This window comes from Janthinobacterium sp., assembly GCF_031995485.1.
Lineage (GTDB): Bacteria > Pseudomonadota > Gammaproteobacteria > Burkholderiales > Burkholderiaceae_D > Janthinobacterium.
The window spans coordinates 1-57,671 of the sequence record NZ_DAMAGB010000042.1 but is presented as its reverse complement, the minus strand read 5'-3'; the positions used below and the strand labels follow the sequence as shown (position 1 = coordinate 57,671).

Below are 57,671 nucleotides of genomic sequence, written 5' to 3'. Positions count from 1 at the left end.
GCCATGTCAGCGCCGACCTGAACGCCAAGCCGGAAGTCACGCCCGAGGAGTTGCGCGAGCGCATGAGCGGCAATATCTGCCGCTGTGGCGCCTACTCGAATATTGTCGACGCGATTACTGATGTCGCAGGGAGGCCAGCATGAAGGTCTTCAGCTATCAGCGCGCCACCACGCCGGCCGAAGCGGCCAGCGCTTCGCTGCGCACGCCGGGCGCCAAATTCATCGCCGGCGGCACCAATCTGCTCGACCTGATGAAACTCGAGATCGAGGCGCCGCCGCACCTGATCGACGTCAACGGCCTTGGCCTGGACCAGATCAGCGCCACCGCCGACGGCGGCCTGCGCATCGGCGCGCTGGTGCGCAACACGGCGCTGGCGGCCGATGAAAACGTGCGCCGCCACTACGGCGTGCTGTCGCGCGCGCTGCTGGCCGGCGCCTCGGCCCAGTTGCGCAACAAGGCGACCACGGCCGGCAACCTGCTGCAGCGCACGCGCTGCCCGTATTTCTACGACACCAACCAGCCCTGCAACAAGCGCCAGCCCGGCAGCGGCTGCCCGGCCATCGCCGGCTTCAGCCGCCAGCTGGCCATCGTCGGCGGCAGCGACGCCTGCATCGCCACCCATCCGTCGGACATGGCGGTGGCCATGCGCCTGCTCGACGCCGGCATCGAAACGGTGCGTCCGGACGGCGCCACGCGCACGATACCGATTGCCGATTTTTACCGCCTGCCCGGCAATACGCCGCATATCGAAACCGTGCTGCAGCCCGGTGAGCTGATCACTTCCGTGACCTTGCCGAAGCCGCTGGGCGGCACGCATGTTTACACCAAGGTGCGCGACCGCGCCTCGTATGCGTTTGCGCTGGTGTCGGTGGCCGCCATCGTGATGCCGGACGGTTCGGGCCGCGTGGCCCTGGGCGGCGTCGCGCCGCAACCGTGGCGCGTGCCGCAGGCGGACCAGGCCATGGCGCAGGGCGCGGCTGCCGTCGCGCAGCAGCTGCTCAAGGGCGCGAAACCGACCGAAGACAATGCCTTCAAGGCCACCCTGGTGCAGCGCACCCTGGCTGGCGTGCTGAACGGCGTACAGAATCAAGCGCGGGCGACCCCGCAGAAAGCCTGATCATGAAATTTACCACTCCCGCCACCACCAACCCCATCGACAAGCTGCGCTATATCGGCCGCGCCACCGACCGCATCGATGGTCCTTTGAAAACCACCGGTACCGCGCCGTACGCCTACGAGCAGCATGAAGCGGCGCCGAATGCCGCTTACGGCCATGTGCTGGGCGCCGGCATCGCCAAGGGCCGCATCGTGTCGATGGATATTTCCGCCGCGCAGCGCGCGCCGGGCGTGCTGGCCGTCGTCACGGCGGAAAACGCCGGCAAGCTGGGCAAGGGCAAGATGAATACCGCCAAGCTGCTGGGCGGCCCCGAGATCCAGCATTACCACCAGGCCATTGCGTTGGTGGTGGCCGAAACGTTCGAGCAGGCGCGCGCCGCTACCAGGCTGATCGAGGTGAAATACGCCGAACAGAAGGGCAAGTACGACCTGGCCGCCGCCAAAAGCACGGCCACCAAGCCGAAGGACGAAAAGCCCGACACCAAAGTGGGCGACTTTGCCGGCGCCTTTGCCGCCGCGCCCGTGCGCGTGGACGCCATGTACACTACCCCCGACCAGTCGCACGCGATGATGGAGCCGCACGCTTCGATCGCCGCGTGGAAGGGCGACCAGCTGACGGTCTGGACCTCGAACCAGATGATTGCCTGGGGCAAGGGCGACGTGGCGCTGAATCTCGGCATCCCGAAAGACAAGGTACGCATCGTTTCGCCGTATATCGGCGGCGGTTTCGGCGGCAAGCTGTTCGTGCGCGCCGAGGCCGTGCTGGCCGCGCTCGGCGCGCGCGCCGCGCAGCGTCCCGTGAAAGTGGCGCTGGCGCGTCCGCAAATGATGAACAACACCACGCACCGGCCGGCCACCATCCAGCGCCTGCGCATCGGCGCCACGCGCGCCGGCAAGATCACGGCCATCGGCCATGAATCGTGGTCGGGCGACCTGGAAGGCGGCAAGCCGGAAACGGCCGTGATGCAGACGCGTCTGCTGTACGCGGGCGCGAACCGCATGACGGCGATGCGCCTGGCCGTGCTGGATTTGCCTGAAGGCAATGCCATGCGCGCGCCAGGCGAAGCGCCGGGCCTGATGGCGCTGGAAATTGCGATGGACGAGATGGCGGAGAAACTCAAGATGGACCCAATCGCCTTCCGCATCCTGAACGACACCAAGGTCGACCCTGAAAAGCCGAGCCGGCCGTTCTCGCAGCGTCGCCTGATCGACTGCATGCGCACCGGCGCGGTGGAATTTGGCTGGAAGGATCGCAGCGCCATGCCGGGCACCAAGCGCGACGGCCGCTGGCTGGTCGGCATGGGCGTGGCCGCCGCCTTCCGCAACAATATGGTGATGAAGTCGGCCGCCCGCGTGCGCCTGGGCACGGACGGCATCGTCACGGTGGAAACCGACATGACCGATATCGGCACCGGCAGCTACACCATCATTGCGCAGACGGCCGCCGAAATGCTGGGCGTAGAACTCGACAAGATTGTGGTCAAACTGGGCGACTCCGATTATCCCGTCTCGGCCGGTTCGGGCGGGCAGTGGGGCGGCAACAGTTCGACCGCCGGCGTCTACGCCGCCTGCGTCAAGCTGCGCCAGGCGATTGCCGCCAAGCTGGAAATGGATCCGAACGACGTGCGCTTTTCCGACGGCCAGGTCAGCTCGGGCGACCGCAACGTGCCGCTCGCGCAGGCGGCCAAGGGCGGCGAGATCGTGGCCGAAGACCATATGGAATACGGCGACTTGGACAAGAAATTCCAGCAGTCGACCTTCGGCGCGCACTTTGTCGAAGTGGGCGTGGACAGCTACACGGGCGAAGTACGCGTGCGCCGCATGCTGGCCGTCTGCGCGGCCGGCCGCATCCTGAACCCCAAGTCGGCCCGCAGCCAGGTGATCGGCGCCATGACCATGGGCGTGGGCGCGGCGCTGATGGAAGAACTGGTGATCGACCAGCGTGCCGGCTTCTTTGTCAACCACGACCTGGCCGGCTACGAAGTGCCGGTGCATGCCGACATTCCGCACCAGGAAGTGATCTTCCTCGAAGAAACCGATCCGATGTCGTCGCCGATGAAGGCCAAGGGGGTAGGGGAACTGGGCATCTGCGGCGTGGCGGCGGCGCTGGCCAACGCCATCTACAACGCGACCGGTGCGCGGGTGCGCGAGTATCCGATTACGCTCGACAAACTGCTGACAAAGTTGCCGGCTGTGGCGTAATGTAATTCGCGGCAAGGTTGATGGACATGCTGCGGGCGGCACGAGCGACATGCTCGTGCCGCCCGCAGTTGCATCCTACTGCCAGCGATCAGCTCAGTTGCCAACGGCCCGATCCGAAATAATCCATTGGAAATCGGTCAGCGTCAATGGCGCCAGGCAGCTGCTTTGGGGATTGAGCGCGGCGCGCAGGTCCGGGCACTGCGGGTTCTGATAGCTGGCAACGCCCGGCGTCAGCGCCTTGTTGCTGCTGGGCCAGCCGGCATTCGCGTGGCAGGTATAGCAGCTGGTGCCGACCGGATGCGTGACCAGTTCAATATACGGATTGGTGGCGACGGGCAGCCGTGCCGGATTGTTTTTTTCCGGTATGCCATACGCTTCCGTCAGCAGATAATGTTTCCAGGGGCCCCTGGCTTGCAGGTTGGCGGGACGGTTGGCCGCATACGGCATGCTCTCTGGCAAATCCGACCACCATACGCTCTGCAGTGCCCAGCTGGGAATTTCCTTGGTATTGATGTGCATGGCCACTGTGACCAGGTAATCGCCGGCGCCGAACGGCTGGCCGCTCAGCCAGTAGCTGGCGGCGTTGATGATGGCTTTGTCGGCCTCGTCGAAACTGTCCCAGTCGGCCTGGCTGACCTTGTGGTGGTAGAAGTCCTGCAGGCCATGCACCCGGCCCACTTTGGTCATCGTCGGCCAGGGTGTCACGCCATCGTGCCGGTATATGCCGTGCAGGTAGCTCACTTTCGCGATATGGTTGACTTGCCGGCCGCTGGGATCGATGGCAACCACGGTATTCCACTTTTCGTAGCCCGCGTAATCGGTGTATCGGGTGTCGTAGTCGTTATGCCACACCGGCAAGGCGGTCAGTCCATTGGCCTTGACGGGCCAGTACATGTGCTTGGTCACGACATAGCTGGCCGGCGCATTCAGGTTATGCACGCGCTTGGCGGGATCGTTCTTGCTGTAGAGGGCGTCCAGCGTGCTTTTCCGGTAGACCGGCTGTTTCGGGTCGCGGATAAAATCCAGCGCTTCCCTGCTCAGCGATTCAGTGGCGATCATGATATCGCCGTTGAAGGCGAAATGGACGCCGTCGCGGATGCTGACGCTGGTCTTGCCTCCTTCCGTGCTGCGCACGATGGCGCCGGGATACGCCTCGATCACCTGTTGCGGAACCGGATAGGCCGGCGTATTTGCCAGGTTCACTGGCGGCAAGGTACTGGCGCCCAGGCGGCCCATGCGGCGCCCGGGCTGGGCCGGCGCTGCGGCGTCGCTGCTGGCGGTGCCCTTGAGCGATGGTTTGTCGGCAAATGCCTCGCTCGTATTGGGCCAGGTGTACCAGACTGGCCATTCCAGGCCGGCAGCCGGCTGCATGATGCCGGCCCACAAGCGCCAGCCGTGTTCGCGCGTGACGGCGCTGTCGCCTTTGTTCACCGCCGCCTGCAGCGCGCGCGTTTCTGCCGGTTCAAGATACCCGTAGCCATTCGGGAAAGGCTGATAGGCCGGTCCGCCGATGGCGGATGTACTGAGCAGAAGGGCGAGGCAGGCGGGGAGCAGCTTGATGACCGACATTGAAGACTCCAGGTTGAGGTGAATGCTGGAGGCCATGGTATCGATAAATACTTTGCCGAAACTATGCAATTGTCACAAGGTAAAGGAAGTCACGGTATCTGCCTTGCCACCATTCGCTTCATGGTTTGTGCAATCGCGGCCATCTTGCCATCGCTGTCATTGATGGCAGCACAGCTGCCTGGCAGTTCTCGTTCGCTGGCGTTCGCCGGGTAGCGCGCAAACAGCGTGGCGCAATCGCAGCGCAGACGCGCCTTCAGTCGTTTTGATGCGCGTTCGCGCAATTCGGCAACCCAGCAACTGTCGGCACAGCCGCAAGAGCGATAGGTAAGCAATTCCGATTTGTTGGCCCAGGCGATGCTGGCAGTGCCTGGGTCGCTGCTTGCCGGAGCGAACCCTGCCAGCATGGCCAGCAGTAATGCGAGAAGAAATTTCAGCGATATCATCTTGTACTCATGGAGTTGACATTTGCGGTGCGCGCCGCTCCTCGCGATGGATTTCGATTCCGGTGCATCCTGCTTGTCCGTGCCATCGCCAGCATGCAGGATATCGCGCAGCTGCTTTTTTCTGGTTGCGCGCTGGCGCCGACTGCTCCTGGCCTTGCCTGATCGGCGGCGGTCCAGCCGGCAAGGGAAAACCCGGACCGACCATGATGAAGAAGATGGGCAGCAGGGCAAAGAACAGCGGCCGGCGCCAGTTCAGTTTATTTTTGGCATGCACGGCAGATTGTACCGCGTCAGCCAATAACAATAGCCGGTGCTGTGCTTTGAATCAGCCGGGCGCAGGATGCATGACCACCACGCAATTGCGTCCCGCATCCTTGGCCTGGTACAGCGCGGCATCGGCCAGGCGCAGCAGCGTATCCGGATCGGCGGCGCCGGCTGCCGGCTCGATGGCGATGCCGATGCTGATGGTGACTTGCTGCGCATCGGCGCCGGCATGTGCGATATGCAGCCCGGCGATCGCGCATCGCAAGGCTTCGCCAAGCTGGCGCGCCTCGTCCGCGCCGGTGTTCGGCAGCACCAGCGAAAATTCTTCGCCGCCGTAGCGCGCCACCAGGTCGCTGGCGCGCCGCAGGCAGCCGGCCAGCGCCTGCGCGACACGGATCAGGCAGGCGTCGCCGGCCTGATGGCCGTAGCGGTCGTTGTAGCGCTTGAAGTAATCGACATCGAGCATCATCACGGCCAGGCTCTGGCCGGCGCGCCTGGAGCGCGTGCATTCGGCGCGCAATACCTCGTCGAAATGGCGCCGGTTCGCCAGGCCGGTCAGGCCATCGGTAATCGACAGGGCGGCCAGCTTGCGGTTGGCGTCCTCCAGCTGTCCGGTGCGCTCGGCAACGCGCTGTTCCAGGCTGTCGTGCAGGCGGGCGCTGGAGATCGAAATCATCGCCTGGGCGCCCAGCATGCGCAAAAAGGCCACGCGTTCTTCGGTAAACGAGGCTTCGGCCAGCCGGTTCTCGAAGTACAGGACGCCATCGATGCTGCCGGCGTGCCGGATCGGCAGGCACATCACGGCGCGCGGCCGCTGCGATTGCACGTACGGGTCGCCGGCAAAGCGCGCGGCGCCCGGCAGGCTGTCTTCGATCACCTTGTCTTCGATCACTTCCATGCCCGTGCGGATGACATAGCGCAGCAGCGACAGCGGAAACTGCGGGTCGCTGGCGGCATCGAGGTCGAGCCGGCGCGCTTGCAGCACGGTGATGGCCTCGCCCTCGATGTCGGCTTCCAGGTGCCAGGCGCCATCGGACAACAGCAGCAGGCGCGCCACCTGCGCACCGGCATTTTCGCAGACGATGGCAATCAGGCGGGCGAGCACCTTGCGCAGGCCCACTTCGTTCGACAGGATCTGCGCCGCTTTCAGCAGCGACACCATGTCGAGCGCGGTGCCGTTGTGCGTGCGCGAGTCGCGCGTGCGGGAGCCTGCATGCAATGTCGCTGCGCGCGCTTCCTCCCTCGACAGCAGCGTGGCATGACGCGCCTGCAGTTGCGCCACCTTGCCTTGCGCGCCCCACTGGCCGTAATGAGCGAGGGCGTCCCTGATGAAAACCGCCGCCACGCGCGCCTGGCCCTGGTCGCGCCAGCATTCGCCGCACAGCTCATTGCCCAGTGCCTGCAGGTTGACGTAGCCGGCCAGCGCGGCGGCGTCGATCGCCTCCTGGTACAGGCGCGTCGCCTGCGGCAGGTCGTGGCGAAAGCGTGCCAGCTCGGCCATCACCAGCTGATGCTTGATGCCGCCATGGTCCGAGCCCTGGCTGGCCCACTGCGCGAGTTGCTCCTGCAGCGCCGTGATCACGTTCAGGATGTCGTGCGCATCGGCGCGGGCAGGGGCGCGGCGCAGGGCGCGTATCCAGACCAGCGCGGCATAAAAGCTGGACTCGACCACCTTGGCCTGGCCGCGCATGATGCGGGTAATGAGGTCGAGCCGGGCGGCCAGCGCCTCGGCGCCGGCGGTGTCGAACAGCCAGGCGTTGCGCAGCCGTCCCTGCAGCAGGTAGGCGCGGTACAGCACCGAGTCGCCATACTGTTCCAGGAAACGCGCTTCGCTGAATGCCGCATCGTCATAGCTGTCGTGACCGGCGGACAGTCCCATCAGGCATTTGATCGGCTGGATGGCGCCGGCGGCGCAGCAATCGGCCATCGCCTGCTGGCCGTTGGCGCGCATCAGCGCCAGGTCGTGTTCGGTATCGTGCAGCAGTTGTGGCAGGTAGTCGCCGAGGATGATGCGCTCGGTCGCGCGCACGGCCGCCACCACGCCGACCTGCACGAAATCGGCGATTTCCAGCGCCCAGCCGAATGCCTCTTCGTACAGCGCGTCGGAGCTGCGCAGGGGCCGCGTCCAGTGGTTGACCAGCGCGGCGAACATCAGGGCCGTCTGCGTGCGGGTCTGCAGATCGGCGCGGCGTTTGGCAAGCTGCAGCGCCATGGCGCCGAAGTCGTGGCCGCGCGCGGCGTCGCCGCTGTGCTGCGCTAGCAGCATCGCATACGCGACATACGCCACGGCGCTGAAATCGCTGTTGCCGCGTTCCATGGACAGGCGGGTCATCGACACCACCATCAGGGCGCTCAAATCCTGCTGGCCGGCGTAGTAGGCGGCCATCCACATGCCGTGCATCATTTTCATCGCCGCCAGGTCGGCTTGCCCCGCCATGTCGCCGGCCGCCAGCAACGTGCCGGGCGTCCGTGCGCCAGACAGGCGCCCGATATCGGCAACGGTGGCCTCGAAGCGTGTTTTCAGTTGCGCTACCTCGTGAGGAATCTGCATGCCCAGCTGCGCCAGGGCATCGCGCTGCACGGCGATCGCTTCCGGCAGGCGGCCCTGCAGCTGATACTGGTGCGACTGGATGGCGATGCAGCGCACCTGGCACAGCGGCGCCAGCACGCGCGCGCGCACCAGCGGATAGATCGCCTCGGCCTCCTCGAAGTGGCCGCACAGGTAGGCCGCTTCGGCCGCGCCCAGCTGCAGGTCCAGCCACAGGCCGGCGTGGAGCTGCCATGCATCGTCCGGCAGCAGGCCGAGACCGATCTGCATGTGCTGCAGCGTGGCCTGGAACGCGGCGCAACGGCGTGCCTTGACGCCCGCCCGCAGATTCAGCGCCGCCAGCTGCAGGCGCTCGCCGGGATCGGTGACCAGCACACGGCCGGCGTTGAGCTGCTCGACGATGTCAAACAGTGCGCCATCCTGGTGTTCGTCTGCCGTCTGCCGCAGCAGCAGCCTGCCGAGCAGCAGATGGTTTTCCATGCGCGCCGCATCGTCGGCGAGCAGATACGCGGCCTGTTGAACGCGGTCGTGCAGGAACTGGTAGCTGACGCCGTTGTGGCCAGCATCCTCTTCGCCATCGAGGTACTTGTAGCGTTCGTCGAGCGGCAGTATCAGTCCCGCATGCAGCGCCGGCCACAGGTCCCGCTGCGTCTGACCGGGTGTGCGCTCCACCGCCAGCGCCAGCGTGGCCAGCGTGTAGCGGTTGCCGCATGACGCCGCCAGTTGCAGCAGCTGCCGGGTTGTCTCCGGCAGGCGGCGGATTTTCTCCAGCAGTACCTCGACCACGTTGTCGGTGTAGCAGGCCTGTTCTATCGCCCGCAGGTCCCAGTCCCAGCAATCGCCCGCCGCCCGGTAGCGCAGGTGGCCGTTTTGGTTGAGCGACTCGAGGAACTGGTTCAGGAAAAACGGATTGCCGGCCGTTTTCGCATGGCAGACGCTGGTCAATGGCGCGCAGTCGTGGCCTGCCACGCGCACCGTGGCCGACACCATCTGCGCTACCTGCGGCTCGCTCAGGGCCTGCAGCACCAGCGTGGCGAGGCGCACATCGCGCGCCAGCAGCTTGTCGCGCAGCAGGGCGAGCGGATGCATGGCGCCCACTTCATTGTCGCGATAGGCGCCGATAAACAGCAGGCAGCACTTGTCGCAGGCAAGCATGAGCCGTTCGATCATCCGCAGCGTGGCCGCATCGGCCCATTGCAGGTCGTCAAGAAACAGCACCAGCGGATGTTCGGCAGTGGCGAAGACTTCGACGAAGCGGGGAAACAGGCGGTCCAGGCGGTGCTGTGCCTGTTCCGGCGCCAGTGAAGCAGAGGACGCCGCTTCGGCGGGACCGGTGATCAGTGCCAGCTGCGGTACCAGGTCGACGATGACGGCCAGACCGTCGCCCAAGGCATCGTGCAATTTGCCCGCCCACTGCCGCAGCGTTGCTTCGGGCTGGCCCAGCAGCTGGCGCACCAGCGCCTGGAAGGCCTGGATCAGCGAGGCATACGGCATGTCGCGCTGCAGCTGGTCGAACTTGCCGGACAGGAAACAGCCGCGCCGGGCGATGATCGATTTCTGCACTTCGTTTACGACCGCCGACTTGCCGATCCCTGAATGGCCGGCCACCAGCAGCATCTCGCTTGCGCCCGCCGCGCTGCGCCCGAATGCCGCCAGCAGCAGCGCGATGGCATCTTCGCGGCCATGCAGCGTTTGCGGCACCAGCAGGCGTGCACTGTGGTTGGACAAGCCCGCTGCCTGCGCCGGCTGGGGCGCCCGGCATGCTTCGAGATCGCGCTGCAGGCCTTGCAGGCTCTGGTAGCGCTGGTCGGCGTTTTTTTCCAGCAGCCGCCGGATAATCGCCAGCAACTGGCCGGGCAGGTCCGGCAGGACCGGATGCGACCAGTCCGGACTGCGGGCAATATGGCAATGCACCAGTTCGATCTCGTCGCGCGCGGCAAACGGCGTCTGGCCGGTCAGCAATTCGTAAAAGGTGGCGCCCAGCGCGTAGTAGTCCGCACGGTAATCGATGCGCCGGTTCATGCGCCCGGTCTGTTCCGGCGCCATATAGTGCAGCGTGCCCTCCAGATCCCGCAGGCTGATGCCGTCGTGGTTTTCGTAGGGCAGTTCGCAGGCGATGCCAAAATCGATCAGCTGCAGCAGGCGCTGCTGCGCATTCCATACCAGGTTGGACGGGTTGATGTCCTTGTGGATGACGCCCTGGCGGTGTACCGCTTCGAGCGCCGCGCACAGTTGCAGCGCGATGTCGAAAAAGTCGTCCAGCGCCAGCGCGGGCTGTGACGGCGCCTGGCGCTTGGCCAGCTGCGCGCGCAGCAGCCGGTCGAGCGCCTGGCCGCCAATATCCTCCTGCAGCATGGTCCAGCGCCCGCCGTGCAGCTGCAGCGCCAGCGGATGGATCACGCCAGGATGGCGGCACAGGCGCGCAATCGCATACTCGCGCTTGAACTGAGCCAATTGCTGAAACGAAGGAAACTGCTGATTCGGCACCTTGACGATCAAGCCGCTGCCGTCCGATGCCCTGGCGCGCTGGACCAATGAACGCGCACTGCTGTGCAGCGGTTCGATGATCTCGTGGTCGAAGAGGGCGCTCATGGGCTGGGCTTGCGTTGCACGGACGATGTCGGGAGCCTGGGGGCGCAGTTCACAATATTACATATTGGTAAGTATTATATCAGTAGGCAGAAGTGGGTGACCGAAAGGTTCGATGTAGGCGAGACGGACTTTATGCCGTAGTGGCCGTTGGCTGCAGTGCTGCATGGAGCGTTCCCTGGCCATCAGCACTGTTCATCACGCAGCGGCAGCGCCTGCCCGGCCTGGCCCTGATCGAGCAGGCAGCCAGGCCAGCCTGCATGTCCTGCGGCAGGACTTTCAATGCCTTGACGGGCCGCCGGGCGAGCGTGTGGTGGGCGTTTCGCGCCAGGCATGGCGATCCGCGCCAAGTGAAGCTGAGCCTGAACTACCGCTACTGATCTGTCAGTGAGATTGCTGCCGCAGCGCATAGTTGCGGCAGTGCTCCAGGTAGCCCGTTTCGTGGCGGGCGATCAGCTGCAGCACGCTGTTCCACAGCCATGACGGGATGGCGCTGCCGCCTTCGCGGCCCTCCTGCAGTTGCCGCACCCAGTGCACGCCGGTGGACCAGTCCATCTGCCGCGCATGCGCGCAGCCCACCACATACGCCAGGTAGCTGGCCGTGCTGGCCGCGTCTTCCACGCTCAGTTCGTCGATTTCCAGTTTCAGATCCTGCGGCAGCAGTTCGCGCACGAAAATGCCGCGCCCCAGAAAGCGCTGCGGCATGGTGCGCTCGCCCAGCGCCGGCGACAGATGGCGCGCGCCCGTCACCACGCGCTTGGCGTTATCGCGCGGCATGCTGGCGTCGGCATAGCGCACGGACGTCGCCTGCACCGCCTCCTTGATATCGATCAGGCAGTATTCGCCGTCGCCGATGCCCAGCAGCACCGCGTAGCGCAAAAAGCCCAGCGAACTGCAGCCCTTGACCCAATACGCGGCGTCGATCACTTCCAGCTTGACCTTCTTGCCGCGCGACTTCAGCCGCGTCACCAGCGAACGCAGGGCGGACGACTCGCACAGCTCCCTGATGGCTTTTCTCTCTTTTTTTGAAATCGGCCAGAAGTTGCGGCCCATGGGAATGATGGGCCGTGTTTCCAGGAAGCGTTCTTCCGCCAGTTCCTTCCACGAACGCTGCTCGGCGCCGCGCAAGGCGGTGCTGACGGCGGCAGGACGGGGCAGGCTACCCTGCAATTCCTGCGGCAGGAAGGCAAACGCATAGCCCTTGAGCATATGCTGCAGCATGCTGGCCGTTACCACCCCCGGCAACGAGGAGCCGCGCGCGGCCACCGCCAGCGACAGGGCCAGGCGCACCAGGTCGTGCGCGGGATTGCCGATGACGCTCTGGTCGAAGTCGCGGATCTGCAGCTGCACGCTGCCGTCGGCACTGGCCAGCGGTCCCAGGTTGCCCATATGGCAGTCGCCGCAGATCCAGATCGGCGGGCCTTCCGGCAGGCTGTGCCCGGGCTGCGCCTGCAGCCATTCATAGTATTGCGCGGTATTGCCGCGCACATAAGCGTGGGGTGAGCGCGCCATTTTTTCATCGCGCCGGTCCAGCAGGATCTGGCGGCGTTCATCGGGGGCGGGCAATCGTGGCACGGAGCGTTCCTTTTGGTCAGTTTGCCTCATACTATGCCTGCAGGCATCAATCGGTTGTGCAATGCTTAACAGAGTGTCAATTCTGTTTGCGCTATGCTGCACTGCATATTTTATTTTTGGAACTTATCGCATGGACCTCAGTACCCACGCCGCCGTCGTCAACTGCGAAGCCTATCGCCACGGCAAAAAAATGGCGCACTTCGACATCGACAAGGTGGGCGAGTTCCTCGGCGACCCCGACTGTTTTGTCTGGATCGGCCTGGCCGGCCCCGACAGCGCCGCCATGCGCGCGCTGCAGTCGGCCTTCGGCCTGCATGAACTGGCGGTCGAGGATGCGGAAGGGGCGCACGAGCGGCCCAAGCTGGAAGAATACGGCGACACGCTGTTCATGGTGATGCATACGGCCAGCCTGGACGGCGAGGCCATCGTGTATGGCGAGACCCACGTGTTTCTCGGCTGCCGCTTCATTATCACGGTGCGGCACGGCCCATCGGCCGGCTACGCCAAGCTGCGCGAACGCAAGGAGACCGTGCCGGAGAAGCTGGCCAGCGGACCCGGCTATGTGCTGTATTCCATCATCGACTTTATCGTCGACCAGTACCAGCCCTGTATCGACATGCTGCAAACCAAATTCCAGCAATACGAAAGCCAGCTGTTCAAGCCCAGCCTGAACGAAGACAAGCTGCAGGATTTCTACCAGCTGAAAACCGAACTGCTGAAACTCGATGCGGCGGTCAATCCGCTGCATGAAATCTGCACCCAGCTGATCCGCTTCCACGGCGATATCGTGCCGAAGGAAAACCGCATCTATTACCGCGACATTCTCGATCACGTCAAACGGGTCACGCACACCGCCAACCAGATGCGCGAAATGGTCAACGCCGCCATGCAGGTGGCGCTGGGCCAGATCTCGATCCGCCAGAACGAAGTCGTCAAGCGCCTGGCCGCGTGGGCCGGCATCCTTGCCGTGCCCACCATGGTGTTCAGCCTGTACGGCATGAACTTCGAATTCATGCCCGAGCTGAAATGGCGCGGCAGCTATCCGGCCGTGATGGTGGCGATCGTGGCGGGCTGTTATTTCCTGCACCGGCGGCTCAAGCGCGAAGGGTGGCTGTAGCGTGGACCAGGACCGGCCGAGCTGCCTGACCTGGCAGTCCGCCCTCAGAACGCCTGCGTAACGGCGTAAATCAGCAATCCGGCCAGCCCGCCCACCACGGTGCCATTGATGCGGATGAACTGCAGGTCGCGGCCGATCGCCAGCTCGATGCGGGTGCTCATCTCCTCCTTGCTCCACAGCGCCAGGCGGCTTTCGATAAAGTCGCCCACTTCGCCCCGGTAGCGGCGCACCAGGGAACTGGTGCCGGCGACGATGGTGTCGTTCAGCCAGGCCCTGGCCTTGTCGTCGCTGGCCAGCACCTGGCCCGTATTGCCGGCCATACGGGCGATGGTGCGCGCCAGCGCCGGCCGTTCGCTGTTCAGGTCTGCCAGCAGGCGTTCGCTGATGCTGTCCCAGACTTCGCCCAGCATCGCTTGCACCTTGTCGCTGGCCAGCGCCTGCAGCTGGTAGCGCTTGACCGTGTCCTGCCAGTGCGCATCGCTTTTCAGGTGCAGCGCGCTGTCGGCGATCCAGCCGGACAGGCGCGCGCGCATCGGGTGCTGCGGATCGGCGCGCACGGCCACCAGGAATTCCTGCAGCGAGCGTATCATGCGCGCCTCGTACAGCACCAGGCCTGCCTTGATCAGCTTGTTTTCGATATGGAAGGCGTTCAGCGCGAAGTCGCCGATGGCGGCATGGTGGCTTTCGTCGGCCAGGTAGTCGGCGCCCTTGTCGAGCACGAAGTCGAGCAGCTCCTGCGGCTTGCCGTCGGCGATCAGCGCATCGATGCAGTCGGCCGCCACGCTCGACAGGTTCAATTCGCCCAGGTAATGCGTGGCCTTGCTGCGCAGCAGTTCGCGCATCTGTTGCTGGTCGAGCATGGACAGCAGCTGCTTCGCCACGCCGGCCGCCGAGTCTCCCAGTTGCTGTGCGTGGCGCGGATCGCGCAGCCAGGCCCCCAGCAAGCTGGCCGGGTCGGCCTGGGCAATGCGTTCGGCAATGCCCTGTTCGGTAATGAAATGGTTTTCCACGAACGCGCCCAGGCTCTGGCCGATGCCGTCCTTGCTGTTCGGGATAATCGCCGTATGCCAGATCGGAATGCCCAGCGGATGGCGGAACAGCGCCACCACGGCAAACCAGTCGGCAATCGCCCCGACCATCGAGGCTTCGGAAAACGCTTCCAGGTAGCCCCAGGCCGGGTGGCCGCCACGCTGCGAGCGGGCCAGCGCAAACAGCAGGGCGGCGGCGACCAGCAGGCCGACGGCGACCCACTGCATGGTGCGCAGGCGCGCGCGCTTGAGCTGGTCGGCGTTCTGTTCCAGCTGTTCGATCAGGACGGGAGCGGGGTGCATGGCAAAACTCTCTGCTAATAACAAGAGTGCCATCATAACTGCGGCGCGCGACAAGGGCTGTCGCGTACGCCGCAGCGGTAAAGCAGGGTCAGGTTTTCGGATGCAGCAGCGAGCGCTTGCGGGCGTAGCCGAAGTAGATCGCCAGGCCGATCACCAGCCAGATGCCGAAGGCGATCCAGGTCACCAGGCTCAGGTAGCTCATCAGGGCCACGCAGAAGATCACGGCCAGCGCCGGTATCACCGGCACGCCCGGGCAGCGGAAGGCGCGCGGCAGGTCAGGGCGCTTCTTGCGCAGCACCACCACGGCAATCGCCACCAGCGTAAACGCGGCCAGTGTGCCGATATTGATCAGTTCCGCCAGGATATTGAGCGGAATCACGGCAGCGATCAGGCCGAACACGATGCCGACCAGCCAGGTGGCAAAGAACGGCGTCTGGAAACGTGGATGCACGGTCGACAGGCGGGCCGGCAGCAGGCCGTCGCGCGACATGGCGAAAATGATGCGCGTCTGGCCAAACGCCATCACCAGGATCACGGTGGTCATGCCGAGGATCGCACCCAGGTCGACAAAGCCCGCGATCCAGTTTTCGCCCGCATATTGCAGCGCCAGCGACACCGGGTGGTCGACGCCGAGGAATTTCTGGTACGGCACGATGCCGGTCATGATGGCGGAGACCACCACGTACAGCACGGCGCACACGGCCAAGGAACCGATAATGCCGATCGGCAGGTCGCGCGACGGCTTCTTGACTTCCTCGGCGGCCGAGGTGACGGCGTCAAAGCCGATAAAGGCAAAGAACACCAGCGCTGCCGCGCTCATCACGCCGTTCATGCCGAAAGGCATATAGGGCTGCCAGTTGGCCGGCTGCACATGGCGCGCGCCGAAGATGATAAACAGCAGCACCACGCCGATCTTGATGGCCACCATGATGTTGTTCAGGCGCGCCGATTCGCGCACGCCCCAGCCCAGCATGGCCGTCAACAGCAGCATGATCACCAGCGCCGGCAGGTTGATCCAGGTGGACACGCCCGGCAGCGCACCGGGCGCGGCCGTCAGCTCGACCGGCAGCACGATGCCGAAGCCGGCGATGAGCGACTGGAAATAGCCGGACCAGCCGACGCAGACGGCGGCGGCCGCCAGCCCGTATTCGAGCAGCAAATCCCAGCCTATCATCCAGGCCGCCAGCTCGCCCATGGTGGCGTAGGTATAGGTATAGATGGAACCGGCCACCGGCACGGTCGAGGCGAACTCCGCATAGCACAGCGCGGCAAAGCAGCAGGCCACCGCCGCGATCACGAACGACAGCGACAGGGCAGGCCCCGCCGTCAGCGCGCCGGTGCCGGTCAGCACGAAGATACCGGTGCCGACGATGGCGCCGATACCCATCAGCACCAGGTCGAACGGCCCCAGCACTTTGGCCAGCCCGCCCGGCTTCTTGCTGTGGGCAATCATGTCATCCAGATTCTTGGTTCTCAATAAGCTCACTGTCACTCCCGTGCGTTTTTATAGTGGTTTTGTCATCGCGGCCGCCTCATGGGTGGCCAGGCGAAGGCAGATTCTAGCGCAGGGGAGGGGAATTACTGAAAGAAATGTGGGAAATGGCGTGTGGCTTGTTTAATTTTTGCTATTAGTGTGACACTTGAAAAAACAGCGGCCCTCGACATTTTTCAGACCTGCTTGGCCCGGAGAGCGTGGGCTGGCGGCTTTGGCATGGCTTATCGCTGAATGGCAGCTCCCACAACGGACACCGAACTATGGTGCCCGGTTCACCACCTCTGCCGACAGACCAAACAGTTTCCTGACCCACGCGCACCGATACGCGGCCAGCCGTGCAGGCGCGTGCGATAAAGGCCGCTTAATAAATTTCATTTGCACGCGCTGTTCTTCGCCACCGAATACGCGAGTTCATACTGCTGTTGATACATGAGCAAAGCAAGATCGTCATCCGTATTGTACGGGCCGTCCCCGAGCGACTTCACCTGGCTGGCTTGCTCCGCAAACTTGGCTTGGGCATCCTTCAATTGCGCCCAGTACGTGGCGCACCAGCCGTCCTTTTTGTCGAGCCTTGCTTCGAGCTGCGTGATCGCTTGATCCCAAAGGATATTGGAGCGGCCATAGCAAGACTTCAGGCCGCCATTGCTGGCGCACGCATGGAGTTCGCACTTGAGTGCTTTGGTACACCGGTCCAATTCAGCGGAAACTTTGCGCGCCAGCTCTGCAGGAGGCTGCTGCGCAAGCGCGCACGGCGAAAGACAAACAAGGAGAAAAGCGATATATCCCGATGAGAATGGCATGCTGACCTGTCTTCAATTAGCCCCGCAACACGCTGAGCAACATTATCAAAAATCCACATGATTCTGGCATGCCCACCGACATGCCTACGTGCCCGCCACCTCGCCCGATCGATGGCCAAAGCCAGTCCCGACGGTGCCTCGGCAGGATGCCACAAAGGTCGCCATGGCTGCTTCCGGCTTCAGTGTCCACGGCAACTATCGACCCTGTTCACACGTCGTATCACAGTCGCAAATACACGCGCTGTGTCTGGAGGCCTCGGCCGCTCGTTGCACGAACTTTGCTGAAGCGCCATTGCCGCAAGTTGGTGTGCGGCCGGGTTACTTCTGCGGCTTGAAGGCGTGGCTGTTGTCGAATCCAAACTGATTTTCTTCATACATCCGCTTCATCTTGCGTACCAGGTGTTTTTGCAGAACGGGCGGCAATTTGAAGTAGGGCGCGCTCGCAGTGGTCGAGCGTTGCAAGTCGAGGTCGCCCGTGATTGCCCTGATGGCGGCCTTGGCATCACGGTGAAAAACGATCATCTTCAGCCCGCCTTCATAAGGATCGTTCAGCATTTTGCCATTCTCGCTCGCGTAGAAGCGGTAGACCAGGACCGGATCGACCAGGCCATCGCCGTCGATATCGCTCAACTCGGCCAGCTTGGGCCACCAGCGCACGCCGGCCATCCCCTCCAGCGCGCCATCGTTGACCGTACCCTTGAGCGCCAGAGTCGGCCCGGCATTTATCTTGAACAAGTATGCGCCGATTTTGCTCGACAAAGCCTCGCCATCGTAGCGACGGTCACCGCTTTCGGTCAGGTACACCACATAGTCGCCGCTACTGTCTCGGTAGCAGAAGTGCTCAAGCACAGGCAAGGTCACCTTGGCAGTCTTGAGGGTATCTTGATGCATGAGAAAGTCATCGCCGATGCAAGGCGAACCGGGCACGGCATGAGCAGACGGGGACGATAATGTGAGTAAGGCAAACAGGGCTGCGGCGAGAAGGTGCATGGTGACAGTGCGTAGCAGGTGAAGGCAGAACGATGACTCGGGCGATGGCCTCCAGGTGGCTCTGGACAAATGACCATTTTTCGCCGAACTCGCTTGTTTGTGACGCCCCAGTATATCGCATCGATTGCCGAAAAAATATTTTTTGCGGTAACTGATGCCAAGCGAAGGTGCAGCGTCTCACTTTAGAAGCGCCCGGCGTCGAAAGCATGGATCGACGTGTCCGGAAGCAGCAGCCTTGCCGCCCTCATAGGCGCACCAAACCGTAACACGGCGCCTGACGTCGACAGCACCAAAACCCGGCCACCCTTGATTATTATTTGATCAAATGGATTGGATTGATCCGAAACAAACGTCCAGACGGCGCGACGAATTACCGCTTTTCCTTGTTAATCAGTTGCACCAGTTTGAACGCCTCATGTTCGATCACCGGTTCGGCCTCGTCGAGTTCCTGGCTGGCCTTGACATAGGCCGGGCGCTTGCGTTCCTTCTTTTCTTCCGGCGACACGGCCTTGGTCGCACCCGGCATGATCAGCTGCGCCCCGGCGTTGTATTTCCTGTAGATGAGCTGCTTGCCATATGGAGTGCTGTAGAAACGGTACATCTCGATGGCGGTCTCGGCGGAAATGGCACCGGTCAGCGCCCGCGCCAGGCGCTGGTACATCTCCGCAGGCGGGATTGTATCGAGCTTGGCGAGCACCGCCTGCTTCTGTGCTTCGTTCGGGTAGCGGCTGCGGGCGGCGACGCCCTTGACGACTTTTTCAATCTGCATCGCGCCCAGCAGATCCTGCACGGCTTTCAGATGGGCCGCATTGGGAGCCGCGAGCGGCGCTGCGGGCGCGGGGGCCGCGGCAAATACGGGGCTGGCGACGGCCAGCGACAGGCCGAATACGAGTTGGGCTGCAAACTTCATGCGTTTCCTTTGTTGCGGAGATAAGCGCCAGGCAAGCTTGCGGTGATGAAGTTGCCGCTCGGCGTGGGCCTTGCCGCTGGCATGGCTGCGTGGCACCACCGCAGCCCATGCCAGGATAGTCAAGGCGATAAAGATCAGGTCCGCTTCGACTTGCCGATCACGCTCGCCACCTTGGTGGTAATCATGTCGACCGCCGGGCCATTGGCGCCATGCGGCAGGATGATGTCGGCGTTGCGCTTGGTGGGTTCGATGAATTGCTTGTGCATCGGGCGCACGGTTTCCAGATACTGCTCGACCACGCTCTCCACCGAGCGGCCGCGTTCGGTAATATCGCGCTGCATGCGGCGGATAAAGCGCACGTCGGACGCCGTGTCGACAAAGATCTTCAGCGACATCATGTCGCGCAAATCTTCGTCATACAGGGCAAACAGGCCTTCGACCACGATCACGGGGGCCGGCTTGACGGTAATGGTCTTGTCGGAGCGGTTGTGCAGCGTGAAGTTATACTCCGGCATTTCGATCGCTTCGCCGTTGCGCAAGGCCTTGACGTGCTGTATCAGCAAGGGCCATTCGAACGCCTGCGGGTGGTCGTAATTTTGCTGGGGGCGCAGTTCCGGCGCGAGATGGGTCTGGTCGCAGTAGTAATCGTCCTGCATCACGACCGACACCATGTCGGCGCCGAACGACGCCAGGACTTGCTGGGATACCGTGGATTTGCCACTGCCGCTACCGCCGGCGACACCAATGACAAACGGTTGGAAAGGGATAGTATTCATCCCCGAATGATACCGGAATCGCGGCCAATCCGACAGGGAGCGGCCGATTCGGCCATTACACTTCCCACTGAAACTTGACCGTCAGCGCCTGGTTGGTCACGCGCGGTGCACGCGTCCTGTCGCGCGCATAGCCGACCGACAGCGAACGCCCGTGGCGCCACAGGTGGCGGTACAGCAGCGAGCGGTGCAGCTGCTTTTCGGCCCACGGCTCCAGGTTGGTCACGCCATCGTCGCGCCGCGCGCCGGCCGTATTCTGCGCCAGCAGCCGCAAGGAGTCGCGCGGCGTCACGTGCAGCATGGCCAGCACACGCCAGCCGCTGTCGGTAAATGCCGGCTGGCCCAGCGTGCCCTGCACCCACGCGCGGTGCCAAAGCTGGTCCAGTTCCAGTGCCCAGCCGTTGGGCAGGGCATGGCGCCAGCCGAGGTCCAGCATGACGTTGCCGCCACGGCCCACGCGGTCGGCGTCGACGTCGAGCTGGCGGCCCAGCGTGGCTTCCGCATTGAACCTGGGCAGCCAGGGCAAGGGCGACGATGCGAAGCCGAAGTGCAGGGCGGGCGTGTGGTGCAGCTGGCCGAGGCGGTTGGCGCGCTGCTGGTCGAAGCCCAGGTTGGCCCAGAAATTGAGCTGGCGCGGGCCGCGAAACCAGACGCCCGGCTGCAGCTTGCGCTCGACCACCTGGCCGCCGGCCTGGCCGCTGACGCTGTCGCCAACGGTGCGGATGTCATGCAGGCCCAGGTGCGCTTCGGTCTCGTACATCTCCAGCGACAGGTCGTTCCAGCCGGGTCGCTGCGCGCCCAGGCGGCGATTGAGGTTGATGTCGGCCTTGATCACGCCCGCCTGCGGCACGAAGCCGTTGTCGTTGACAAAGCCGCCGCTGCTGGCCTCGAATACGGCATCATTCCACCAGGCGTCGCTGATATGCGTAAGCTTGCCCCAGCCGTAAGCGCCGCGGCGCAGGGGCGCGCGGCGGGGCTGCCGCGCCGCGTCTTCGGCCAGGGCCACGCTGCTGTTCGACTGCATCAGCAGCCAGGCCGCCTGCTGGCCATCGCCGCGCCACTGGCCGTCGACTCCGAACACGGTATTGGCGCCGGCGCGCCCATAATCACGCTGCGAGGCAAACGCGCCAAGCAGCACGCCATCCCCGTGCCAGCGTCCGCGCAGCAGGCTGGCCAGGGTGCGGCCGGTCTGCTCGTACTGCGCCGTTTCATATGGGCCGCCGCGCAGCACCACGCCGCCCGGCTGGTCGCGCAGGCTCATGGCGGTGGCGTCCAGCTGCGCCGAACGCCAGGTGGCGCGCAGGCCCCATTGCGGATCGGCCACCGTGCGCGAATAAAATGCTGCCAGCGGCAGGCCCAGCACGTCGGCGCTTTCGAGGAAAAAGCCCCGTTTTTCGGGCAGGCTGAGGGCGATGCGGCTGGCGCCGTTCGACATCGGTTCGTCGATCTCGACCTGCGAATAGTCGGGATTGAGCATGCCGTTGAAGACCCAGTCCGCGCGCGGACGGGCATTGACCTCCAGGCCCAGGCTGGCCTGCTGGCGGCTGCGCCGGCCATCGGCATCGCTGTCCTTTTTTGCGCGCAGGGTCAGTTCGGGTTTTAGTTCGAGGAAAGCATGATCGCGCACCGTGGCCACCGTGTCCCGCATGCCGGTGATGTCCTGCAGCAGCGCGATATGGCTGAGGGCATCGGTAGTCAAGGGCGCGCTGGTCAGCAGCATGCCGCCCGCGTGCGGCACGCTGCGCTCGACCATCGCGCGCCACGCCTTGCCGTCCGCGTAAGGAAAACGCAGACTGGCCAGTGGCCAGCGCACTTCCATGCTGTAGCCGTCATCGAGCAGCCTGACCGCCGCATCGATCGGGAAATCGGGGCCGAGGTCCGATTCATCGTCGTCGGCGCGGTACATGCCGTCAGTCAGCACGCCGGCCGTATTGACCCGCACGAACTGCGCCGCGCGGCCATGTCCGGTCGGGTCGAGCCAGATGCCGATGAAGTCCTGGTCAAGTCCCACCTTGTCGCGCCGCGCCAGCGCGCCTTGCCGCTTGTGCGGCGCGTCGTCCCAGGCGCGGATGCCGAACACCAGCGCGTCATCGGTGATCAGCAACTGCACCGTGGTGCGCAACTGCGGCGGCGCGGGCCGGCCGTTTTCAGGCAGGTATTCGTAAAAGGTGTCGAACACGGGCGCGTCCTGCCAGGCCTGTTCGAGCAGCGCACCGTCGACCCGCAACGGCGCGCTGGCGCGAACCAGGTGCGCGGGCAGGGCGGCGGCACCGGGCACATGGGCCTCGCAGGTGGCGGCGGCGCTGGCCAGCAGCAGCGCGGACAGCAGATGAGTGTTGATCTTGAGGATAGGCGGCACCGGTTCCCTTGCTGTTGATACAGGCATGCGCGCGGTAGGGGCATGATTGCAGGCGCCAGTGTAATCGATGCAATGTTAAACAGGCAAGTATACAGGCAAGTGTGCAGGCAAGTGCGAAGCGGTGCTCAGGCAGTGCCCGGCCATGTGGAAAGCACCTGCTCGGCCACTGCCTCCAATGTGGCACGGCTGAATCCCGCCTTCGCCTGTACCGCCATGCCGTGTAGTACTGTCAAGACGAACGTGGCCAGCACGGCGGGGTTCGCGCTTTCCGGCAGGTCTCCCCTCTGTTTCGCCTGTTCCAGGCGCAGGCGCAGCGATGCTTCTCCTCCCGCACGTGCATCGATCAACGCCTTTTGAATCGGTTCGACATCGCTTGAGCCAGCCAGGGCGCCGTGAATGCCGAGGCAGCCCCGGCGGTCGGCGTGACGGGTATGCAGTTCGGCCGCGCCGCGCAGCATGCACTCGACCACCTTGCGCGAGGTCGGCTGCTCCAGTGCCGCTGGAAAGAAACCCAGATGACGATCGTAATAACGCTCCAGGGCGCGGCGAAACAAGGCTTCCTTGTTGCCAAACGCGGAGTAGAGCGCTGGCCGTTCAACCCCTGTTGCCTGCGTCAGATCGGTGTACGAGGCACCTTCGTAGCCCAGGCGCCAGAACACATTCAGCGCGGCGTCGAGCGCTGCATCTACATCGAACTCACGGTGGCGCCCCATTGTTTTCCCTGCTTTGTGTTTTTTCGTAATGATCGATATTAAATTAACTGATCGCTGCGGTCAAGACGGCCGCACTCCCGCAACAGGCTGCCATAGCGCGCAATATTGGCCGCTTGACACCCTCGCAATGATAACGTAACGTTCGTTACCATACTGATCGTTATGGTTCGCCGTTTCCCGGACGAGGCACGATCTGTCATATGAAAAAGGAAAAATCCATGCAAAAGACTTTCGAAGGCAAAACGGTGCTGGTCACGGGTGGCTCACGCGGGCTTGGCGTTGCCATCGCCCACGCATTTGCCGCTTATGGTGCAAACGTTGCGATCAGTTATGCCGCTTCGGCTGACAAGGCAGCGGCAGTCGTAGAAAATCTGAAAGACCAAGGCGTGCGTGCCATTGCCATCCATAGCGACCAGGCGGACCTCAATAGTGGCAGGCCGCTGATCGATGCAGTGATCGCCGAATTTGGCCAACTCGATATTATCGTTAATAACGCTGGTATCGCTGCCCAGGGCCAGCTCGTCGATGATCCGGCTCTCGATGAAGAAAAGTACAATCGCCAGTGGCAAGTCAATGTGCTGGGGTCGATTGCCAATACGCGGGCGGCAGCGTCGAAATTGACGGATGGCGGCCGGATTATCTTCATCGGCTCTTTGCTCGGCGACTACGTGCCGTTCAAGGGCGTTGCCGATTACGCGGGTACCAAAGCGGCGCTGGCCGGATACGCCAGGGGCATTGCGCGCGACCTCGGCTCGCGCAATATCACCGTCAACGTGGTGCAGCCGGGCGCCATGCCTACCGACATGAACAAGGAAGTGGCAGGCGAACTGCCGGACATGGACACGTTTCTGGACATGCATCCCATCCGCCGCTTTGCGACCCTGGAAGAGGTGGCGGAAGTGACCTGTTTCCTCGCTGGCCCGCATGCGGGCTACATCACTGGCGAGACCATCAATGTAGCAGGTGGACTCGGCATATAACAGCCGCGCCAGCGCGCCGTTCTTGCTTGATGGCGCGCTGGCGATGCTAGACTGCAGGGTGTCAGCATCTACAGCCTTCTACAATATGAGCACGGTGAAGTCCCCCCAGGACAAAAAGAGATTGAGCCTGCAAAAAGACCGCCGCAACATGTACGGCGAGAGTCCGCATTCGAGCCGCAAGAACATCCGGCGGGGCAAGCAGAACCAGCACCAGGAAGAGCGGCGCACGTCAAACCAGACGCTGGCGCTGGTCGCCGCGCACAGCACGGAAGACCAGATGATTGCCTGCGAGGTGGCGGCCGATACCGGCGCCAGGGTGAACCGGTTGAAAGGCTTTAAAAAAGATCCCGACCGCCCACTCGCTGATTTTATCGAGCGCCAGCAGTCCAGGCGGGAACGCGCGGGCATGCATCAGGCTGAACATCCGCCTGAAGACGCAGCGAAGGCGACGTGAATATCCCGTTGCACGTTCCGCTTACGGCCTCCTCGCGGCATCCACCTGCGCCTGCACGCCCCGGAAATACGTCAGCGGCCGGCCTATCGTCACGCCCATCAGGGCGGCGCCCTGGATAATGTCGGCGGTGTCGCGCCGGTACACGATCAGTGCATCCATGTTGTCGGTGCCCGATCCCTCGATCTGGATCAGGTCATAGCCGCCTTCGTCCACCGCGCGCTGCGCCAGTTCCCGGTCCAGCCATTCGTAATACGGCAGCACGCCCCGGCCATCCTGCTGCAACAGTTCATATGGGAAGTCGGGGAAGTCGTCGAACATGTCCTGGATCTGTTCATGCAGTTCGTCGATCTTGTCGCTCGACGCGATATAGGCGCCCAGCTGATCGATGATCTCCAGCGCGTAGGCCTCGCCATCGCTGGTGACCCATTCTTCCTGCGCATTGGAAGGCGCGGCGGCAATGGCGGCGACGGCCTCGTCAAGTTCCTCGCCTTCCAGGTCGCCGCAGGTCATCAGGGTCAGCAGTTCGGATAACAGCATGGTTGCCTTTCAAGAAATTACGGTGAGCTGGGGCGGCGGGTTGGTTTGCCGTTGTAAATATACCATTGCCGCGTGCACCGGTGCGCCCGGTAGAGCCCGCGCTGTGCTGCAAAGCCGTTGCCCCGATCTCGCTACGGGGAATTGAAAAATTTCAACTGAATCCGGTATAAATTTGCCATCTTGATTTGCCGTCTGATACGAGCCCCGGGCACCGGGAACGGGCCGCAAGCCACGGCCTTCCTTGTACCAACCGTTGAGGTGCCGTATGCCAAGCAAGATGTCCTCTTCCATCCTGTTGCAGCATATCTGCGACAGCGCCACCGATTTCGCCATTTTTACCGTCAGCCTGGCCGGCGACGTCACCAGCTGGAACGTGGGCGCAACGCATCCTCGGTTTTACAGAGGATGAAATGCTGGCGCATGATTCCATGCAAATATTTACCCCCGAAGACCGTGCCGCAGGGCAGGCCGAGCGCGAAATGCAGACGGCGGCATTGACGGGGCGGGCGGCGGATTATCGCTGGCACTTGCGCAAGAATGGCGCCAGGTTCTGGGCCGACGGGGTGATGATGCCGACAACAGTATCATCGGCTTCCTGAAGATATTGCAGGACATCACGGCGCGGAAAATAGCGCAGGACGAATTCATCCGCCTGGGCGCCATCGATGCGCTGACCGGGCTGGCGAACCGCACCTCGTTCGCCGCACGATATCGAGATCGAACTGACGGAGCGCGATGCAATCGACCTCAAAAACGAGGGCAGCAGCGTGCTGTCGCAGCTGGTGGCGGCCGCGTTCAATCTGTCGCTCGACGACTTCGGCACCGGCTATTCGTCACTGAGCCAGCTGCGCACGCTGCCGGTGGCCACGCTCAGGCTCGACAAGAGTTTCCTGTTCGGCATGCCCGCCGAATCGAGCGCCAACGCCGTGGCAAAAGCGGTGATTTTGCTGGCCAATGACTTGACGCTGCACGTGATTGCCGAAGGCGTCGAGGAAACCGCGCAGGCGCAGTTCCTGCTGGCGCTGAATTGCGCCGCCTGCCAGGGCTATCTGTTCTCCGAAGCCATGCCGCCGGGCGTGGCAATTGAGTGGCTGCTGTCAGAGCGCCACATACCGCCGGCGCTGCCAGGCCTGCCGCTGCATTTGCACTGGCTGCCTCAGAACGGCCACGGCTGGCGCGTCACGGCTACCGCCACGATATACGCGAACACCAGCAGCGCCGCCACCAAGGCGCTGGCGCGCAAGGCCAGCGTCTTGCCGCGCTTGAGGGCGATCGTGCCCAGCACGATATACGCCACCAGCGCGCACAGCTTGGCGGCCAGCCACGGCTGCCGGCCCGGCGACTGGCCGCTCCACACGGCCAGCGCAATGGCGCTGGCCAGCAGCGCGGTATCGATCAGATGGGGCGCGATTTTTACCCAGCGCTGCTGCAGCGCCGGCGAGGCGCGCAGCATCCAGCCGCCGCGCAGCAGGAACAGCGCGCCGCTGGCGGCGGCGCAGCCCATGTGAAAATGCTTGAGAGTCAGATAATCCATTGCCTGGCCTTGCCGGAGTGAGCGATGGGCGCCAGCATAGCCGTATTTGACGCAGGCGGCCATACGCCTTCGGGAGGAAGCGCGCTAGCGCCGCCATATTACAAACACCAGTTCCGGATCGCCTTCATCGAGATTGTCGATCTGGCCGCTGGGCGCAAAGCCCGCCCTGGCGATCATGGCCCGGGCGGCCAGGTTGGACTGGTTTGTCGAGGTGAACAGCCTGGCGCGGCTGCACGCCGCGGCGGCGGCCAGCAGGCGCAGTCCGATACCGCGGCGCCGGTGGAGCGGCGACACGACAACCAGCGAAACGAAATCGTGGCCGAAGAAGTCATCCTGCAGGACGACATAACCGGCGACCTGTCCGCCGCGCAGGGCGATCGTACACAGTCCCTTGCCGATGGCGGTACGCACGCACTCGCCGCGCTGCGCATGCGACTGCCAGCAGGCATCGCAGGCCAGCATGGCGGCGACGTCGGCCGGCGTCGCCAGCCGTGTCGATATCTCGTCCGCTTCGCCCGCACTGTGTCCGGGAGGGTGTTTATCGATCTGCATCGATCTTCCTTTCAGGCGCTGCAGGCAGTGTGCCAAAAACGGCCAGGTTTGTAAAACCGCGGCCCGTGCGCCCCGGCCAGGGCCAGGGTGACTAGTCACTTCTGCCGACCCCTCTATCCAGATTGCCTTGCCAACACCACCCTGTGGCCGATAGTGCCGCGCGCCTGCGCCACGTAAGCTGGTCGGGACGGCTGGCCAGACGGCCAGTGCATTCATGGAGAAACATCGTGGCTACCTCAGAAGGTAACAATAACAACAGTAATACCGGCCGGACAGCGGGCATGCGGCGCAAGCAGCTGTCCGTGCTGGCCAGCAGCACCTTTGCGTTTACGATCTGCTTTGCGGTCTGGATGATGTTTGCGGTGCTGGGTATTCCGCTCAAGACCAGCCTGGGCCTGAGCGAGACGCAGTTCGGCCTGCTGGCCGCCATGCCGGTGCTGACCGGCTCTCTGGTGCGCGTGCCGCTGGGGATCTGGACCGACAAATACGGCGGCCGGCGCGTGTTCTTTTTGCTGATGCTGGCCAGCGTGGTGCCGCTCTGGCTCATTTCGTACGCCACCGCCTACTGGCATTTCCTGGTGCTGGGCATGTTCGTCGGCCTGGCCGGCGGCTCGTTTTCGGTCGGCACGCCGTACGTGGCGCGCTGGTACGAAAAAGAGCGGCGCGGGTTGGCGATGGGTATCTTCGGCGCGGGCAACTCTGGCTCGGCCCTGACCAAGTTCGTTGCACCCGGCATCGTCGCCGCGTTTGGCTGGCAGATGCTGCCGAAGGTCTACGCGGTGACCATGCTGGCCACCGCGATTATTTTCTGGCTGTTTTCGTTCACCGACAAATCGCACCTGGCGCCTTCCAACGAAAGCTTTGCCGCCCAGATGCGCGTACTGAAAGACCCGCGCGTATGGCGCTACTGCCAGTACTACTCGGTGGTGTTCGGCGGCTATGTGGCGCTGGCGCTGTGGATGACCAAATACTACGTGGCCGAATACGGTTTTGACCTGAAACACGCGGCGCTGCTGGCGGCCTGCTTCTCGCTGCCGGGCGGCGTGCTGCGCGCCATGGGCGGCTGGATCTCGGACAAATATGGCGCGGCGAAGGTGACCTGGGCCGTGATGTGGGTGTGCTGGGTTTGCTTTTTCCTGCTGTCGTATCCGCAGACGCAGATGGTGATCGAGACCGTCAGCGGCCCGCTGGCGTTCCATGTCGGCCTGCCGCCCGTGCTGTTTACAGTGCTGCTGTTCGTGGTCGGCATCGCCATGGCGGTCGGCAAGGCGTCCGTTTTCAAATTCATCGGTGACGACTTTTCCGGCAATATCGGCGCCGTCTCCGGCGTGGTGGGCCTGGCCGGCGGCCTTGGCGGCTTCGTGCTGCCGGTGCTGTTCGGCGCGCTGGTGGATTTTACCGGCGTGCGTTCGAGCGCCTTCATGCTCCTCTACGGCACCGTCTGCGTGTCGCTGGTCTGGATGCACTTTTCCTTCAAGCCGCCACGCGCGGCAAGCAATCAACAACCTGCAGGAGTATCGCTGTGAGCAAATACATGATCAATACCTGGGAGCCTGAAACCCCGGCTTTCTGGCAACAGACGGGCAAGGCCACTGCCGGGCGCAATCTGTGGATTTCGATCCCCGCGCTGCTGCTGGCGTTTGCCGTGTGGATGGTGTGGAGCGTGGTGGTGGTCAACCTGCCCAATATCGGTTTCACCTACAGCAACAACCAGCTGTTCTGGCTGACCGCCTTGCCCGGCCTGTCCGGCGCCACCTTGCGCATCTTCTATTCGTTCATGGTGCCGATCTTCGGCGGCCGGCGCTGGACAGCCATTTCCACCGGCTCGCTGCTGATTCCGGCGATCGGCATCGGCCTTGCGGTGCAGGATGTGAACACGGGCTACCCGACCATGCTGGTGCTGGCGCTGCTGTGCGGCTTCGGCGGCGGCAATTTCGCTTCGTCGATGGCCAATATCAGCTTTTTCTATCCAAAAGCGAGCAAGGGTTTCGCGCTGGGCATGAATGCGGGCCTGGGCAACCTGGGCGTCTCCGTGGTGCAGTTCGTGGTGCCGCTGGTGATCACCATGGCGGTGTTCGGCGCCTGGGGCGGCGAGGCGATGACCTGGGCCAAGGGCGGCGCCACCAAACAGATGTGGCTGCAGAACGCCGGCTTTATCTGGGTGCCGTTTATCGCGCTCAGTACCTTGCTGGCGTGGTTCGGCATGAACGACCTGGCCTCGTCCAAAGCCTCGTTTTCCGAGCAGGCCGTGATCTTCCGGCGCAAGCACAACTGGCTGATGTGCTGGCTGTATACGGGCACCTTCGGCTCCTTTATCGGCTATTCGGCCGCGTTTCCGCTGCTGATCAAGATCCAGTTTCCGGATGTCAACCCGCTCGACTACGCATTCCTGGGCCCGCTGGTCGGCGCCCTGGCGCGGGTGGCCGGCGGCGTGATTTCCGACAAGCTGGGCGGCGCCCGCGTCACCCTGTGGTCGTTTTTCCTGATGATCGCCGCCGTGCTGGGCGTGCTGCATTTTATGCCGCAAGCAGGCGAAGGTGTGCACGCGGCGGGCAGCTTCGGCGGCTTTTTCTGGATGTTCATGCTGCTGTTTGCCGGCACCGGCGTCGGCAATGCCTCGACTTTCCGCATGATCCCCGTGATCTTTCTGACCGAGCACCAGCGCGCCGCTGCCGGCAAGGGCAAGGCGGCGCAGGAGCAGGCGATAGTCGACGCCAACAAGGAGGGCGCGGCGGTGCTGGGCTTTACCTCGGCCGTGGCGGCGTACGGCGCCTTCTTTATCCCGAAAAGCTATGGCACCTCGATCGCGCTGACGGGCAGTCCCGATGCGGCGCTGTGGGGCTTTATCGGCTTTTATGTCAGCTGCATCGCGATTACCTGGTGGTGCTATGCGCGCAAGAATGCGCCCATGCCCTGCTGAGTAGTGAACCCAGAAGCGGAAGGACTGGGGTCGGACCCTCAGGGTCCGACCCCGGAATTTGCCTTTAGGGTGAAAAATGGGAAAGTAAAAAAATGGAAGAACTGGAAAAATTCGTCAACGGCTTCAGCCTGTTCCAGCAGCAGTACTTCAGCGAGCCGCAGACCTTATATGACAGCCTGCGCGACGGCCAGCGGCCGTCGACCCTGTTGATCGGCTGCTGCGATTCGCGGGTCGATCCGATGCTGCTGACGGGCAGCGACCCGGGCGACATGTTCGTGATCAGGAATATCGCCAACCTGGTGCCGCCGTGTACGCCGGACGCGCCGCCGGGGGTGAGCTCCGGCATCGAGTTCGCCGTCTGCACGCTGCAAGTGGCGCGCGTGATCGTATTGGGCCATGCGCGCTGCGGCGGCATCCGCGCGCTGCTCGAACCGCAGCCGCGCGCCGAGGGGCAGGAGACCGACTTCGTGGGCCAGTGGATGCGCATCGCCGAACCGGTGGCGCAGCGCGTGCGGCGCGACCTGGACCACCGCCCGGCGCACGAACAGCGCCATGCCTGCGAACTGGCCAGCATCCTGCAGTCGCTCGACAACCTGCTGACCTACCCGTGGCTCAAACGCCGGGTCGAGCAGGGGCAGTTGAAGCTGCACGGCTGGTATTTCGATATCGACAGCGGCGCGCTGATGGCGTATTCGGCGCGCCAGCAGCAGTTTTTGCCGCTGGTGTGTCCGATCGAACGGGCGCGCCATCTGCATCAGCGGCCGTGGCCGGATTCATCGCAAGCTGGGCCGATTGCGTAGGTCGGATTAGCGGCGGTACGCCGCATAATCCGACAACAATGTTGACGTGGGCCGGCAGTGGTCTAGGATGACGCGCTGGCGCGCCTCGGCGGCCCCGCTAATCCGACCTACCGAACCGTAACAAATCCCCGCTGCGATCAAACGCCAGCAAACTGCCGATCCGGCCTTCCTCGATCGCCCTGACCATCGCCCGCAGCGGCGCCTCGCATTCTTGCGGCGCGGGCGGCTGGCCGCTGCTGCCGGCCAGTCCGGCCACGAACACCACGTCCCAGTGTGCCGGCATCTGCTTTGATTCCTCCAGCAATGCTGCAAAACTGCCCAGTTCTTCGGGCAGCTTGTCGGCGCACAGCACCGGCGTGAGCGACTTGCCCTGGCCGCCCGGTTCGGCTTCGGCACGGGTAAAGGTAAACAGCAGGCGTTGTGGCTGTTGCTGCTGGCGCGCGCTGGCAACCAGGCTGGCGTAATCGGTAATGGTCATGCTGCGGATTCCTGTGTGAACGGTCAAGGCTGACAGATATACCGCAGCGGGGCGCGCGCGCCCATAGGCATTAGTGCCTATGCCTCTACGCATTCCTGGCGCCCGAAACCGACTTCCTGCCAATATCGCGCGCAGCCTGCGCTCGCTAGACTCATTGCATCGACGTTCGAGCCATCCTGCTCGCAGCGTTTTAATGACCTGGCGCCGCATTGCGGCGCATGTGTGGAGGTAGCATGAGTCACTTTCTGGACCGTCTTAAATTTTTCAACAAGCGCGCCGAGCCGTTTTCGAACGGCCATGGCACCGTGGTCGATGAAGACCGCACCTGGGAAAACGCGTACCGCCAGCGCTGGCAGCATGACAAGATCGTGCGCTCCACGCATGGCGTCAACTGCACCGGCTCGTGCAGCTGGAAGGTGTATGTCAAGAATGGCCTGATCACCTGGGAAACCCAGCAGACCGATTATCCGCGCACCCGCCCGGACCTGCCCAACCACGAGCCGCGCGGCTGCCCGCGCGGCGCCAGCTATTCCTGGTATGTGTATTCGGCCCAGCGCGTAAAGTATCCGATGATCCGCGGCCGGCTGATGGAAATGTGGCGCGAAGCGCGCAAGACCATGGACCCGGTCACCGCCTGGGACCATATCAGCCAGGACCCGGTGCGCTCGCAGCAGTACAAATCGATCCGTGGCCTGGGCGGCTTCGTGCGCGCCACCTGGGATGAATCGAACGAGATGATCGCGGCCGCCAATGCGCTGACGATCAAGAAATATGGCCCGGATCGCATCGTGGGCTTTTCGCCGATTCCCGCCATGTCGATGGTCAGCTATGCGGCCGGCACGCGCTATCTCTCCCTGATCGGCGGCGTGGCGCTGAGCTTTTACGACTGGTACTGCGACTTGCCGCCGGCCAGCCCGCAGGTGTGGGGCGAGCAGACCGACGTGCCGGAATCGGCCGACTGGTACAACTCGACCTTTCTGATGGTGTGGGGCTCGAACGTGCCGATGACGCGCACCCCCGACGCCCATTTTTATACGGAAGTGCGCTACAAGGGCACCAAGACCGTGGCCGTGTCGTCCGATTTCGGCGAAATGGCCAAGTTCGGCGATATCTGGCTGGCGCCCAAGCAGGGCACCGACGCTGCGCTGGCGATGGCGATGGGCCATGTGATCCTGAACGAATACCATACACACCATCAATCGGCCTACTTCAAGGGCTATGCGAAACAGTACACGGACTTCCCGATGCTGGTGCTGCTGAAGGAGCAGAACGGCATCCTGGCGCCCGAATACTTTTTGCGCGCCTCGCACCTGGCCAACAACCTCGATGAAACCAACAACCCGGACTGGAAAACACTGGTCTTCGACGAAGCGTCGGGCCGCATCGTGGCGCCGGCCGGCTCCATCGGTTTCCGCTGGGGCGAAGCGGGCAAGTGGAACCTGGAGATGAAAGAGGGCGGCAACAGCGCGCCGGTCGATCCGCAGCTGTCCCTGCTGGGCAACAGCGATGAAGTGGTGGCGGTTGGCTTCCCCTACTTTGGCGGCAAAGACAGCAGCGATGTCTTGATGCGCCATGTGCCGGCCAAGCGCCTGGTGCTGGCCGATGGCACGAGCGTGCTGGTGGCCACCGTGTTCGACCTGACCCTGGCCAACTATGGTGTCGACCGGGGCCTTGGCGGCGGCAATGTCGCCACCAGCTATGACGACGATGTGCCATACACGCCGGCTTGGCAGGTCAAGCATACGGGCGTGAAAGCGGCCGACGTGATCACCGTGGCGCGCCAGTTTGCCGACAATGCCGACCAGACGCGCGGCAAGAGCATGGTGATCGTCGGCGCGGCCCTGAATCACTGGTACCACATGGACATGACCTATCGCGGCATCATCAACATGCTCATGATGTGCGGCTGCGTGGGCCAGTCCGGTGGCGGCTGGGCCCATTACGTGGGCCAGGAAAAGCTGCGTCCGCAGACCGGCTGGACGCCGCTGGCGTTCGCCCAGGACTGGAACCGCCCGATGCGCCAGATGAACGGCACCTCGTTCTTCTATGCGCACACCAGCCAGTGGCGCCATGAAAAGCTGCATACCGAGGAAATCGCCTCGCCGACGGCCGGCCCTGACGTGGCGCCGATGACGCTGCTGGACTACAACGCCAAGGCCGAGCGCATGGGCTGGCTGCCTTCCGCGCCGCAGCTGCAGACCAATCCGCTGGACGTGACGCGCGCCGCGCAGGCCGCCGGCGTCAATCCGGTCGATTATGCCGTTGACCAGATCAGGAACAAGCAGCTGGAGTTTTCCTGCGACGATCCGGACAATCCGGCCAACTTTCCGCGCAATATGTTTGTCTGGCGCTCGAATATCCTGGGCAGCTCGGGCAAGGGCCACGAATACTTCCTGAAGTACTTGCTGGGTACCCAGAACGCCCTGATGAGCGACGAGAACAACTGCATCAAGCCGCGCGACGTGAAAGTGCGTCCGGCCGCCGAAGGCAAGCTCGATCTGCTGGTGGTGCTGGACTTCCGCATGTCGACCACGTGCCTGTACGGCGACATCGTGCTGCCGACGGCCACCTGGTATGAAAAGGATGACCTGAACACGTCCGACATGCATCCGTTTATCCACCCGCTGTCGGAAGCCGTGCAGCCGCTGTGGCAATCGAAGTCGGACTGGGATATCTACAAGGGCATCGCCAAGAAATTCGAGGAAATCGGCGGCGAGTATTTGGGCACCCGGCAGGACATCGTCCTGACGCCCCTGATGCACGACACCCCCGGCGAACTGGGCCAGCCGTTCGATCCGAAAGACTGGCGCGCCGGCGAGTGCGAGCCAGTTCCCGGCAAGACCATGCCCAACTTTACCGTCGTCGAGCGCGATTACACGAAGATTTACCAGAAATTCACCTCGATCGGCCCGCTGCTGGAAAACATCGGCAACGGCGGCAAGGGCATCAGCTGGCAGACCGGCCATGAAGTCGAGGTCCTGCGCGGCATCAACCGCACCGTGCTGGCCGAGGGCGTGGCGCACGGCCAGCCAAGATTGGACACGGCCATCGATGCGGCCGAGATGATTTTGTCGCTGGCGCCGGAAACCAATGGCCACGTGGCGGTGAAAGCATGGGCCGCGCTGTCCAAAATCACGGGGCGCGACCATACCCACCTGGCGCTGCCGCGCGAGCACGACACGATCCGCTTCCGTGACGTGCAGGCGCAGCCGCGCAAGATCATCTCGTCGCCCACCTGGTCGGGCCTCGAATCCGAAGAAGTCAGCTACAACGCCTGCTATACCAATGTGCATGAACTGATCCCGTGGCGCACGCTGACCGGCCGCCAGCAGTTTTATCAGGATCACCGCTGGATGCGCGATTTCGGCGAGGGCCTGTGCGTCTACAAGCCGGCCATCAACACCAAAACCACCACGCAGATGCTGGGCGCGAGCCCGAACGGCAACAAGGAAATCGCGCTGAATTTCCTCACGCCGCACCAGAAATGGGGCATCCATTCGACCTATTCGGACAATCTGCGCATGCTGACGCTGTCGCGCGGCGGCCCCCATGTGTGGCTGTCCGAGATCGACGCGAAGAACGCCGGCATTGTCGACAACGACTGGATCGAAGTGTTCAACGTGAACGGCACCCTGACGGCGCGCGCCATCGTCAGCCAGCGCGTGCCGGAAGGCATGACCTTGATGTACCACGCACAGGAAAAGATCATCAATGTGCCCGGTTCGGAGCAGTCGGGCAAGCGCGGCGGCATCCACAACTCGGTGACGCGCGCCGTCACCAAGCCGACCCACATGATCGGCGGCTACGCGCAGCTGTCGTGGGGCTTCAACTACTACGGCACGGTGGGCTCGAACCGCGATGAATTCGTGTTGGTGCGCAAGATGAACAAGATCGACTGGCTGGAAGGCCCGCTGAAAGAAGAACAAGGGAGCATGGCATGAAAATCAGAGCGCAAATCGGCATGGTGCTGAACCTGGACAAGTGCATCGGCTGCCATACTTGCTCGGTGACCTGCAAGAACGTATGGACCAGCCGCGATGGCGTGGAATACGCATGGTTCAACAATGTGGAAACCAAGCCGGGCATCGGCTACCCGAAACAATGGGAAAACCAGGACAAGTGGAACGGCGGCTGGCGTCGTACCGCAGCCGGCAGGATCGAGCCGCGCCAGGGCAGCCGCCTGAAAATACTGGCCAATATCTTCGCCAACCCGAACCTGCCGCAGATCGACGAGTACTACGAGCCGTTCACGTTTGACTACGAGCGCCTGCAGAACGCGCCCTTGTCGGAAACGCCGCCGACGGCGCGGCCCATCTCGGTATTGACCGGCAAGAAGATGGACAAGATCGAGTGGGGCCCGAACTGGGAGGATGACCTGGGCGGCGAGTTTGCCCAGCGCAGCCAGGATGCGCTGTTCGACAACATGCAGAAGGAGATGTACGGCACGTTTGAAAACACCTTCATGATGTACCTGCCGCGCCTGTGCGAGCATTGCCTGAACCCGACCTGCGTCGCCTCCTGCCCATCGGGCTCGGTCTACAAGCGCGAGGACGACGGCATCGTGCTGATCGACCAGGACAAGTGCCGCGGCTGGCGCATGTGCATCTCCGGCTGCCCGTACAAGAAGATTTACTACAATTGGTCGTCCGGCAAGGCGGAAAAATGCACGTTCTGCTTCCCGCGCATCGAAGCGGGCCAGCCGACGGTGTGCTCGGAAACCTGTGTCGGACGCATCCGCTATCTGGGCGTGCTGCTGTACGACGCCGACAAGATCGAGGCGGCAGCCTCGGTGGCCGACCCGCGCGACCTGTATCCGTCGCAACTGGATCTCTTCCTCGACCCGCACGACCCGGCCGTGATCGACGAGGCGCGCCGCCAGGGCATCCCCGATTCGTGGCTGGAGTCGGCCCGGCGTTCGCCCGTCTACAAGATGGCGGTCGAGTGGAAGGTGGCGTTTCCGCTGCATCCAGAATATCGCACCTTGCCGATGGTGTGGTACATCCCGCCGCTGTCGCCGATCCAGGCGGCCGCCGAATCGGGCAAGCTGGGCAAGAACGGCATCCTGCCGGACACCGCCAGCCTGCGCATCCCGGTGCAGTACCTGGCCAACCTGCTGACGGCCGGCGACCAGCCGCCGGTGATCCGCGCGCTGGACCGCATGCTGGCCATGCGCGCCTATATGCGCAGCAAGCATGTGGCGCCCGAACCTGACCTGGCGGTGCTGGAGCAGGTGGGCCTGGACGCGGCCACCGTGGAAGACATGTACCACATCATGGCGATCGCCAACTACGAAGACCGCTTTGTCATTCCGGGCAGTCACAAGGAAATGGCCGAGGACAGCTTCAACGACAAGGGCAGCTGCGGCTTCACGTTTGGCAACGGCTGCTCGGACGGCAGCAGCGACGCCAGCCTGTTCGGCAAGCGCAAGCATGGCTCGGAGATATTCATGTCGATGCCGAAGTCGCGCAAAAAAAAGGAGAGCCTCGATGTCTGATCAATTGAATGCCATGCAGGGCTACCAGGTGTTGTCGGCGCTGCTGCTGTACCCGGAGCCGGAACTGCTGCAGGAGCTGCCCGCGCTGGCCGGTTTGCTGGCTGACACGCTGCCGGCCTGGCATGCAGCCCTGCAGCCGCTGCTGGCGCATTTGCAGGCCACCGCGCTGATCGACCTGCAGCAGCAGTACGTGATGACGTTCGACCGCAATCCGTCGCAGTCGCTGCATCTGTTCGAGCATATCCACGGCGAATCGCGCGACCGCGGCCAGGCCATGGTCGACCTGCTGGAAGAATACAGCCGCCACGGCCTGCAGATGGTGGGCGACGACTTGCCCGACTATGTGCCGCTGTTCCTGGAATTCCTGTCGCAGCAGCCGCCGCCGGAAGCCGAACGCCTGCTGGGCGACGCCATCCATGTGCTGGCATATATCGGCCGCAAGCTGCGCGCCAATGGCAGCACCTATGCCTGCGTGTTCGACCTGCTGCAGACCTTGACGCCGGTCCAGGCCGAGGAACTGAGCGAGCCGCCGATCCGCGACATGGACGAAGCGCTGGAAACCTTCGGTCCTGGCGCCGACGGCATCGAACCGCTGCTGAAACCCGGCGGCCTGGCCGCGGCGGGTCTGGCTGGCACGCACCCCGTCAATTTCTATCCCAAGGCGGCAGCACCGCATCACTGAAGGAGAGCGTCATGAACTACCTGCATCAATTTGTGTTCGGGATTTATCCCTATATCGCGCTAGCGATTTTCCTGGTCTGTAGCCTGATGCGCTTCGACCGCGAACAGTACACCTGGAAGTCGGAATCGAGCCAGGTCTTCTATGGGGGCCTGCTGCGCTTCGGCAGTCCGCTGTTCCATGTGGGCATACTGGGCCTGTTCTTCGGCCATGCGGCCGGCCTGCTGACCCCCGTCTGGGTGTGGGACACGCTGGGCGTGACGCATGGCGTCAAGCAGACGGTGGCCATGGTGGCCGGCGGCGTCATGGGTCTGCTCTGCCTGGCCGGCCTGCTGATGCTGCTGGTGCGCCGCTTTGGCAACGAGCGCGTGGCTGCCCGCTCCACTTTCAAGGACAAGCTGGTGCTGCTGTGGATCTTGCTGACGCTGCTGCTGGGACTGTCGTCGATCTTCGTCTCGGCCTCGCACATGGACGGCCACACGATGGTGCTGTTGATGACCTGGGCCCAGCACGTGGTGACCTTCCGTGGCGACGCCGCCGGCTTTGTCGCCGATGCGCCATGGATCTTCAAGCTGCACCTGTTCATGGGTATGTCGCTGTTCCTCATCTTCCCGTTCACCCGCCTGGTGCACGTGTGGAGCGGCTTTGGCGCCGTGGCTTACCTGGGCCGCGCCTGGCAGCTGGTACGCCGCCGTTAATCGTCGCTAATCGAAAAAGGAGAACAGCATGGGCATCTCGGTCAATGGCGTCGATATCGACGACACGGAAGTGGAACAGGAGCTGGCGCATCACCAGGGTGCCGGCAATCCCCTGAAACAGGCGGTGCAGGAACTGGTGCTGCGCCGGCTGCTGCTCGATGAAGCGCGGCGCCTGGGCCTGGCAGCTGCCAGCGATGACGATCTGGTCGAAGCGCTGCTGGCGCAGGAAGTCAAAGTGCCGGTCGCCGACGACGCCGCCTGCCGCACTTTTCATGCGCAGCGCCCCGAATTGTTCCGCAGCGGCGTATTGGTGGAGGCGCGCCATATCCTGTTCCAGGTGACGCCCGAAGCGCCGCTGGACCTGCTGCGCACCACGGCGCAGGCCGTGCTCGACGCCCTGAAACTTGCGCCGGAGCGTTTCGCGGAGCTGGCGGGCCAGTATTCGAACTGCCCGTCGGGTGCCCTCGGCGGCAACCTGGGCCAGCTGTCGCCGGGCCAGAGCGTGCCGGAATTCGAGGCGCTGGTGTTCCGGCTGGACGAGGGCGAACTGGCCGGGCGCCTGCTGGAAACGCGCTTCGGCTACCACATCGTGCAGGTGCTGCGCCGGGTGGAGGGCAAGGCGATCGCCTACGAGGCGGTGCAGGCGCAGATCGCCGACCGGCTGTCGCGTGCGGCCTGGCAGCGTGCCGTGCACCAGTACCTGCATCTGCTGGTGGGGCGCGCTGAAATCGACGGCGTGGAACTCGAAGGCACGGCTAGTGCGCTGGTGCAATAGGCCAGAGTAACTAGGCTGGCGGCGCGTCTGGCGTACAGCCAGGCGCGCCCCCAGGCTTTACAATCAGATGGTGAACAGGAGCAGGTGATGTTGCTTGACCGATTTGGCAGGTCCATCGACTATATACGGCTGTCGGTGACGGACCGCTGCGACTTGCGCTGCAGTTATTGCATGCCCAAGGGCTTTCGCGGCTACCAGGAGCCGAAGGACTGGCTGACGTTCGGCGAGATCGAGCGCCTGCTGGGCATTTTCGTGCGGCTGGGGACGCGCCGCGTGCGCCTGACGGGCGGCGAGCCGCTGTTGCGGCGCAATCTGCCGCAGCTGGCGGCGCGGCTGTCGGCGCTGCCGGGACTGCAGGACCTGTCGCTGTCGACCAACGCCACGCAGCTGGGCCGCCATGCGGTGGCGTTGCGCGCGGCCGGGGTGTCCCGCATCAACGTCAGTCTCGACTCGCTCGACCGCGCCTGCATGGAGAGCATCACGGGGCGCGACAGCCTGCAGGCCATCCTGGACGGCCTGATGGCGGGCAAGGCGGCCGGTTTCGCGCCGATCAAGATCAATATGGTGGCCATGCGCGGCATCAATGAGGAGCAGATCGAGGCCATGGCCGCGTTCTGCATCGAGCAGCATTTCATGCTGCGCCTGATCGAGGCGATGCCGATGGGCAGTACGGGGCGCAATGCGCAGTACATGCCGCTTGGTGCCGTGCGCGAGCGCCTGACGCAAAAATTCGGCCTGGTGCCGCAGGCGCAAGAACTGGGCGGCGGGCCGGCGCGCTATCTGTCGACAGCGGACGGGCAAGCCAGCATCGGCTTTATCACGCCGATGTCGCAGCATTTTTGCGCCACCTGCAACCGCGTGCGCCTGTCCGTCGACGGCACCCTGTACCTGTGCCTGGGCCAGGAAGAACAATTCGCCTTCGGCCCCATGCTGCGCGGCGGGGCCAGCGACGCGGAGCTGGAAGCGGCCATCCGCGCGGCGATTGAACTGAAGCCGCGGCAGCATGATTTCAATACGCGGCCGGAGAAGATAGTACGGTTTATGGCGCAGACGGGTGGGTGAAATATGCATTCACCCCGAACGGCGAAAGGGCCGGGGTCGGACCCTCAGGGACTCGGCGTCCCCGTCCGACCCCACACCTTTCTCTTGGGGTGGAAAAGGATATCGACTCGACTGCATTTCAAGAAAAACAGGTATAACCAAGTACAGCATGAGCCTCAACCAAATGATCTCCTCCTGGCAGAAACTCTCGACCAAGATCGTCGGCGCACTGCTGGGCATGCTGGCGCTGGCGCTGACGGCCATCGCCTGTACCCTGTTCCTGTCCTGGCAGCTCGAAGGCAGTTCGGCCGCGATCAACGAGACGGGCCGGCTGCGCATGCAGACCTATCGTTTGACCCTGCTGGTGGGCAGCGAAACGCGCTCCGGCGTGCAGCCGCAAGTGCTGCTGGTCGACGAGATGCTGGCCAAGATCGGCCGCGGCGATCCGCAGCGGCCCCTGTTCCTGCCGCCGTCGGCCGCCATCAAGACCGAGTTCGAACGCATCGTCGCCGCATGGCAGGGCGAACTGCGCCCGGCCGCGCTGGCCGTCAGCACGCCTGCGCAGGCGCGCAACTTCGAGCAGGAGGCGCAATCCTTTGCCGGCCAGGTCGACCAGCTGGTGCGCCTGATCGAGCGCGACAGCGAACAGCGCACCTTCTGGCTGCGCGGCTCGCAATTGATCCTGGTGGGGATGGCAGTGATCGGCACCGTCAGCATGATCTACCTGATGTTCATGCTGATTATCGAACCGGTCACGCGCCTGCGCCTGGGCATGCAGCGCATGAAGGAGCGTGACTTCAGCGTGCGCCTGGCGGTCGAGAGCAATGACGAATTCGGCCAGCTGGCCAGCGGCTTCAACCAGATGGCCGACCGCCTGCAGGCCTTGTATGGCAATCTGGAAGAGGGCGTGCGCAGCAAGACGGCCACGCTGGAATACCGCAACCGCGAGCTGGCGCTGCTGTACGAAAGCGCCGCCTTCCTGCAGCGCCCGCAGCCGCTCGAAGCGCTGTGCGGCGGCTTCATGGAGCGCATCGTGGCCTATTTCGAAGCCGATGGCTCCACCGTGCGCGTGCTCGACGCCGAACGGGGCAACCTGCATATGGTCGTGCATACGGGCCTGTCGGAAGAACTGGTGGCGTCCGAACACTGCCTGAAAGTGGGCGACTGCCTGTGCGGCACGGCCGTGCAGGACAACGTCGTCAAGGTGCACGACCTGCGCCGCATCGACCGCGCGCACGAACTGAAATGCCACCGCGAAGGCTTTGCCACCGTCTCCGTGTTCCAGATCCATGCGCACGAGCAGCACATGGGCTTTTTCAACCTGCATTTCCGTCATGCGCGCGTGTTTTCCGAGCGCGAACTGGCCTTGCTGGAAACCGTCGGCCAGCTGCTCGGTATCGCGCTGGAAAACCTGCGCCTGGCCGCGCGCGAGCGCGAGATGGCCGTGTCGGAAGAGCGAAACCTGGTGGCGCAGGGCCTGCACGACAGCATCGCGCAGAGCCTGAACTTCCTGAACCTGCAGGTGCAGATGCTGGACGACTCGGTGCGCAAGCAGCGCTACGACCAGGTGGCCGACATCGTGCCGGCGCTGCAGGCGGGCATCAAGGAAAGCTATGAGGACGTGCGCGAACTGCTGCTGAACTTTCGCAGCCGCCTGATGGAGGATGACCTGATCGGCTCCCTGCGCGCCGCGCTCGACAAGTTCCGCCGCCAGACCGGCATCGACGCCGAGCTGCTGGCCGACGTCGATGGTCCGCCGTTCCCGCGCGAGCAGCAATTGCAGTTATTATTCATCGTGCAGGAAGCGCTGTCGAATATCCGCAAGCATGCCCAGGCGAGCCGCGTCGAAGTACGGCTGGCGGACGACCAGGATTTCACGCTGACCGTCAGCGACGACGGCGTGGGTTTCGATGCCGCCGCCGTGCTCGAAAAAGGCGAAAGCCACGTCGGCCTGCATATCATGCGCGAACGGGCGCAGCGCATCGACGCCACGTTTGACGTGCATGCCGCGCCGGGACGCGGCACCACCATCGAACTCCATCTGCCGCGCGAACAGCGCAGGGCAGCATAAGCCAGACCAGCATCACGCAAAGGATCATCATGGATACTCCCGACAAACCGATTACCGTCATGCTGGTCGACGACCACGCGCTGTTTCGCAGCGGCATCCGTTCGCTGCTGCAGCGCCACGAGGAATTTGCCGTGGTGGGCGAGGCGGCCGACGGCGTCGAAGGCATCAAGCTGGCGATCCGCCTGCAGCCCGACGTGGTGCTGCTGGACCTGAACATGGCCGGCATGTCGGGCGTGGAAGCGCTGCAGCTGATGCAGCACGACTGTCCCGACACGGCCATCGTCATGCTGACGGTTTCCGAAGACGCCGACGACCTGGCCACCGCCCTGCGCGCCGGCGCCTGCGGTTATCTGATCAAGAATATCGACGCCGACTACCTGGTGCGCGCGATCCGCCGCGCGGCCGCCGGCGAAGTGGTGATCGCCGAGGCGATGACGGGCAAGCTGGTGGCCCAGCTGCAGGCCGGCACGCGGCGCGAAGAGCCGGCATCGGAACTGGACAAGCTGACCCCGCGCGAAAGGGAAATAATCGACTGCCTGTCGCGCGGCGAAAGCAACAAGGGCATCGCCCGCACCCTGGATCTGGCCGAAAGCACCGTCAAGATCCACGTGCAGAACGTGCTGAAGAAGCTCAATCTGAACAGCCGGGTGCAGGCGGCGGTGTATGCGGTGGAGCATCGGCAGGCAAAGTGACGGGACGCAGACGCGCGCTGGCGGTAAAACTGGATCGTTACCATAAGTAAAAAAAGCGAGGTAAATTCACCCAAGAAAATATACTTATGACATGATGGCGATTGTTCATTTCCGGAGGCCTGCATGCGCTTGTTTATTGACCAGACCGGGGGCAGCAAGGTTTTCCTGTCGTTTGTCGAATCGCTGTCGAGAGTCACGGAATTTGCCATCCATATCGAACCTTCCCCGGGCAAGTTGGCTGCGCGGCATGCCATCGTCAACTGCGATGCGTGGCTGTTGTTTACCGATGCGTCGTGCGATGCCACGCTTGCTGCAGTTAACAGCAGGCCATGCGCGTCGCGCAATCTGCCTCTTTTCATAATTGACTGTCAGTTTCAGCGGGCAGACCGCGAGCGCTACCTGGCTGCCGGCGTGATCGAGCATGTCGACTACCACGCGCTCGATATCACCAGTTTCACCATGATGATCGGCGCCGCCGTCAGGGCGCATCGGTCTGCCGGTTCTGCGCAGGCGGAGGCGCTGGAATTCGATCTGCTCTGCAATACGCTCAATGTGGGCAGCTGGGAGTGGAACCTGCGCACGAACGGCTTCGCCTGGTCGCCGCGCGAATACGAGCTGTTCGGTATCGATGCTTCGCTGGACCGGATCGTGTATGACAGCTGGCGCGACGCCATCCATCCTGGCGACCGCGACCGGGTCGAGGCCGAGCTTGCGCGCGCAATTGTCGGGCAGGCCGACTACCATTCCGTGTTCCGCGTGCAGCGGCATGTTGCCGGCCAGGTCCCCACCTTGCACTGGATAGAGGGCGTGGGACGCGTGCAGCGTGACGAACATGGCGCGGCACTGCAGATGCATGGACTGAACTGGGATGTCACGGCCAAGCACAAGGCGCTGGCCGACCTCGAGGCCAGCCGCAACTGCAGCAACTGCCTGTCGCATCACTCGAAAAATCCCTTTCAAGCCTACTTCGAGCAGTCTGCGGACTGCCTGTTTCATATCGTTGAAACGGCCGATGGCCGCTTGCAATACACGGCCATGAATCCATCGGGCCTGCAGCATGCCGGCGTGCCGATCGATCAGATACTGGGGCGCACGCCATCCGACGTGCTGGGCAACGAGGTGGGCGGCGCCATCGAGGCGGGCATGCGCATGGCCATACGGAGCGGCAAGCCGTTTGTCTACAAGCCGACCTTCGACATGGGCGAGGGCAGCGTGGTCTACGATGCGGTCTATATTCCGATAAAAAACGAGAGCGCCGAGATTGTCGGCGTGCTGGGCTGCGCCCGGGACATCACCGCTGGCCGGCAAATGGAAGAAACCTTGCTGCAGGCGCAGAAAATGGAAGCGCTGGGACAGCTGACCAGCGGCACGGCGCATGACTTCAACAACATACTGCAAAGTATCAGCAGCGCGCTCGATATCGCCGAGTACATGAAAACACCGGAGCGGCGCGAGAATGCGCTGGTGTTGTGCCGCAATGCCGTCAAATGCGGCAAGGCGCTCACGTCGGGCCTGCTCGCATTTTCGCGGCGCGAAGAGATGGCGGTGGGGCCGGCCGATCTCAATGCGCTGGTCAACGCCATGGCTGACATGATCCGCCTGACACTGGGTGGCCGTATCGAACTGCATGTCGAGGCGGACCCGCTGCTGTGGCCCGCGCTGATCAGCGAGCAGCAAATCGAGCTGGCGATCATCAATCTGGCGGTGAATGCCAGGGATGCGATGCCCGAGGGCGGCCGTCTGACCATTGCGACTCGCAATGTCCACACCGCCGAGGTGATCGGCAGCCTCGCGCCCGGAGAGTATGTCTGCCTGAGCGTGGCCGATACGGGCACGGGCATGTCGGCCGATGTGCTGAGCAAGGCAATGACGCCGTTCTACACTACCAAGCCTGCCGGCAAGGGGACCGGGCTGGGCCTGAGCATGGTGCGTTCGACCGCGGCCGGCCTGGGAGGCGAGCTGCATATCGCCAGTGTCGCGGGACAAGGGACTGCGGTGGCGATATACCTGCGCCGGGTGCAAGCCATGTCGGACAGCGAGCTCGGATTGGTCAGGTCGTAGCGCCGCGGCACCCGCGGCGCCCCCTGCACCATGGCGCCGGCGCTGCGGATGGTCAGAATTGCTCCCACTCGCCCGCGGCCACCGCCACCTTGCGTGTTTTGGCCTGCGACAACGGCGCGATATTGCTGGTTCGAACGCGTGGCGGCAGGGCTGGCCTGGCAATCGTCCTGGCGGCGACCGCCACGCCGCGCACTTCGCTCAGGGCTGGCCGCGCACAGTGCCCGCCATCGCGTACCTGGAACACGCTGACGGTACGCACCAGGTTGCCTGCCTGGTCCCGCAGCGATTCGGCCGCTGCCGCCGCCTGTTCCACCAGCGAGGCATTTTGCTGCGTGACGTTGTCCATCTCGCCGATCGCCTGATTGATCTGTTCTATCCCGGCAGACTGCTCCTGGCTGGCGCTGACGATTTCGGCAATGACATCGGTGACGCGCTTCACGCTGTCGACCACCTCGTGCATGGTGGCGCCCGCATCGCTGGCCAGCCTGGTACCCAGATCGACCCGTTCCACCGAATCGGAGATCAGCACCTTGATTTCCTTGGCGGCGCTGGCGCTGCGGTGCGCGAGATTGCGCACCTCGGAGGCGACCACGGCAAAGCCGCGTCCCTGTTCGCCGGCCCGTGCCGCTTCGACCGCCGCGTTCAGGGCCAGGATATTGGTCTGGAAAGCGATGCCATCGATGACGCTGATGATGTCGACGATCTTGCGCGATGCTTCGCTGATCGATTCCATCGTGCCGACCACCTGCGACACCACCGCGCCGCCCCTGGTGGCGATATCGGCTGCAGTCACTGCCAGCATATTGGCCTGGCGTGCGTTGTCGGCATTCTGCCTGACGGTCGACGTCAGTTCCTCCATTGACGAGGCGGTCTCTTCCAGTGAGCTGGCCTGCTGCTCGGTCCTGCTCGACAGGTCGCTGTTGCCAGCGGAAATTTCCGCTGCGGCCGTCGATACCGTTTCCGAGTCCTGGCGGACGGAAGAGACGACCTCGGCCAGCGAGATTTGCATGCGCTGCACTGCGGCCAGCACGCTGGCCGTATCGCCTGGCCTGAGCTGCAGTTCGCCTGTCAGGTCGCCGCTGGCCACCCTGGTGACAGCGGCGCACAACAGCAGCGGTTCGGCGCCCAGCGCCTTGAGCAGCCTGGTCGAAATCAGGATGCCGGCCGCAATCGCCAGTGCGGTGGCGATCACGCTGAGAAGAACCAGCCTGTTTCTGGCAGCCTTGAAATGGTCTTCCGCGTCCCTGATCAGCTGCGACGAACGCTGCGTCGCCAACTGGGCGTATTCATTCGACGCCGATACCAGCGCCGCCAGCAGGGGCCGGCACTCGTCATTCATCTTGAGGATGGCTTCTTCCTTTTTGCCGCGCAAGGCCAGGTCCACGATCGCCATGGCCACGGGCGAGTAGCGGTGCTCGATGCCGGCAATCGTGTCGATCATGCGCCGTTCCTCTTCCGAGGTGGAGGCAGCGCCGGCCAGCTGCCTGAGCTTCTGCAAATCCGACACCACGTCCTGCTGCGCCTGCAGGACGATCTTTTTTTCCGCGTCGCGGTCAGTTGCAGCGCTGACGAGTACCAGATTGCGTGCCGCCACGGCCCGCATGCCGACCGCATCGCGCACGGAATGGGCTGCCTCGGAGCGTGCGCGCACGCCGCTGAGGTAGCTTTCAAACCCCTCGGCCTGGCTGGAAATGCTGATGATTGCCATGATGGCGATCCCGACCAGCAGTGTGGCCATGGCGCCAAATGCCAGTGCAAGCTGTGTGCGTACGGATAAGTTTTTCATGAGATGCCCCTGTCTATTATTTTTCGTAAGTAAGCCTGTGTCGGCTTGATGCTGCCCGCCGGATAGGACGGATGACTTTGCGGTCAACAGGGCGAGGTCGCGGGCCTGTCTGGTAACACAAGATGGCTTCGGGACAGAAGTGCAACTGTCTGGACGGATGCCGGTGCGCAAAGCCTTGCACATGCGAATAACGCACGTCGGGCACGGGGACGGGTGCTCGTGGCAACGGAATAAATTATTTGGTTATTTCGTTGTATTCATTTAATTCGTTATATTCAGTTTCTCACACAATGTCACAGGATGCAATATGTCCGGTAATTTAAATCGCTGTATTCCTTTGCCACAACGCAGCAAACATGGCGCGACACTTTTCATGACGAAGGCAAGGCGCTTGACGCCATGTGACATGTGTCGCACAATCGATTTGTGACAGTTGTCACAGGACACGGCATCGATCAGGATGCATGGCCCGGATATCCGGGCCAGTTATCAAGGAAGCCAAAAAAAATGTTGAAATCAGTGATGTTGAGCGTCGCCCTCTGCGCCTTGGGCAGCGTTTCCCAGGCCGGGACGGCCGGCGCGCCCGCGTATGTTCTCGACCATACCGAGGTACGCGATATCCATGCCACGGCCTTGAACCGCGACTACCAGGTGTATGTCGCCTTGCCCGATTCGTACGGAGACGGCAGGAAGCGCTATCCGGTGCTGTTCGTGGTGGATGCCAACTACGCGTTTCCCGTCGTGCGCAATATTGCGCAGCGCCTGGCCAGGCATGCGGGCATGGAGGAGGTGGTGGTGGTCGGGCTGTCGTATGCGAAGGGCGACGACGGTGTGTTCAGCCGGCGCCGCGATTACACGCCGACGGTTCCGCGCAACAATAGCTATCGCTCGGATATGCCTGGGCGCAAGCCGATGTTTGGCGAAGCGGCGGCTTACGGGAAGTTCCTGTCCGCCGAAGTGCTGCCGATGATTGCCAGCGCGTATCGCGTCAATATGGAGCGCAAGGTCTTTGTCGGCCACTCCTACGGCAGCCTGCTTGGCCTGCAATTGCTGCTCAGCGAGCCGCGCACCTTCGATCATTACATCCTCGGCAGCCCGTCGCTGTGGTACGACGCCGGCATCATGTTCGACCGGGAACGCGCGTATGCGAAGTCGCACAGGGCTTTGCCGGCCTCGGTATTTTTCGGCATTGGCGCACTCGAACGGCTGGCGCCAGGGAAGAAGCGCTCGCGCTCGGAGGAGGATGCCGACATGGTCGAAGATTTGCGCGAATTCGACGCCAGCCTGAAATCGCGCCAGTTTGCCGGTCTCAAAACCCGCCTGCGCGTGTTTGCCGATGAAGACCATGCCAGCGTGTTTCCGCTGGTATTGACGCACGGATTGCGCGCGTATCTGGTATCGTCGAAATGAAAAACGATAACCGGTCGCGCCAACAATATTGTCGGATGACGCGGCGTGCCGCCGCTAATCCGACCTGCCCTTGACAAGGAAAGACATATCCATGAGCGTTTCAACAGCATTTTCCAGTTTTATGCAGGAAGCACCAAAGCATGCGGAGGCGTGGATGCAATTGGCCACATCGCTCGATGCCGCCAGCGCGCTCGATAAAAAGACGCAAGAGCTGGCGTATATCGCCGTGCTGGCCGCCACCGGCAACACGTCGGGTATTCCATTCCATGTACTGTCAGCCAAGGCACATGGTGCATCGAGGCAGGAAGTGGTCAGTGCGGTGCTGATAGGCTTGCCTGCAGCGGGGGCGGTGGTGATTGGTGCCGTGCCTGTTGCTGTCGAGGCTTATGATGGACACAGCGAATAAAGAGTGGCACGGGCGGCATCGCATGCCTCCGCGAAGTCCTTTGACCAGAGAGAAGTCCATGAAATTATTGAACGCGTCGGTGCAGCCCGGTGACCTGTTTTATATACCCGCCATCGATCAAACAGGTGACTATGGTTTCGTTATCGCGCGCTATATCGAGCTGATCGCGCCTAACCTGGGACACCTGATCGAAGTGTTTTCGGCATTTCACACCACGCCGCCCGCATGCATCGAGGATGTCGACACCTCATCACGCCTGTTCCGGCCCGTGATGTGTTCGTTGGCGTTTCAGCTCATTCCCAGATGGAAGATATTGTTCAGCGATCCGTCCTACGACAAATCCCGCTCCGGTTATCAGGATATCGCCATCGCTTTTGAGCGCGAGCTGTGGAAGGGCGGAATCTGCCTGCCGCTGGAAGACAAGGATTATCCCGCATATGAAGACGCCACGTGCTGGCGCATGCATCACCTAATTTTCCGGGTCAATGCGCATCTGGCCGGCCTGCTGGGGCCGAACGATGCTTATGACTATCACAGCCTGCCGGCAGACCAGCGCGTGGACAGCCCGGAAGCGCAAGCCAGGGTGATCGATGTGGCGGCAACGATCGATCGGCTGTCCAGGTCGTGGCAGATATCCAGGAAGGCCAAGGCGTAACCGAGCGAAGGCTTCAAGCCAGCCGCTTTTGCATGAACACGCTGAGCGGATCGTCGCGGTAGTCGCCAAACGGCCCGCAGCGCGCATATCCCTGGCGTTCATACAGTGCACTCGCCTCGGGCTGCGATGGCCCCGTCTCCAGCGTCATCAGCGGACATCCTGCCTCGCGCGCCGCCTGTTCCAGCAGCGCCATCAATCTCAGTGCCGCGCCCCGGCCACGCGCCTCGGGCTTTACATACATGCGCTTGACCTCGCCATAACCCGGGTTCAGCACCACGGCGGCGCAGCCGACGATGGCCTGGTCCGCATCGCGCGCCACGGCGAATTTGACATGCGGCTGCAGCAGCGACGCCAGGTCGAGCGCATACACGGCTTCGGGTGGATACAGCGTCAGCTGGTAGGCATCGAGGTCGGCGATCAGGGCGATGATCTCGGGCTGGTTGGGGGATTCGAAGGCGATGTGGAGCATGGTGTGGTGGCGAGCAATTGGAGGCACGATTATAGACGGCAGGCCGGGCAGGCCGGGCAGGTCGGATTAGCGGGGCCGCCGAGGCGCTTGCGCGTAACCCGACACCACCACCGGCCTGCGTCAACAATGTTGTCGGATTACGCTGGCCTTGCGGCCAGCTAATCCGACCTACGCAAGATACGCATTTTGGCAGATGACAGCGGCGCATATTTAAAGTAGCATATAAAATATATCTTTTAATGCGAGTCCAAGATGTCCATCACCCCGATCAGCGAACCTTCACGTCCCGCGCCCACCAGCAGCGTACTGCCATGGCAGCCCGGCCATGCCGTGTGGCAGCTGGGGTTTCGCCCGTTCTATCTGCTGTCGGCGCTGTTTGCGGCCGTCAGCATTCCCATGTGGCTGGCCAGTTATTTTGGGCTGGCAAAAGGCATCTGGCAGGTGGGCCTGGGCTGGCATATGCATGAAATGGTGTTCGGCTTTGCCGTCGCCGTGGTGGTCGGCTTCCTGTTTACCGCCGGACGCGCCTGGACTGGTCTGGCCACGCCGCGCGGCGGTCATCTGATTGCGCTGGCGGCCCTGTGGCTGGCGGGCAGGGTGGCCATGCTGGCCGCGCCTGCGGCGGTGGCGGCCGTGATCGACCTGCTGTTCCTGCCGCTGTGCGCCTGGCCGCTGTACCAGGTGCTGCGGCGCTCGGGCAACCATCGCAATCTGTTCCTGGTCGGCTTGCTGGCCTTGCTGACGCTGGCCAACGGCCTGTATCACGCGGCGCATCTGGGCTCTCTGGCGCTGGCGCTGGCCACGCCGGTGCAGGCGGCTATTTTTGTGATCGTGCTGATCGAATCGGTGATCGGCGCGCGCGTGATTCCCATGTTTACGCGCAACGGCGCGCTCGGCAGCACGCCGGTGGCCAGTCCGAAGCGGGCGCTGGTGGCGGTGGGCCTGATGGCGGGCGCCGGCACCGGCTGGATCGCGGGCGCGCCGGCGGCGGTCACGGCGCCCCTGTGCCTGGCTGCCGCCGGCATGTCGCTGGCCAACCTTGTCGCCTGGCAGCCGCAGCGCACGCTGCGCGTGCCGCTGCTGTGGATACTGCACCTGTCGTATGCGTGGATCTCCATCGGTTTTGCGCTGCTGGCCGCTGCCAGCCTGCAATGGCTGCCGGCCAGCGCCGCGTTTCATGCGCTGACGGTGGGCTCGATGGCGGGCCTGATCATCGGCATGATGACGCGCACCACGCTCGGCCATACGGGCCGGCCACTGAAAGCGGGGAGGGCGGAAGCGGCCATGTACTGGCTGGTGCAGCTGGGCGCCGTGGCGCGGCTGCTGGCGGCGATCGGCCCCGCGCCGCTGGCGCTGCCCATGCTGCTGGCGGCGGGCGCCTGCTGGTCGCTGGCCTTTCTGTGGTATGCATGGACCTATGCACCGTATCTGTGGCGGCCTCGCGTGGATGGCCGAGAGGGCTGATCGCGCAACGCCGGCGCCAGCCGGGACGGCGGCTTGCCCAGCCGCTTATGCAGTCGAGGAGACATCGCGAAACTGGGCCTTGATCGCCAGTAGCTGCGGCATCAGTCCGATGAACATTTCCGTCAGCCACGGATCGAAATGCGTACCCGCGCCGGCCTTCAGGTGGGCGACGATGTCTTCCACCGGCCAGCTGGGCTTGTACGGACGCGCCATGCTGAGCGCGTCGAACACGTCGGCCAGTGCGACGATGCGCGCGGACTGCGGGATTGCCGCACCGCGCAGGCCGTCCGGATAGCCGCTGCCATCCCATTTCTCATGGTGGCGCAAGCATACCTCGGCTGCCAGCTGGAACACCGGTGCTTCGCTGCGGCTCAGGATGTCGTGGCCGATTCCGGGATGCGTGCGCATGATGGTCCATTCGGCCTCGTCGAGCGGCCCCGGCTTGCGCAGGATGGCCTGCGGCACGCCGAGCTTGCCCGTGTCGTGCATGGCGGCGGCCAGCTTGAGCTGCGCGCAGCGCTCCGCATCCCAGCCCGCGGCGCGCGCCAGTTCGGCAGAATAGGCCGCCATGCGCCAGATATGCGCGCCCGTATCGGTATCGTTGTAATGGCCGGCGTGGCCCAGCATCTGGATTGCGTCGCGGTAGCTGCGTTCGAGTACCGTGGCGCGCACCAGCGACAGATGCGCCGCCACGCGCGCGCGCACGATCGGCGGCGACACGGGCTTGACGATGTAGTCGACGGCACCCGCTTCAAAACCGGCAAATTCCTGCTCGGTGCCGCCATACACGGTGATGAAGATGACCTGCATCGCGTGCGTGGGGTCGGCCTGGCGCAATTGCGGGCACAGCAGGTAGCCATCGATATCGGGCAAGCCCACATCGAGCAGCACCAGGGCGGGCCGGTGCTTGACTACTGCCGCCAGCGCTTCCTGGCCATTGCAGGCATAGACCAGCCGGTAGCTGTCCGATAAAATCGAGCGTAACAGGCTGAGGTTGGTCGGCTCGTCATCTACCACGAGTATGGTCTGCAATGTCATCCTGATACTCCTGAGGTCAAGTCATTGGCCAGCTTGCGCGTGGCCCGTTCGGCACCGCGAAAATCGAAGACCGACAAATGCCCGCGTATCGGATCCAGGGCGGCGTCGGGAACAACTTGTTCCAGTTCCAGCAGCAGCAGCTCCGCCGGCGCGGGATCATCGCTGTCGAGCGCCAGCAGCAGCCGCTCCAGCAGCGCCGCTGCCGGCAGCAGCAGGCCGTCCGGGCCACGCTCGCCGTGGGAGGGCAGCATGGCGGGCATGGCGTCAAGCGCATCGATTGCCAGCGCCAGTTCCAGATCCAAGCGCTGCAGGGCATCGGCGATATCCGCGCCGGTACGCAGCAGATGCTCGACGTGCTTGGCCGCATGGTGCGTGGCGGTCAGCGCCAGGCTGCCGGCCACGCCGCACAGTTTGTGCGCAAAGGCGGCGGCATCGGCCTGTGCGCCAGCGGCCAGCATTGTCCGCAGTTCGGCTGCGGCCCCGCGGTAGACGCCGGCGAAACGCGACAGGTGAAGCCGATACGGGGTTTCATCGAGCCACAAAGCCAGGCCTTGCGCGAAATCGAGCACCGGCGCCTGCGACCCAGGCGCTGCCGGCGCATGCAATGGCGATATGGCGCGGCCCCGCATGCGCTGGCTCTGCACGTGCGCGAGCAGGGCGATGGTCTGCGGCACGTTGAAGGGCTTGCCGATGAAGTGGTTGACGCCGGCCTCCAGCGCGGCGGCCTGCTGTGACTGAAATGCGCCAGCCGTCAGCGCCACCACCGGCAGGTGGGCCAGTTGCGGCTGTTTGCGCAGTTCGCGGGTCGCCTGCAAGCCATCCATCACGGGCATTTGCACATCCATCAATACGATGTCCACCTCCTCCGGATGCGCCATCAGCCAGTTCAGGGCCTGGCGGCCATCGCACGCGCACGTCGGCAGCGCCCCCTGGTCGAGCAGGATGCGGCAGACAACATCGCGATTGACGTCGCTGTCGTCCACCACCAGCACGCGCAGGCCATCGAGCATGCGGCGCGGCGGCGGCTCGTGCCCGCCGGTGCCGGCCACCGGTGGCCCGGGGTACTCGTAGGCTGGCGCCTCCGGCGGCGTCTCGTCGATCAGGCGCAGCGGAATGGCGAAGCCGAATTCACTGCCGTTGCCGACGCTGCTTTCCAGGCTCAGGGTGCCGTTCATCAGCTGCACCAGCTGGCGGCAGATGGCCAGGCCAAGGCCGGTGCCGCCGAAGTGCCGGGTGGTGGAGCTGTCAGCCTGGGTAAACGGCGAAAAGATCGTCTCCTGCACCTCCGGTGCGATGCCGATGCCCGTGTCGCGTACGCTGAAGCGCACGACGGCCTCGTCACCGTTGCGGCTGGCAAGCGTGGTTTTCAGCTCGACGGCGCCCCGGGCCGTGAATTTGAGGGCATTGCTGGTCAGGTTGGTCAATATCTGCTCCAGCCGCAGTGCGTCGCCCAGCACGGTATCGACGCCGTGCGGCAGGGGACCGATCCGCACGTCGATCGGCCGCTCGTGCACGGCCACGCACATGGCGGCGGCGACCTTGCCGATCACGTCCGCCAGGCGGAACGGCGCCTGTTCGATGGACATGTGGCCTGCTTCGATCTTCGAGATGTCCAGGATGTCGTTGACAATGCCCAGCAATGACTGGCCCGAAGCGCGGATGCTGCGCACCATCTGCAGCCCCTGGCCATCCAGACTGCCACGCTCGAGCAGCCAGGCCATGCCCAGGATGGCATTGAGCGGCGAGCGGATTTCGTGACTCATGTTGGCCAGGAACTCGGCCTTGCCGCGGTTGGCGGCCTCGGCCACGTCTCGCGCCAGCAGCATTTCCGCTTCGGCCCGCTTTTGTGCGGAAATGTCCTGCACGAAGATCAGCGTCGCCGGGCCGTCCTTGAGCAGCACGCGGGTGGTGGTCTTGAATACCGGCACATGGCGTCCGTGCTTGGCCAGCGCGACCGCTTCGAAGGACTGCTCGGTGGTGGAGTCGGCGTCGATCAGCGCCTCGTTGGCGGTCAGCGCCGCTTGCGACTCGGCGGCGATCATGGCGCGCCAGGGCAGATCGTTCAGGTCATCCTCGATGGCGTAGCCGTGCAGATGGCGGTAGCGCGCATTCGAATAGATGAAACGTCCGTGGCGCAGCATGGCGATGGCCAGCGGCGCATCCTCGATCAGGGTGCGAAAACGCGTTTCGCTGTCCGCAATGGCCTGCATGGACTGGCGCTCCGCATCCTGCGCCGCCAGCCACACGGCCTGGTGGCTTCGCCGCCGCTGGCTCCAGTACAGCAGGCTGGCGCCGGCGAGGGCCAGCACGGCGAAGCACAGCGCATAGCCGAACGCCATGCGCTGCAAGGGCGCGGTGATGGCCGCCTCTTCGCGGCTCAGGCCGATGATGATGGGATAGTCCATATGCAGGCCCACCGGGGCAATGCTGGCCATGGCCATGGCGCGCGTCTCGCTTGCGGCAGCGCTTGGTATCCGCACGCCCGCCAATACGCCGGCCGGCTGCGCGCTGTCGCGGTAGCGGCGATAAAAGCTGCCCGGCACGTCCAGGCTGGTGCCATTGGGCCCTCCCTTGGCCGGATAGTTCAGGAATTGTTTTCCTTCGCCATGCAGCACCACCGCCCAGACGTCGCTGGCGTACATGGCGGTACGGAATTTTCCCGTGAAATACTCGGGATCGAGAGTGGCCAGCACGACGCCCGCAAATTTTCCCTGACGGTCTGTCACCATGCGTGCCGCTGTAATGACAAGGTCGCTCCTCAAAGAGCGAAATGGCGCCGATATGTACAGTGTCTGCGGGTCGGGGGCGTCGCGCACGGTCTGGAAATAGGCGCGTCGCGAAAAATCCAGGCCTATGAGTTCCGGCGAGCTGGCGTTCAGTGATTTTCCCGCCGCATCGAGCACCAGCATGGTGCGCACGCCGGGCATGGCGTCGACGACCGCGTTCAGGCGCCAGGGCAGCGCCAACTGGCCGGCAGTCTGTGCCGCCGGACTGAGGAAATCGCGGATCACCCCGGCCAGCGCCAGGTTGGTTGCCGCCAGGTCGACTTCGATGTTTTTTGCCAGCAGCGTGGTCATGGTGGCGAGCCGTTCGCGCTCGGCCGCTTCCAGCCGTGCCGTCTCGGCAAGGTGCAGGTAGGCGAGGGTGCCGCCAATTCCCAGCAAGCTGGAGAGCAAAAACAGCCACTCCACCAGTCGTCTGGGCACCGCTTTGCTTGCCGGAAATCTTATCATGGAAGGATGCTATACCTGTTATCAAATAAGAACAATGCTTGTCAGTAACTATCAAGATAATAGTGTTGTCAATTCGATAGTGACTCTGCATCCAGCGTTGTCGTGTCGCGCGGCAAGCGCACGGTAAACACGGCGCCCTGGCCCGGTGCCGATGCCACCGCGAGCTCGCCGCCCATCAGCGCCGCCAGGTGCACGGCCGTCGCCAGGCCCAGGCCGGCGCCTCCATGGGCGCGGCTGGGACTGTCGTCGGCTTGCGAAAACCGGGTGAATATCACCGCTTGCTGGTCTTCTGCGATACCGATGCCGGTGTCCCGCACCATAATCTCCAGCCAGGCTGCGTCGATCCGAAGGTGCAGCGTGATGGCGCCGCTGGCGGTGAAACGCACGGCGTTGTCGAGCATGATGGCAAGCAGCCGCAGCAGGCGTGGACGGTCGCATGCAATACGTTCGGGCACGCCCGGCGCCACGCTCCAGGCGAGCGCCAGGCCTTTTTCGGCAGCCCGCGCGCGAAATGGCGCCACGGCCTGCTCCAGCAGTTCGTTCACCGTTTCCGGCGCGGTGTCCAGCCTGGGTGTTCCTGCTTCCAGTGCATTGAGTTCGAGCACCGCGTCGACGATGGCCAGCAGGCGCCGGCCGCTGGCGTCTATGGCGCTGGCCTGCTCGCGCAGGTCGGGAGGCTGCAGTTTTTCCAGCAGCAGCTCGGAGAACCCCAGGATGCCGACCAGCGGCGTGCGCAGTTCGTGTGACATGTTCGACAGGAAGCGCGATTTAGCCTGGCCGGCTGCAATGGCGCGGGCGCGGCTGTCGATCAGCCGCCCGATCAGCAGCAGCAGGGCGGCCCAGGACAGCAGCACCAGCACGCTCGTGATGGCCGCCATCAGTACGGCCTGATTGCGGCGTACCGCATAACCGGCCAGTACCGTGTTCAGGTCCAGCCCGACCAGCATGTAGAGGGGATAATGCGCCAGCTTTTCGAACGCATACAGGCGCACGACGCCGTCAACCGGACTGGGCTGGGTGAAGGCGCCACGGCTTTTGCCGCGCATCAGGGCAAAAACGCGGCTGTCGCCGATATCTTCGCCAAGGGTGTTGAGGTCGCCAACCCGGCGTGCCCGTATTACGCCGTCGCTGCCGACCAGCGCAATGGCGCTGTTGTTGCCCAGGTCAACCTGGTCGTACAGCCGCGTGAAGTAGAAGGGATCCATCGATACCACGACCACGCCCTGGAAGCGGCCATCCGGATGGTTGATGCGGCGCGTCATCTGGATCGACCACTTGCGCGAGACGCGCCCCAGCACTGGCTTGCTGATATACAGCTCGCCACTGTCGCGTTCCATGTGAACCTGGATGTGTTCGCGGTCGGCCAGGTTGGTGGGCTTGAAGGGGCGGCTGGACAGCACGGTGTCGCCATGCTCGTCGACTATGCTGAACAGGTTGTACAAGGGGCCGGGATTGAGCCCGCGCTGCAGGTCCGAGTTGATGTCGAGCGCCTTGCCGAGCACGTTGTAGCGGCCGCGCAGGTAGGTCACCGCCTGGTCGGCCGCTTCGATGGTGCGGATGGCATGTTCGTCGAAGACGCGCGCCATGGCGCGCGTCTCGCGGCCGGCGTCGGCCAGGGCTTGTTGCCGCGCCTGCCGCAGCTGCAGCACCGTCGCCGTCCACAGGGCAGCTAGCACGAAGGCAACCAGGATCGACAGCAGCACGCGCGTGTCGACGCGTTCCCATGCCACGGCCGGCCATCTGCCGCGCGAAATCGGTCTGTTGTGCAAGCATCCTCCGCTGGTTCGCGTGATATCGACCACCGGCCGCACGCCGCGGGCGGTGAAATTAATATTTCATGAATTGATTATAACGAATATATGCGATTTGAACGAATTAAATAATTATTTTTCGGCAGGCGTCGCCAGCCAGCGCTGCACCATGTCGCGCAGCTGCAGCGCAGTAAACGGCTTGGCCAGGTAGTCATCCATGCCGGCGTCGCTGCAGCGACGCCGGTCATCCTCGGTGACGCCGGCGGTCAGTGCGATGACGGGCGTGCGGGCGAGCTTGCCGCGCGCTTCGCGCTGGCGCAACGTGCGGCATGCCTGATAGCCGTCCATCACCGGCATCATGCAATCCATCAGCACGAGCGCATAGGGCCGCGTGGCCAGGGCCAGCAACGCCATTTCGCCGTTCTCTGCCGTATCGATCGGATGGCCGCAGCCTGCCAGCTGCAGCGACACCAGTTGCCGGTTGAGCACGGTATCCTCGACCAGCAGGATGCGTGCATCGGACGTTGCCGCGGCAGCCGGTGCCGCAGTGGCCGGCGCGGGCGGGGCGGACGCTGGGAGCTGCGGCAGCGCCGGTGGCGTGGCCGCGGCGGCGTCCTGGCAGGTCAGTTGCAGGGTAAAGCGCGACCCGCCACCGGGCGTGCTGGTGCAGGTGATGTCGCCGCCGAGCAACTTTGCCAGATGCCGGCAGATGGTCAGCCCCAGTCCGGTCCCGCCGTACGTGCCGCTGATGCTGTCATCGGCCTGGCAAAACGGTTCGAACACGCGGGCCAGTTGATCCGCAGTCATGCCGATGCCCTGGTCGCACACGTCGAAGATGGCGCAGGCCTCTCGCTGCCCGGCGATCTGCGGCGCCAGGCGCAGGCTGAGCGAGACCTGGC

At 63.7% G+C, this 57,671-nt stretch carries 47 protein-coding genes and 1 pseudogene (1 of these 48 running past the window's edge); 24 read left to right on the top strand and 24 right to left on the bottom strand.

The window, feature by feature from the left end:
* The 3 genes in view from paoA to paoC are tightly spaced (at most 2 nt apart) and all read left to right on the top strand, a layout consistent with a single transcriptional unit that may run on beyond the window.
* A protein-coding gene (gene paoA, locus RTQ46_RS20620; protein ID WP_312439460.1) for an aldehyde dehydrogenase iron-sulfur subunit PaoA crosses the window boundary here: on the top strand, positions 1-143 show its final stretch. Its footprint begins 532 nt before the window's first position; 143 of the gene's 675 nt are visible here — the last part of the coding sequence; the start codon falls outside the window, past its left edge; its stop codon occupies positions 141-143.
* On the top strand, positions 140-1,117 hold the full coding sequence (locus tag RTQ46_RS20615) for a xanthine dehydrogenase family protein subunit M (protein ID WP_312439459.1): 978 nt from the start codon (positions 140-142) through the stop codon (positions 1,115-1,117). Before paoA ends, RTQ46_RS20615 begins: the two co-directional genes overlap by 4 nt.
* A gap of 2 nt (positions 1,118-1,119) precedes the next feature.
* Entirely contained in the window at positions 1,120-3,318 is a 2,199-nt protein-coding gene (gene paoC / locus RTQ46_RS20610) for an aldehyde oxidoreductase molybdenum-binding subunit PaoC (protein ID WP_312439458.1), read from the top strand.
* A gap of 93 nt (positions 3,319-3,411) precedes the next feature.
* Here the strand turns inward: paoC and RTQ46_RS20605 are convergent, their stop codons facing one another.
* The 4 genes from RTQ46_RS20605 to RTQ46_RS20590 form a co-directional block, all read right to left on the bottom strand.
* Positions 3,412-4,887, bottom strand: a complete 1,476-nt coding sequence (locus RTQ46_RS20605; RefSeq protein WP_312439457.1) for a hypothetical protein — start codon at positions 4,885-4,887, stop codon at positions 3,412-3,414.
* A gap of 89 nt (positions 4,888-4,976) precedes the next feature.
* On the bottom strand, positions 4,977-5,330 hold the full coding sequence (locus RTQ46_RS20600; RefSeq protein WP_312439456.1) for a hypothetical protein: 354 nt from the start codon (positions 5,328-5,330) through the stop codon (positions 4,977-4,979).
* Between the two features lie 325 nt (positions 5,331-5,655).
* Positions 5,656-10,734, bottom strand: coding sequence for a diguanylate cyclase domain-containing protein (locus RTQ46_RS20595; RefSeq protein WP_312439455.1), 5,079 nt, complete (start codon positions 10,732-10,734; stop codon positions 5,656-5,658).
* Positions 10,735-11,115: 381 nt separating this feature from the next.
* Complete coding sequence (locus RTQ46_RS20590; RefSeq protein WP_312439454.1) at positions 11,116-12,306, bottom strand: DUF2252 family protein; 1,191 nt, start codon at positions 12,304-12,306, stop codon at positions 11,116-11,118.
* Between the two features lie 130 nt (positions 12,307-12,436).
* Between RTQ46_RS20590 and RTQ46_RS20585 the strand changes: the two genes are divergently transcribed.
* Positions 12,437-13,423, top strand: coding sequence for a magnesium and cobalt transport protein CorA (locus RTQ46_RS20585; protein WP_312439453.1), 987 nt, complete (start codon positions 12,437-12,439; stop codon positions 13,421-13,423).
* A 44-nt stretch (positions 13,424-13,467) separates the two neighbouring features.
* Here the strand turns inward: RTQ46_RS20585 and RTQ46_RS20580 are convergent, their stop codons facing one another.
* The 8 genes from RTQ46_RS20580 to RTQ46_RS20545 form a co-directional block, all read right to left on the bottom strand.
* Positions 13,468-14,754, bottom strand: a complete 1,287-nt coding sequence (locus tag RTQ46_RS20580) for a DUF445 domain-containing protein (protein ID WP_312439452.1) — start codon at positions 14,752-14,754, stop codon at positions 13,468-13,470.
* Positions 14,755-14,842: 88 nt separating this feature from the next.
* Positions 14,843-16,240, bottom strand: a complete 1,398-nt coding sequence (locus RTQ46_RS20575; protein ID WP_312439451.1) for an amino acid permease — start codon at positions 16,238-16,240, stop codon at positions 14,843-14,845.
* A 380-nt stretch (positions 16,241-16,620) separates the two neighbouring features.
* A complete protein-coding gene (locus RTQ46_RS20570; RefSeq protein ID WP_312439450.1) occupies positions 16,621-17,049 on the bottom strand; it encodes a hypothetical protein in 429 nt (142 codons plus the stop codon).
* A 318-nt stretch (positions 17,050-17,367) separates the two neighbouring features.
* Complete coding sequence (locus RTQ46_RS20565; RefSeq protein WP_312439449.1) at positions 17,368-17,940, bottom strand: hypothetical protein; 573 nt, start codon at positions 17,938-17,940, stop codon at positions 17,368-17,370.
* Between the two features lie 469 nt (positions 17,941-18,409).
* On the bottom strand, positions 18,410-18,949 hold the full coding sequence (locus RTQ46_RS20560; protein WP_312439448.1) for a hypothetical protein: 540 nt from the start codon (positions 18,947-18,949) through the stop codon (positions 18,410-18,412).
* A 134-nt stretch (positions 18,950-19,083) separates the two neighbouring features.
* Positions 19,084-19,725, bottom strand: coding sequence for a uridine kinase (gene udk / locus RTQ46_RS20555; RefSeq protein WP_312439447.1), 642 nt, complete (start codon positions 19,723-19,725; stop codon positions 19,084-19,086).
* A 55-nt stretch (positions 19,726-19,780) separates the two neighbouring features.
* Complete coding sequence (locus RTQ46_RS20550; protein WP_312439446.1) at positions 19,781-22,081, bottom strand: hypothetical protein; 2,301 nt, start codon at positions 22,079-22,081, stop codon at positions 19,781-19,783.
* Positions 22,082-22,206: 125 nt separating this feature from the next.
* Positions 22,207-22,794 (bottom strand): TetR/AcrR family transcriptional regulator, encoded by a 588-nt coding sequence (locus RTQ46_RS20545; protein ID WP_312439445.1) that lies wholly within the window; start codon positions 22,792-22,794, stop codon positions 22,207-22,209.
* A 218-nt stretch (positions 22,795-23,012) separates the two neighbouring features.
* On the opposite strand from RTQ46_RS20545, the gene RTQ46_RS20540 reads away from it, so the two are divergent.
* Together RTQ46_RS20540 and RTQ46_RS20535 are read left to right on the top strand one after the other, a co-directional pair.
* Positions 23,013-23,774, top strand: a complete 762-nt coding sequence (locus RTQ46_RS20540) for an SDR family oxidoreductase (RefSeq protein WP_312439444.1) — start codon at positions 23,013-23,015, stop codon at positions 23,772-23,774.
* A gap of 121 nt (positions 23,775-23,895) precedes the next feature.
* Positions 23,896-24,228 carry a hypothetical protein gene (locus RTQ46_RS20535; protein WP_312439443.1) on the top strand — a complete coding sequence of 111 codons (333 nt, stop codon included), beginning with the start codon at positions 23,896-23,898 and terminating at the stop codon, positions 24,226-24,228.
* 21 nt (positions 24,229-24,249) lie between these two features.
* On the opposite strand, the gene RTQ46_RS20530 is transcribed toward RTQ46_RS20535, so the two are convergent.
* Positions 24,250-24,765, bottom strand: a complete 516-nt coding sequence (locus RTQ46_RS20530; RefSeq protein WP_312439442.1) for a hypothetical protein — start codon at positions 24,763-24,765, stop codon at positions 24,250-24,252.
* Between the two features lie 277 nt (positions 24,766-25,042).
* On the opposite strand from RTQ46_RS20530, the gene RTQ46_RS20525 reads away from it, so the two are divergent.
* Complete coding sequence (locus tag RTQ46_RS20525) at positions 25,043-25,174, top strand: hypothetical protein (protein ID WP_312439441.1); 132 nt, start codon at positions 25,043-25,045, stop codon at positions 25,172-25,174.
* 105 nt (positions 25,175-25,279) lie between these two features.
* Here the strand turns inward: RTQ46_RS20525 and RTQ46_RS20520 are convergent, their stop codons facing one another.
* The gene (locus RTQ46_RS20520; protein WP_312439440.1) at positions 25,280-25,564 is read right to left on the bottom strand and encodes a hypothetical protein; all 285 of its coding nucleotides are present in this window, start codon (positions 25,562-25,564) and stop codon (positions 25,280-25,282) included.
* Between RTQ46_RS20520 and RTQ46_RS27150 the strand changes: the two are divergent.
* Positions 25,476-25,766: pseudogene (locus RTQ46_RS27150) on the top strand (EAL domain-containing protein); the annotation flags it as partial. The gene RTQ46_RS20520 and the pseudogene RTQ46_RS27150 sit on opposite strands and share 89 nt — an antisense overlap.
* A 155-nt stretch (positions 25,767-25,921) precedes the next feature.
* Here the strand turns inward: RTQ46_RS27150 and RTQ46_RS20510 are convergent.
* Both RTQ46_RS20510 and RTQ46_RS20505 read right to left on the bottom strand, forming a co-directional pair.
* On the bottom strand, positions 25,922-26,299 hold the full coding sequence (locus RTQ46_RS20510; protein WP_312439438.1) for a SirB2 family protein: 378 nt from the start codon (positions 26,297-26,299) through the stop codon (positions 25,922-25,924).
* 84 nt (positions 26,300-26,383) lie between these two features.
* The gene (locus tag RTQ46_RS20505) at positions 26,384-26,851 is read right to left on the bottom strand and encodes a GNAT family N-acetyltransferase (protein ID WP_312439437.1); all 468 of its coding nucleotides are present in this window, start codon (positions 26,849-26,851) and stop codon (positions 26,384-26,386) included.
* Positions 26,852-27,132: 281 nt separating this feature from the next.
* Here RTQ46_RS20505 and RTQ46_RS20500 point away from each other — a divergent pair, with 281 nt between their 5' ends.
* The 3 genes from RTQ46_RS20500 (at position 27,133) to RTQ46_RS20490 (ending at position 30,571) form a co-directional block, all read left to right on the top strand.
* Positions 27,133-28,377 (top strand): nitrate/nitrite transporter, encoded by a 1,245-nt coding sequence (locus RTQ46_RS20500; RefSeq protein WP_312439465.1) that lies wholly within the window; start codon positions 27,133-27,135, stop codon positions 28,375-28,377.
* Positions 28,374-29,771, top strand: a complete 1,398-nt coding sequence (locus RTQ46_RS20495; RefSeq protein WP_312439436.1) for a NarK family nitrate/nitrite MFS transporter — start codon at positions 28,374-28,376, stop codon at positions 29,769-29,771. Before RTQ46_RS20500 ends, RTQ46_RS20495 begins: the two co-directional genes overlap by 4 nt.
* Before the next feature lie 92 nt (positions 29,772-29,863).
* The gene (locus RTQ46_RS20490; protein WP_312439435.1) at positions 29,864-30,571 is read left to right on the top strand and encodes a carbonic anhydrase; all 708 of its coding nucleotides are present in this window, start codon (positions 29,864-29,866) and stop codon (positions 30,569-30,571) included.
* 97 nt (positions 30,572-30,668) lie between these two features.
* Here RTQ46_RS20490 and RTQ46_RS20485 read toward each other — a convergent pair whose 3' ends face one another.
* The gene (locus tag RTQ46_RS20485) at positions 30,669-31,049 is read right to left on the bottom strand and encodes a ribonucleotide reductase subunit alpha (protein ID WP_312439434.1); all 381 of its coding nucleotides are present in this window, start codon (positions 31,047-31,049) and stop codon (positions 30,669-30,671) included.
* Positions 31,050-31,282: 233 nt separating this feature from the next.
* Between RTQ46_RS20485 and RTQ46_RS20480 the strand changes: the two genes are divergently transcribed.
* The 8 genes from RTQ46_RS20480 to RTQ46_RS20445 all read left to right on the top strand — a co-directional run bounded on the left by RTQ46_RS20480 (position 31,283) and on the right by RTQ46_RS20445 (position 42,499).
* The gene (locus tag RTQ46_RS20480) at positions 31,283-34,990 is read left to right on the top strand and encodes a nitrate reductase subunit alpha (protein ID WP_312439433.1); all 3,708 of its coding nucleotides are present in this window, start codon (positions 31,283-31,285) and stop codon (positions 34,988-34,990) included.
* Positions 34,987-36,543, top strand: a complete 1,557-nt coding sequence (gene narH, locus RTQ46_RS20475) for a nitrate reductase subunit beta (RefSeq protein ID WP_312439432.1) — start codon at positions 34,987-34,989, stop codon at positions 36,541-36,543. Before RTQ46_RS20480 ends, narH begins: the two co-directional genes overlap by 4 nt.
* Positions 36,536-37,225: a nitrate reductase molybdenum cofactor assembly chaperone gene (gene narJ / locus RTQ46_RS20470; RefSeq protein ID WP_312439431.1), complete on the top strand. Its 690-nt coding sequence runs from the start codon at positions 36,536-36,538 to the stop codon at positions 37,223-37,225. Before narH ends, narJ begins: the two co-directional genes overlap by 8 nt.
* 11 nt (positions 37,226-37,236) lie before the next feature.
* Positions 37,237-37,920, top strand: a complete 684-nt coding sequence (narI, locus tag RTQ46_RS20465; protein ID WP_312439430.1) for a respiratory nitrate reductase subunit gamma — start codon at positions 37,237-37,239, stop codon at positions 37,918-37,920.
* Positions 37,921-37,948: 28 nt separating this feature from the next.
* Positions 37,949-38,695 carry a peptidylprolyl isomerase gene (locus RTQ46_RS20460; protein WP_312439429.1) on the top strand — a complete coding sequence of 249 codons (747 nt, stop codon included), beginning with the start codon at positions 37,949-37,951 and terminating at the stop codon, positions 38,693-38,695.
* A gap of 87 nt (positions 38,696-38,782) precedes the next feature.
* The gene (moaA, locus tag RTQ46_RS20455; protein ID WP_312439428.1) at positions 38,783-39,757 is read left to right on the top strand and encodes a GTP 3',8-cyclase MoaA; all 975 of its coding nucleotides are present in this window, start codon (positions 38,783-38,785) and stop codon (positions 39,755-39,757) included.
* A gap of 148 nt (positions 39,758-39,905) precedes the next feature.
* Positions 39,906-41,807 (top strand): type IV pili methyl-accepting chemotaxis transducer N-terminal domain-containing protein, encoded by a 1,902-nt coding sequence (locus RTQ46_RS20450; protein ID WP_312439427.1) that lies wholly within the window; start codon positions 39,906-39,908, stop codon positions 41,805-41,807.
* Positions 41,808-41,836: 29 nt separating this feature from the next.
* Entirely contained in the window at positions 41,837-42,499 is a 663-nt protein-coding gene (locus RTQ46_RS20445; RefSeq protein ID WP_312439426.1) for a response regulator, read from the top strand.
* Positions 42,500-42,604: 105 nt separating this feature from the next.
* On the opposite strand, the gene RTQ46_RS20440 is transcribed toward RTQ46_RS20445, so the two are convergent.
* A complete protein-coding gene (locus RTQ46_RS20440) occupies positions 42,605-42,922 on the bottom strand; it encodes a hypothetical protein (protein WP_312439425.1) in 318 nt (105 codons plus the stop codon).
* Here RTQ46_RS20440 and RTQ46_RS20435 point away from each other — a divergent pair.
* Positions 42,911-44,560, top strand: coding sequence for an ATP-binding protein (locus tag RTQ46_RS20435; RefSeq protein ID WP_312439424.1), 1,650 nt, complete (start codon positions 42,911-42,913; stop codon positions 44,558-44,560). The genes RTQ46_RS20440 and RTQ46_RS20435 overlap by 12 nt on opposite strands.
* Before the next feature lie 52 nt (positions 44,561-44,612).
* Here the strand turns inward: RTQ46_RS20435 and RTQ46_RS20430 are convergent, their stop codons facing one another.
* Positions 44,613-46,346, bottom strand: a complete 1,734-nt coding sequence (locus tag RTQ46_RS20430) for a methyl-accepting chemotaxis protein (RefSeq protein WP_312439423.1) — start codon at positions 46,344-46,346, stop codon at positions 44,613-44,615.
* Positions 46,347-46,868: 522 nt separating this feature from the next.
* On the opposite strand from RTQ46_RS20430, the gene RTQ46_RS20425 reads away from it, so the two are divergent.
* From RTQ46_RS20425 to RTQ46_RS20415, 3 genes are all read left to right on the top strand, one after another.
* Positions 46,869-47,756, top strand: a complete 888-nt coding sequence (locus tag RTQ46_RS20425) for an alpha/beta hydrolase (RefSeq protein WP_312439422.1) — start codon at positions 46,869-46,871, stop codon at positions 47,754-47,756.
* A gap of 91 nt (positions 47,757-47,847) precedes the next feature.
* Positions 47,848-48,162 carry a carboxymuconolactone decarboxylase family protein gene (locus tag RTQ46_RS20420; RefSeq protein ID WP_312439421.1) on the top strand — a complete coding sequence of 105 codons (315 nt, stop codon included), beginning with the start codon at positions 47,848-47,850 and terminating at the stop codon, positions 48,160-48,162.
* A gap of 58 nt (positions 48,163-48,220) precedes the next feature.
* Positions 48,221-48,817, top strand: coding sequence for a hypothetical protein (locus RTQ46_RS20415; RefSeq protein WP_312439420.1), 597 nt, complete (start codon positions 48,221-48,223; stop codon positions 48,815-48,817).
* Between the two features lie 13 nt (positions 48,818-48,830).
* On the opposite strand, the gene RTQ46_RS20410 is transcribed toward RTQ46_RS20415, so the two are convergent.
* Positions 48,831-49,286 carry a GNAT family N-acetyltransferase gene (locus tag RTQ46_RS20410; protein WP_312439419.1) on the bottom strand — a complete coding sequence of 152 codons (456 nt, stop codon included), beginning with the start codon at positions 49,284-49,286 and terminating at the stop codon, positions 48,831-48,833.
* A 252-nt stretch (positions 49,287-49,538) separates the two neighbouring features.
* Between RTQ46_RS20410 and RTQ46_RS20405 the strand changes: the two genes are divergently transcribed.
* On the top strand, positions 49,539-50,750 hold the full coding sequence (locus RTQ46_RS20405; RefSeq protein WP_312439418.1) for an NnrS family protein: 1,212 nt from the start codon (positions 49,539-49,541) through the stop codon (positions 50,748-50,750).
* A 45-nt stretch (positions 50,751-50,795) separates the two neighbouring features.
* On the opposite strand, the gene RTQ46_RS20400 is transcribed toward RTQ46_RS20405, so the two are convergent.
* From RTQ46_RS20400 to RTQ46_RS20385, 4 genes are all read right to left on the bottom strand, one after another.
* A complete protein-coding gene (locus RTQ46_RS20400; protein ID WP_312439417.1) occupies positions 50,796-51,788 on the bottom strand; it encodes an HD domain-containing phosphohydrolase in 993 nt (330 codons plus the stop codon).
* Complete coding sequence (locus RTQ46_RS20395; protein WP_312439416.1) at positions 51,785-54,994, bottom strand: ATP-binding protein; 3,210 nt, start codon at positions 54,992-54,994, stop codon at positions 51,785-51,787. The genes RTQ46_RS20400 and RTQ46_RS20395 overlap by 4 nt, the downstream gene beginning before the upstream one ends.
* A gap of 95 nt (positions 54,995-55,089) precedes the next feature.
* Entirely contained in the window at positions 55,090-56,790 is a 1,701-nt protein-coding gene (locus RTQ46_RS20390; protein ID WP_312439415.1) for an ATP-binding protein, read from the bottom strand.
* Between the two features lie 114 nt (positions 56,791-56,904).
* The coding region (locus RTQ46_RS20385; protein ID WP_312439414.1) for a response regulator at positions 56,905-57,671 on the bottom strand (767 nt) is incomplete at its 5' end.

Excerpts from the sequence above, each read along its gene's own strand:
- RTQ46_RS20615 (WP_312439459.1), top strand. The coding sequence starts at position 140 with ATGAAGGTCTTCAGCTATCAGCGCGCCACCACGCCGGCCGAAGCGGCC.
- paoC (WP_312439458.1), top strand. The coding sequence starts at position 1,120 with ATGAAATTTACCACTCCCGCCACCACCAACCCCATCGACAAGCTGCGC.
- RTQ46_RS20605 (WP_312439457.1), bottom strand. The coding sequence starts at position 4,887 with ATGTCGGTCATCAAGCTGCTCCCCGCCTGCCTCGCCCTTCTGCTCAGT.
- RTQ46_RS20600 (WP_312439456.1), bottom strand. The coding sequence starts at position 5,330 with ATGATATCGCTGAAATTTCTTCTCGCATTACTGCTGGCCATGCTGGCA.
- RTQ46_RS20595 (WP_312439455.1), bottom strand. The coding sequence starts at position 10,734 with ATGAGCGCCCTCTTCGACCACGAGATCATCGAACCGCTGCACAGCAGT.
- RTQ46_RS20585 (WP_312439453.1), top strand. The coding sequence starts at position 12,437 with ATGGACCTCAGTACCCACGCCGCCGTCGTCAACTGCGAAGCCTATCGC.
- RTQ46_RS20580 (WP_312439452.1), bottom strand. The coding sequence starts at position 14,754 with ATGCACCCCGCTCCCGTCCTGATCGAACAGCTGGAACAGAACGCCGAC.
- RTQ46_RS20570 (WP_312439450.1), bottom strand. The coding sequence starts at position 17,049 with ATGCCATTCTCATCGGGATATATCGCTTTTCTCCTTGTTTGTCTTTCG.
- RTQ46_RS20565 (WP_312439449.1), bottom strand. The coding sequence starts at position 17,940 with ATGCATCAAGATACCCTCAAGACTGCCAAGGTGACCTTGCCTGTGCTT.
- RTQ46_RS20560 (WP_312439448.1), bottom strand. The coding sequence starts at position 18,949 with ATGAAGTTTGCAGCCCAACTCGTATTCGGCCTGTCGCTGGCCGTCGCC.
- udk (WP_312439447.1), bottom strand. The coding sequence starts at position 19,725 with ATGAATACTATCCCTTTCCAACCGTTTGTCATTGGTGTCGCCGGCGGT.
- RTQ46_RS20545 (WP_312439445.1), bottom strand. The coding sequence starts at position 22,794 with ATGGGGCGCCACCGTGAGTTCGATGTAGATGCAGCGCTCGACGCCGCG.
- RTQ46_RS20540 (WP_312439444.1), top strand. The coding sequence starts at position 23,013 with ATGCAAAAGACTTTCGAAGGCAAAACGGTGCTGGTCACGGGTGGCTCA.
- RTQ46_RS20530 (WP_312439442.1), bottom strand. The coding sequence starts at position 24,765 with ATGCTGTTATCCGAACTGCTGACCCTGATGACCTGCGGCGACCTGGAA.
- RTQ46_RS20525 (WP_312439441.1), top strand. The coding sequence starts at position 25,043 with ATGTCCTCTTCCATCCTGTTGCAGCATATCTGCGACAGCGCCACCGAT.
- RTQ46_RS20510 (WP_312439438.1), bottom strand. The coding sequence starts at position 26,299 with ATGGATTATCTGACTCTCAAGCATTTTCACATGGGCTGCGCCGCCGCC.
- RTQ46_RS20505 (WP_312439437.1), bottom strand. The coding sequence starts at position 26,851 with ATGCAGATCGATAAACACCCTCCCGGACACAGTGCGGGCGAAGCGGAC.
- RTQ46_RS20500 (WP_312439465.1), top strand. The coding sequence starts at position 27,133 with ATGCGGCGCAAGCAGCTGTCCGTGCTGGCCAGCAGCACCTTTGCGTTT.
- RTQ46_RS20490 (WP_312439435.1), top strand. The coding sequence starts at position 29,864 with ATGGAAGAACTGGAAAAATTCGTCAACGGCTTCAGCCTGTTCCAGCAG.
- RTQ46_RS20485 (WP_312439434.1), bottom strand. The coding sequence starts at position 31,049 with ATGACCATTACCGATTACGCCAGCCTGGTTGCCAGCGCGCGCCAGCAG.
- RTQ46_RS20480 (WP_312439433.1), top strand. The coding sequence starts at position 31,283 with ATGAGTCACTTTCTGGACCGTCTTAAATTTTTCAACAAGCGCGCCGAG.
- narH (WP_312439432.1), top strand. The coding sequence starts at position 34,987 with ATGAAAATCAGAGCGCAAATCGGCATGGTGCTGAACCTGGACAAGTGC.
- narJ (WP_312439431.1), top strand. The coding sequence starts at position 36,536 with ATGTCTGATCAATTGAATGCCATGCAGGGCTACCAGGTGTTGTCGGCG.
- narI (WP_312439430.1), top strand. The coding sequence starts at position 37,237 with ATGAACTACCTGCATCAATTTGTGTTCGGGATTTATCCCTATATCGCG.
- RTQ46_RS20460 (WP_312439429.1), top strand. The coding sequence starts at position 37,949 with ATGGGCATCTCGGTCAATGGCGTCGATATCGACGACACGGAAGTGGAA.
- moaA (WP_312439428.1), top strand. The coding sequence starts at position 38,783 with ATGTTGCTTGACCGATTTGGCAGGTCCATCGACTATATACGGCTGTCG.
- RTQ46_RS20450 (WP_312439427.1), top strand. The coding sequence starts at position 39,906 with ATGAGCCTCAACCAAATGATCTCCTCCTGGCAGAAACTCTCGACCAAG.
- RTQ46_RS20445 (WP_312439426.1), top strand. The coding sequence starts at position 41,837 with ATGGATACTCCCGACAAACCGATTACCGTCATGCTGGTCGACGACCAC.
- RTQ46_RS20440 (WP_312439425.1), bottom strand. The coding sequence starts at position 42,922 with ATGCTCGATCACGCCGGCAGCCAGGTAGCGCTCGCGGTCTGCCCGCTG.
- RTQ46_RS20430 (WP_312439423.1), bottom strand. The coding sequence starts at position 46,346 with ATGAAAAACTTATCCGTACGCACACAGCTTGCACTGGCATTTGGCGCC.
- RTQ46_RS20425 (WP_312439422.1), top strand. The coding sequence starts at position 46,869 with ATGTTGAGCGTCGCCCTCTGCGCCTTGGGCAGCGTTTCCCAGGCCGGG.
- RTQ46_RS20420 (WP_312439421.1), top strand. The coding sequence starts at position 47,848 with ATGAGCGTTTCAACAGCATTTTCCAGTTTTATGCAGGAAGCACCAAAG.
- RTQ46_RS20415 (WP_312439420.1), top strand. The coding sequence starts at position 48,221 with ATGAAATTATTGAACGCGTCGGTGCAGCCCGGTGACCTGTTTTATATA.
- RTQ46_RS20410 (WP_312439419.1), bottom strand. The coding sequence starts at position 49,286 with ATGCTCCACATCGCCTTCGAATCCCCCAACCAGCCCGAGATCATCGCC.
- RTQ46_RS20405 (WP_312439418.1), top strand. The coding sequence starts at position 49,539 with ATGTCCATCACCCCGATCAGCGAACCTTCACGTCCCGCGCCCACCAGC.
- RTQ46_RS20400 (WP_312439417.1), bottom strand. The coding sequence starts at position 51,788 with ATGACATTGCAGACCATACTCGTGGTAGATGACGAGCCGACCAACCTC.